The sequence below is a fragment of the Massilia sp. LjRoot122 genome (genome assembly GCF_964252725.1).
Taxonomy (GTDB): domain Bacteria; phylum Pseudomonadota; class Gammaproteobacteria; order Burkholderiales; family Burkholderiaceae_D; genus Telluria.
In genome coordinates this window covers 1,190,556-1,248,226 of sequence record NZ_CAXUPB020000001.1, presented here as the reverse complement: position 1 = coordinate 1,248,226, position 57,671 = coordinate 1,190,556, and the positions used below count along the sequence as shown (strand labels likewise).

46 protein-coding genes and 1 pseudogene (2 of these 47 cut by a window edge) are annotated in these 57,671 nt (G+C 59.7%); 16 read left to right on the top strand and 31 right to left on the bottom strand.

The features are described 5' to 3' along the window. The 4 genes from rfbA to ACSQ25_RS05385 form a co-directional block, all read right to left on the bottom strand. Positions 1 to 340, bottom strand: partial view of a glucose-1-phosphate thymidylyltransferase RfbA gene (gene rfbA, locus ACSQ25_RS05400; protein ID WP_436104681.1) — the start only. 539 nt of this gene lie to the left of the window's left edge; the window shows 340 of its 879 coding nt (coding positions 1-340); its start codon is at positions 338 to 340; its stop codon lies beyond the left edge, outside the window. A 4-nt stretch (positions 341 to 344) separates the two neighbouring features. Beyond that, positions 345 to 1,232, bottom strand: a complete 888-nt coding sequence (rfbD, locus tag ACSQ25_RS05395; protein ID WP_436104680.1) for a dTDP-4-dehydrorhamnose reductase — start codon at positions 1,230 to 1,232, stop codon at positions 345 to 347. A gap of 1 nt (position 1,233) precedes the next feature. Then, positions 1,234 to 2,292, bottom strand: coding sequence for a dTDP-glucose 4,6-dehydratase (gene rfbB, locus ACSQ25_RS05390; RefSeq protein ID WP_436104679.1), 1,059 nt, complete (start codon positions 2,290 to 2,292; stop codon positions 1,234 to 1,236). A gap of 627 nt (positions 2,293 to 2,919) precedes the next feature. After that, complete coding sequence (locus ACSQ25_RS05385) at positions 2,920 to 3,975, bottom strand: acyltransferase family protein (RefSeq protein WP_436104678.1); 1,056 nt, start codon at positions 3,973 to 3,975, stop codon at positions 2,920 to 2,922. A gap of 549 nt (positions 3,976 to 4,524) precedes the next feature. Here ACSQ25_RS05385 and wbaP point away from each other — a divergent pair. Next, positions 4,525 to 6,009 (top strand): undecaprenyl-phosphate galactose phosphotransferase WbaP, encoded by a 1,485-nt coding sequence (gene wbaP, locus ACSQ25_RS05380; RefSeq protein WP_436104677.1) that lies wholly within the window; start codon positions 4,525 to 4,527, stop codon positions 6,007 to 6,009. Positions 6,010 to 6,101: 92 nt separating this feature from the next. Continuing rightward, a pseudogene (locus tag ACSQ25_RS05375) lies at positions 6,102 to 7,286 on the top strand (IS3 family transposase). A gap of 9 nt (positions 7,287 to 7,295) precedes the next feature. Here the strand turns inward: ACSQ25_RS05375 and ACSQ25_RS05370 are convergent. The 15 genes from ACSQ25_RS05370 to ACSQ25_RS05300 all read right to left on the bottom strand — a co-directional run bounded on the left by ACSQ25_RS05370 (position 7,296) and on the right by ACSQ25_RS05300 (position 24,911). Next, entirely contained in the window at positions 7,296 to 8,267 is a 972-nt protein-coding gene (locus ACSQ25_RS05370; protein ID WP_436104676.1) for a glycosyltransferase, read from the bottom strand. An 8-nt stretch (positions 8,268 to 8,275) separates the two neighbouring features. After that, positions 8,276 to 9,274, bottom strand: a complete 999-nt coding sequence (locus tag ACSQ25_RS05365; protein ID WP_436104675.1) for a glycosyltransferase family 4 protein — start codon at positions 9,272 to 9,274, stop codon at positions 8,276 to 8,278. A gap of 7 nt (positions 9,275 to 9,281) precedes the next feature. Continuing rightward, positions 9,282 to 10,499 (bottom strand): glycosyltransferase, encoded by a 1,218-nt coding sequence (locus tag ACSQ25_RS05360; RefSeq protein ID WP_436104674.1) that lies wholly within the window; start codon positions 10,497 to 10,499, stop codon positions 9,282 to 9,284. Next, positions 10,462 to 11,739, bottom strand: a complete 1,278-nt coding sequence (locus ACSQ25_RS05355) for a hypothetical protein (protein ID WP_436104673.1) — start codon at positions 11,737 to 11,739, stop codon at positions 10,462 to 10,464. Before ACSQ25_RS05355 ends, ACSQ25_RS05360 begins: the two co-directional genes overlap by 38 nt. Before the next feature lie 101 nt (positions 11,740 to 11,840). Continuing rightward, positions 11,841 to 12,992: a hypothetical protein gene (locus ACSQ25_RS05350; protein WP_436104672.1), complete on the bottom strand. Its 1,152-nt coding sequence runs from the start codon at positions 12,990 to 12,992 to the stop codon at positions 11,841 to 11,843. A gap of 249 nt (positions 12,993 to 13,241) precedes the next feature. Next, entirely contained in the window at positions 13,242 to 14,372 is a 1,131-nt protein-coding gene (gene rffA, locus ACSQ25_RS05345) for a dTDP-4-amino-4,6-dideoxygalactose transaminase (protein WP_436104671.1), read from the bottom strand. A gap of 91 nt (positions 14,373 to 14,463) precedes the next feature. After that, positions 14,464 to 15,669, bottom strand: coding sequence for a GumC family protein (locus ACSQ25_RS05340; RefSeq protein WP_436104670.1), 1,206 nt, complete (start codon positions 15,667 to 15,669; stop codon positions 14,464 to 14,466). 18 nt (positions 15,670 to 15,687) lie between these two features. Continuing rightward, positions 15,688 to 16,227: a GNAT family N-acetyltransferase gene (locus tag ACSQ25_RS05335; protein WP_436104669.1), complete on the bottom strand. Its 540-nt coding sequence runs from the start codon at positions 16,225 to 16,227 to the stop codon at positions 15,688 to 15,690. Further along, positions 16,227 to 17,405: an acyl-CoA reductase gene (locus tag ACSQ25_RS05330; RefSeq protein ID WP_436104668.1), complete on the bottom strand. Its 1,179-nt coding sequence runs from the start codon at positions 17,403 to 17,405 to the stop codon at positions 16,227 to 16,229. The genes ACSQ25_RS05335 and ACSQ25_RS05330 overlap by 1 nt, the downstream gene beginning before the upstream one ends. Next, the gene (locus tag ACSQ25_RS05325) at positions 17,398 to 18,441 is read right to left on the bottom strand and encodes a hypothetical protein (RefSeq protein WP_436104667.1); all 1,044 of its coding nucleotides are present in this window, start codon (positions 18,439 to 18,441) and stop codon (positions 17,398 to 17,400) included. Before ACSQ25_RS05325 ends, ACSQ25_RS05330 begins: the two co-directional genes overlap by 8 nt. Continuing rightward, a complete protein-coding gene (locus ACSQ25_RS05320; RefSeq protein WP_436104666.1) occupies positions 18,438 to 19,163 on the bottom strand; it encodes a hypothetical protein in 726 nt (241 codons plus the stop codon). The genes ACSQ25_RS05325 and ACSQ25_RS05320 overlap by 4 nt, the downstream gene beginning before the upstream one ends. A gap of 175 nt (positions 19,164 to 19,338) precedes the next feature. Next, the gene (locus ACSQ25_RS05315) at positions 19,339 to 19,584 is read right to left on the bottom strand and encodes a hypothetical protein (protein ID WP_436104665.1); all 246 of its coding nucleotides are present in this window, start codon (positions 19,582 to 19,584) and stop codon (positions 19,339 to 19,341) included. A gap of 5 nt (positions 19,585 to 19,589) precedes the next feature. Then, positions 19,590 to 20,774, bottom strand: coding sequence for an AMP-binding protein (locus ACSQ25_RS05310; protein ID WP_436104664.1), 1,185 nt, complete (start codon positions 20,772 to 20,774; stop codon positions 19,590 to 19,592). A 276-nt stretch (positions 20,775 to 21,050) separates the two neighbouring features. Further along, a complete protein-coding gene (locus tag ACSQ25_RS05305; protein ID WP_436104663.1) occupies positions 21,051 to 23,405 on the bottom strand; it encodes an SLBB domain-containing protein in 2,355 nt (784 codons plus the stop codon). 354 nt (positions 23,406 to 23,759) lie between these two features. Next, positions 23,760 to 24,911 (bottom strand): MraY family glycosyltransferase, encoded by a 1,152-nt coding sequence (locus ACSQ25_RS05300; protein WP_436104662.1) that lies wholly within the window; start codon positions 24,909 to 24,911, stop codon positions 23,760 to 23,762. Between the two features lie 247 nt (positions 24,912 to 25,158). Here ACSQ25_RS05300 and ACSQ25_RS05295 point away from each other — a divergent pair, with 247 nt between their 5' ends. After that, positions 25,159 to 26,337, top strand: coding sequence for a hypothetical protein (locus tag ACSQ25_RS05295; RefSeq protein WP_436104661.1), 1,179 nt, complete (start codon positions 25,159 to 25,161; stop codon positions 26,335 to 26,337). A 9-nt stretch (positions 26,338 to 26,346) separates the two neighbouring features. Here the strand turns inward: ACSQ25_RS05295 and ACSQ25_RS05290 are convergent, their stop codons facing one another. From ACSQ25_RS05290 to ACSQ25_RS05280, 3 genes are all read right to left on the bottom strand, one after another. Next, a complete protein-coding gene (locus tag ACSQ25_RS05290) occupies positions 26,347 to 27,333 on the bottom strand; it encodes a fumarylacetoacetate hydrolase family protein (protein ID WP_436104660.1) in 987 nt (328 codons plus the stop codon). A gap of 52 nt (positions 27,334 to 27,385) precedes the next feature. After that, positions 27,386 to 28,474: a phospholipase A gene (locus tag ACSQ25_RS05285; protein ID WP_436104659.1), complete on the bottom strand. Its 1,089-nt coding sequence runs from the start codon at positions 28,472 to 28,474 to the stop codon at positions 27,386 to 27,388. A gap of 106 nt (positions 28,475 to 28,580) precedes the next feature. Beyond that, positions 28,581 to 29,294, bottom strand: coding sequence for a pseudouridine synthase (locus ACSQ25_RS05280; RefSeq protein WP_436104658.1), 714 nt, complete (start codon positions 29,292 to 29,294; stop codon positions 28,581 to 28,583). 178 nt (positions 29,295 to 29,472) lie between these two features. Here ACSQ25_RS05280 and ACSQ25_RS05275 point away from each other — a divergent pair, with 178 nt between their 5' ends. Continuing rightward, the gene (locus ACSQ25_RS05275) at positions 29,473 to 29,796 is read left to right on the top strand and encodes a hypothetical protein (protein ID WP_436104657.1); all 324 of its coding nucleotides are present in this window, start codon (positions 29,473 to 29,475) and stop codon (positions 29,794 to 29,796) included. Between the two features lie 253 nt (positions 29,797 to 30,049). Here ACSQ25_RS05275 and galU read toward each other — a convergent pair whose 3' ends face one another. Genes galU through ACSQ25_RS05250 form a run of 5 tightly spaced genes read right to left on the bottom strand, consistent with a single transcriptional unit; the run spans position 30,050 to position 34,077 of the window. Beyond that, the gene (gene galU, locus ACSQ25_RS05270; RefSeq protein WP_436104656.1) at positions 30,050 to 30,937 is read right to left on the bottom strand and encodes a UTP--glucose-1-phosphate uridylyltransferase GalU; all 888 of its coding nucleotides are present in this window, start codon (positions 30,935 to 30,937) and stop codon (positions 30,050 to 30,052) included. 51 nt (positions 30,938 to 30,988) lie between these two features. After that, positions 30,989 to 32,008, bottom strand: coding sequence for a S49 family peptidase (locus ACSQ25_RS05265; RefSeq protein WP_436104655.1), 1,020 nt, complete (start codon positions 32,006 to 32,008; stop codon positions 30,989 to 30,991). 29 nt (positions 32,009 to 32,037) lie between these two features. Further along, positions 32,038 to 32,412 (bottom strand): Rieske (2Fe-2S) protein, encoded by a 375-nt coding sequence (locus ACSQ25_RS05260; RefSeq protein WP_436104654.1) that lies wholly within the window; start codon positions 32,410 to 32,412, stop codon positions 32,038 to 32,040. A 2-nt stretch (positions 32,413 to 32,414) separates the two neighbouring features. Next, positions 32,415 to 33,074, bottom strand: a complete 660-nt coding sequence (locus tag ACSQ25_RS05255; protein ID WP_436104653.1) for an HAD-IIIA family hydrolase — start codon at positions 33,072 to 33,074, stop codon at positions 32,415 to 32,417. Positions 33,075 to 33,087: 13 nt separating this feature from the next. Beyond that, a complete protein-coding gene (locus tag ACSQ25_RS05250; protein ID WP_436104652.1) occupies positions 33,088 to 34,077 on the bottom strand; it encodes an RluA family pseudouridine synthase in 990 nt (329 codons plus the stop codon). A gap of 669 nt (positions 34,078 to 34,746) precedes the next feature. Here ACSQ25_RS05250 and ACSQ25_RS05245 point away from each other — a divergent pair. From ACSQ25_RS05245 to moeA, 4 genes are all read left to right on the top strand, one after another. Further along, positions 34,747 to 37,746: an Rne/Rng family ribonuclease gene (locus ACSQ25_RS05245; protein WP_436104651.1), complete on the top strand. Its 3,000-nt coding sequence runs from the start codon at positions 34,747 to 34,749 to the stop codon at positions 37,744 to 37,746. Between the two features lie 237 nt (positions 37,747 to 37,983). After that, on the top strand, positions 37,984 to 39,297 hold the full coding sequence (chrA, locus tag ACSQ25_RS05240) for a chromate efflux transporter (RefSeq protein ID WP_436104650.1): 1,314 nt from the start codon (positions 37,984 to 37,986) through the stop codon (positions 39,295 to 39,297). Then, positions 39,290 to 40,396, top strand: coding sequence for a GTP 3',8-cyclase MoaA (gene moaA, locus ACSQ25_RS05235; protein ID WP_436104649.1), 1,107 nt, complete (start codon positions 39,290 to 39,292; stop codon positions 40,394 to 40,396). The genes chrA and moaA overlap by 8 nt, the downstream gene beginning before the upstream one ends. 7 nt (positions 40,397 to 40,403) lie before the next feature. After that, positions 40,404 to 42,275: a molybdopterin molybdotransferase MoeA gene (gene moeA / locus ACSQ25_RS05230; protein WP_436104648.1), complete on the top strand. Its 1,872-nt coding sequence runs from the start codon at positions 40,404 to 40,406 to the stop codon at positions 42,273 to 42,275. A gap of 100 nt (positions 42,276 to 42,375) precedes the next feature. Here moeA and rmuC read toward each other — a convergent pair whose 3' ends face one another. The 4 genes from rmuC to ACSQ25_RS05210 form a co-directional block, all read right to left on the bottom strand. After that, positions 42,376 to 43,695: a DNA recombination protein RmuC gene (gene rmuC / locus ACSQ25_RS05225; RefSeq protein WP_436104647.1), complete on the bottom strand. Its 1,320-nt coding sequence runs from the start codon at positions 43,693 to 43,695 to the stop codon at positions 42,376 to 42,378. 5 nt (positions 43,696 to 43,700) lie between these two features. After that, positions 43,701 to 44,105 carry a group II truncated hemoglobin gene (locus tag ACSQ25_RS05220; protein WP_436104646.1) on the bottom strand — a complete coding sequence of 135 codons (405 nt, stop codon included), beginning with the start codon at positions 44,103 to 44,105 and terminating at the stop codon, positions 43,701 to 43,703. A 63-nt stretch (positions 44,106 to 44,168) separates the two neighbouring features. Continuing rightward, positions 44,169 to 46,700, bottom strand: coding sequence for an ABC transporter permease (locus ACSQ25_RS05215; RefSeq protein ID WP_436104645.1), 2,532 nt, complete (start codon positions 46,698 to 46,700; stop codon positions 44,169 to 44,171). A 9-nt stretch (positions 46,701 to 46,709) separates the two neighbouring features. Continuing rightward, entirely contained in the window at positions 46,710 to 47,735 is a 1,026-nt protein-coding gene (locus ACSQ25_RS05210) for an adenosine deaminase (protein ID WP_436104644.1), read from the bottom strand. Between the two features lie 595 nt (positions 47,736 to 48,330). Between ACSQ25_RS05210 and ACSQ25_RS05205 the strand changes: the two genes are divergently transcribed. From ACSQ25_RS05205 to ACSQ25_RS05170, 8 genes are all read left to right on the top strand, one after another. Continuing rightward, positions 48,331 to 50,253: a PrkA family serine protein kinase gene (locus tag ACSQ25_RS05205; RefSeq protein WP_436104643.1), complete on the top strand. Its 1,923-nt coding sequence runs from the start codon at positions 48,331 to 48,333 to the stop codon at positions 50,251 to 50,253. A gap of 275 nt (positions 50,254 to 50,528) precedes the next feature. Continuing rightward, the gene (locus ACSQ25_RS05200; protein WP_436104642.1) at positions 50,529 to 51,800 is read left to right on the top strand and encodes a YeaH/YhbH family protein; all 1,272 of its coding nucleotides are present in this window, start codon (positions 50,529 to 50,531) and stop codon (positions 51,798 to 51,800) included. 27 nt (positions 51,801 to 51,827) lie between these two features. Further along, a complete protein-coding gene (locus tag ACSQ25_RS05195; protein WP_436104641.1) occupies positions 51,828 to 53,351 on the top strand; it encodes a SpoVR family protein in 1,524 nt (507 codons plus the stop codon). Between the two features lie 842 nt (positions 53,352 to 54,193). Then, positions 54,194 to 54,856 (top strand): energy transducer TonB, encoded by a 663-nt coding sequence (locus tag ACSQ25_RS05190; RefSeq protein ID WP_436104640.1) that lies wholly within the window; start codon positions 54,194 to 54,196, stop codon positions 54,854 to 54,856. An 85-nt stretch (positions 54,857 to 54,941) separates the two neighbouring features. Continuing rightward, positions 54,942 to 55,886: a MotA/TolQ/ExbB proton channel family protein gene (locus ACSQ25_RS05185; protein WP_436104639.1), complete on the top strand. Its 945-nt coding sequence runs from the start codon at positions 54,942 to 54,944 to the stop codon at positions 55,884 to 55,886. Between the two features lie 2 nt (positions 55,887 to 55,888). Further along, complete coding sequence (locus tag ACSQ25_RS05180; protein ID WP_436104638.1) at positions 55,889 to 56,317, top strand: ExbD/TolR family protein; 429 nt, start codon at positions 55,889 to 55,891, stop codon at positions 56,315 to 56,317. An 81-nt stretch (positions 56,318 to 56,398) separates the two neighbouring features. Then, positions 56,399 to 56,830 carry an ExbD/TolR family protein gene (locus ACSQ25_RS05175; protein WP_436104637.1) on the top strand — a complete coding sequence of 144 codons (432 nt, stop codon included), beginning with the start codon at positions 56,399 to 56,401 and terminating at the stop codon, positions 56,828 to 56,830. 68 nt (positions 56,831 to 56,898) lie between these two features. Continuing rightward, positions 56,899 to 57,671 carry the 5' portion of a tetratricopeptide repeat protein gene (locus ACSQ25_RS05170; protein WP_436104636.1) on the top strand. The gene runs 454 nt beyond the window's last position, so 773 of the gene's 1,227 nt are visible here — the first part of the coding sequence; the start codon lies at positions 56,899 to 56,901; its stop codon lies beyond the right edge, outside the window.

The following is a 57,671-nucleotide window of genomic DNA, read 5'->3' as shown; positions in this document are numbered from 1 at the left end:
TGTCGCCAAGTACAAGGGCACTCGGGTTATTACCAACGAAGTCTTTACCAATCACGAAAGCTTGTGCTAGTCCGTCCGGACTCGGCTGCACTGCGTACTCGATATTCATACCCCACTGACTACCATCGCCCAATAGTTCTGCGAAGCGCGGCGTGTCATGTGGTGTGCTGATAACGAGCACGTCGCGCATTCCGCTGAGCATCAGCGTGCTCAGTGGATAATAAATCATTGGCTTGTCGTACACTGGCATAAGCTGCTTGCTGACAGCTTGTGTGACCGGGTATAAGCGGGTACCCGAGCCACCGGCGAGAATGATTCCCTTGCGTTGTTTGATGGGCATATGACTATAGGATTTGTTGTAAAACGTGGCGGACCCCTTCTTTCCAGTCGGGCAGGTGCAGTCCGAATGTGTCGCGGAAGCGCGATGTATCAAGCTTGGAATTGGCGGGACGCTTGGCCGGGGTCGGGTAGGCAGCCGTGCTCAGTGGGTGCACTGCTTCCGGCGTCACCTGGAGCGGCTTTCCAGCCGCGCGCGCTTGAGCGATGACGAAGCGGGCATAGTCGCACCAGTTGGTTTCGCCACCTGCAACAACGTGATAGGTGCCATAGGGGAACAGCTCAGGCCCCTGCGCCGCATGTTGCCGCACCAAATGCGCAGTGAGGTCTGCCAACAGTGCCGCTGACGTTGGCGCGCCGAACTGGTCAGCAACGACGTCAAGGCGGTCACGCTCTGCTGCAAGGCGCAGCATGGTCTTTGCAAAATTACCCCCATGCGCACCCACTACCCAACTCGTGCGAAGGATCATGTGGCGTGGATTCGCCGCGACAATCGCATGTTCGCCCTCGAGCTTGGTGCGGCCGTACACGCTTTGCGGGTCCGGCACATCGCTTTCCAGATAGGCGCCGTCCTTGGCGCCATCGAACACGTAATCGGTCGAGTAGTGGACCAGGAACGCGCCGAGGCGCGCCGCTTCCTCGCCCAGCACACGCGCTGCGTCGGCATTGACGGCATACGCCATTTCTGCATCCGACTCGGCCTTGTCTACCGCGGTGTAGGCAGCGGGATTGACAATGACATCCGGCTCAACGCTGCGCACCAGCGCCCTAATTGCTTCGGCGTCGGCCAAGTCGCACTCGGCCTGATCGACACCGATGATGACGCCTAGTGGAGCGAGCGAACGCAGCAGTTCAAACCCGACCTGGCCGTTTTTGCCAGTAACGAGAATCTTCAAGTCAGCCTCCGTACTGAACGCCAAGCCATTCACGGTAAGCGCCACTGGTCACGTTCCCGACCCAGTCCTGGTGATCGAGATACCACTGAACAGTCTTCCGGATACCGGTTTCGAAGGTCTCGGCCGGCTTCCAGCCCAGCTCGCGTTCCAGCTTGCTTGCATCGATAGCATAACGGCGATCGTGGCCTAGACGATCAGTCACGAACGTAATCTGCGTCTTGTACGACTGGCCGTCGGCCCGGGGACTGAGTTCGTCAAGAATTTCGCATAAAGTATTGACGACGTCCAGGTTCGCCTTTTCGTTCCAGCCGCCGACGTTGTAGACCTCGCCCAACTGACCGGCCTCTAGCACCCGACGGATGGCCGAGCAATGGTCTTTCACATATAGCCAGTCACGGATCTGCTGGCCGTCACCGTAAATCGGGAGAGGCTTCCCGGTCAGCGCATTATGGATGCATAGGGGGATCAGCTTCTCGGGAAAGTGATAAGGCCCGTAATTGTTCGAGCAGTTGGTGGTTAGGACCGGCAAGCCATACGTATGGTGGTAGGCGCGGACCAGGTGATCGCTTGCCGCCTTGCTGGCCGAATACGGGCTATTCGGCTCGTAGCGGTTTGTTTCGCGGAACGCGGGATCCTCCTTGCCGAGTGAACCGTAGACTTCATCGGTCGACACGTGCAGGAAACGGAAAACCGCCTGCTCCTCAGGTGGCAAACGTCCCCAGTATGCACGCACCGCTTCGAGCAAGTGGAAAGTGCCAACAATGTTGGTTTGGATGAAGTCTTCCGGGCCGTGGATGCTGCGGTCGACATGGCTTTCCGCAGCAAAGTTCACGACAGCGCGCGGCTTGTATTCGTCGAGGAGCTTGCTGACCAGCTCGAAGTCGCCGATGTCACCTTTGACGAAGACATGTTTCGAGTTGCCCTTCAGGCTGGCAAGATTGTTGAGGTTACCGGCATAGGTCAACTTGTCAAGATTGACAATGGGCTCGTCTGACACCTCGAACCAATCGAGGACAAAATTACTACCGATAAAGCCGGCGCTGCCGGTGGTCAAAATCATACTAACTCCAATCTCGATGCGAGCAAATGAGTCCTTGAATTCCACAAAAAAACGAAACCAGGATTCTCATCCGTTAAACGAATAATTTTAATCCAAACGCATGCCGGAATTAAAAAAGGTTGCAAAATTACATTAAATCTGACGTCCAGAGACCTCAATCAGCTGGCAAATGGGATCAGCTCATGAATTATAAGTGCTTGCTCGGTAACTGATCTGCCCCATGTCCGTCGAAACACCCTACCCCTGACACATACGGCTGCCGCGTTGGCACAACTAGATGCCATAAAAATATGAAAGCAGGCGCAATCCATGGTTTCACAGTCAACTCGCTCTTCTTTTCGACAACCGCCCCAGCAAACTGTAGGGCGTCTACAGCGCTAAGAATCGACTCTCGCGCAGGCCGCCAGGTGCTTCCATACGAAACGCCGGGGTTTTCAGTGCGTCTAGCACTCAAGGAGCAAAAGACACGATTGCCGGGGGGCCTAAGCCCGCCCGTTTCGTAGAGCATGACTGCGCCCGCCTCGCCAACTGCTGCTCCGACCGCTCAGTCCCCCGTGCTCCGCGACGTCCGCCAAGCCTGTCGGCAGCGGAGCAGGCCAGTTACGCAATGACATAAGCTAAGCGCCACTATGCAACCGGAACAGTACTGGGCGCCCGGCGCTTTTGCTTGAACCGCTCAAGCAGCGGCTTCTCGACAAAGCGATAGAAAACAAATGCTAGCAGCACGGCGACGACGGTACCGCCTAGAACGGCGATGTTCTGCTTCGTCGTCGAGGCAAACCATCCACGCTTGAGCAGACCACCATAAATGTAGGTCAACACCCCATGTGTGAGATACAGCGAATAAGAGGCGTCACCCATGGCCTTCAGCAGCCGGGGTGCGCGTAGTACGCCCTCCAGCGCGACAAAGCCATACAGGATGAGCGCCGAAGGTATGCCCCACAACAGAACTCGATTTTCCACCTTGAACAGTGCCGTGGCCGCCAGCAGTACAAAGCCCAGCAGGATAGCTTGCACTCCCAACACTCTGGTCTTGCGCGCGAGGATAAATACCCCCATGCCCAACACGAATTCCAGAACAATGGAGTTTCCGAAAAAGGTCCCGATGGCGCCTTCAGCCCGCCAGAAGACGAGAAGTCCCGCAAGCAGATAAAAACCACCTAAAACGGCGGTTCGTACCGGGTTCGCTTTTGCAAGCACTGCGGCACACATGAGCAATACATAGAAATACAGCTCATAGCTCAGCGTCCAGCCTTGAGCCAGGAATGGCTGCAGGTAGCCGGATTCTGGATTGATGACCGGGATAAGAAGATAGCTTGACAGGATGAAATCGGGCGAAAACAACGACTTCGCCAAGGTTGGACCAAAGCCACTCTTGCTGATATGGTTGAGCCCAACCAGGGCGATGAATAGCGTTGAAACGATCCAATATGCGGGGATAATCCGGATCACCCGGCCAGTCGCGAACTCAGCGGGCGAGAAGTCGCCCTTTTTCGCAATCGACCCGAGCATGACAAAGCCACTGATGCAGAAGAACAGGTCGACGCCACAGGCGCCTACCTCGGAAAGATAAAAGAAGTTGGCGATTCCGCCTTGTCCGGAGTCGCGGTTAGCAAGCAGGAAATGATGGACAACAACCAAGAGAGCTGCCAATGCCCTCAAGACCTGTAAATTCTGCAACACGAGTTTGGCTCCGCCGGTGAGATGAGAAGGTAGCGGCAGAGCGCCCTACCCTTGAGGGAGCTTAGAAAATCCCCGAAGGAAGGCGAGTTTACCATTTGCAACAACTGAAGTTCAAGTGTTTAGTAGTACTAGTGTTGCTGAAAGGACCCAAAACAAGCACCCCTTTCAGTTGCCACGCCGGTGAAATATACAAACAGCATCGATAAATGAATTCTCACCAATTATCAACATTAACTTAATTGTTTTGCGAGCAAACCAGCGGCGGAGTTACCGAATTTGCCATTCCTAAGCAGAGCTACGTAGTTTGATGTGGTATTTTCCTCAGAGATACCGAAAGCAATTGCAGAAGTTGCCCCATGTTCATACAATAGCGGATCGCACACTCCTCGCGTCAGCTTTTCCCCTAGATCAGCCGGGAAACGGCCTGCGCCGCCAAAAAACCGGGGTCGGAGCTCGTTGACTCCCTACTGCCCAACGCTGACGTAAGTCCTCTACTGAACAGTGCCGGAACCGGGGATCGTGTCCCACACTTATCGCAATTCAGCTCAGATGAAACCTATCGAATCAATATTCCTGCCGCAAACCAAATGGTATTGCAGTCCTCGTTTCGAAAAGCCTTTATTGATAATTTCCGATATCTTTTCAATTACGCTAGCGCTCATCTTTGCCGTAGCGGTCTCGGCGTATTTTCGTGGAAACGCGATATTCTCTACCGAAGCCTGGGATGCTACCCTCAATGGTGGCAGGCTGCAGACCTATGTTTTATTGATCCTTTTATCAGTGGGTGTTTTCTGGGGAAAGGGACATTATTCAAAGCGCAAGCCGTTTGCGAATGAGGTGAAGGATATTATCAAGGTGACCTTGGCAGTGGCCGCTCTGGATATAGTCCTGCTGTTCCTTGCGAAATCGCAATTTTCGCGCGCTACTGTCCTGATCAACTGGGCAAGCGTCCCGGTCGCGCTGGCTGTGATTCGCTGGGTCACCAAACGCGCTTTGGTTCTCGCTGGTGGCTGGACCCGCCCGATGGTGATCATCGGTTGGGGAGAAAACGCTGTCGAAACGGCGCTTGCCTTTAAAGACGAGCCGCTGATGGGACTGCAACTGATGGCATTTCTGGTGCCGGTCGATAAAGAGAAACCGGTGCATGACATCAGGGACAAAAACGGGAATTTGATCCCTTCGATTTCGCTCGGCATGGATCCCGTCCAAACTATCAAACGTCTTGACAGCCCACATGTCGTATTGGCCCTCGAGCAGGGTGGCGTTGACGTCTACCAGGACATGATCCAACAACTCAGCCGGCACAACAACGACGTGCAGCTCGTACCTGCGCTACGCGGCCTGCCTTTGTACGGCATGGAAGCGAACCACTTTTTCGCGCATGAGGTGCTAATCCTTACGATGCGCAACAATCTGGCCCGTCGTCTTCCTCAGCTCATCAAGCGCTGCTTTGACCTTCTCGTATCATTGACGGTGTTGTTGCTCGGATCTCCGGTTTTCCTATTCATCGCATTTAAGGTCAGCCAGTCGGGCCGCCCGATCTTCTTTGGTCATACCCGGGTTGGACAACATAATCATCCATTCAAGTGTTACAAATTCCGCACAATGGCTCCGAACGCCGATAAACTATTGGCTGATCTGCTGGCCACCAACGCAGAAGCACGCGCGGAATGGGAGCGAGATTTCAAACTCAAGAATGACCCGCGCATCACATCAATCGGTCATTTTTTGCGAAGGACAAGCCTCGACGAAATTCCACAACTGTGGAATGTCATCAAAGGCGATATGAGTCTGGTCGGACCGCGACCGGTAGTTACTGCCGAACTTGAGCGTTATGGCAACCAAGTCGACTACTACTTAGAGGCAAAACCTGGCGTAACCGGGCTGTGGCAGATCAGCGGCCGCAACGACGTCAGCTATGAAACAAGGGTTTATCTTGATGCTTGGTACGTGAAGAACTGGTCGTTATTCAATGACATCGTGATCCTCCTTCGCACTGTGAAAGTTATCTTCCGCAAAGATGGCGCATATTAAAAACAAAGGCTCAACAATGTTGAGCCTTTTTTTTCAGCTGTGTCCCGTCCTGAAATTGGTTGTCATACATTGCCTTATCTAAGGAGAGCATGATGGCGATTGAAGGAAAGCGCACCCAGTGCGACTACAGCCTGGCTTTTAAGCAGGGTGGTTGCCTCGGTTGAAAAAGGCGAGATGACCTACAAGCAGGCGCAGAAGAAGTTCGGCATCCAGGGTCGAGGTACGGTGCTAGTATGGTTAAGACGCTACGGGCAGCAGAACTGGAGCCCGTTGGCTTTGCAACTTGTACGAGCCCAGCCCGACATGACGCAGCCTCTCACCCTGAGCAACGAATCAAGCAACTGGAAGCCGAGCTGGAAACATCCCGGCAGCAGTCGCTCGTCTACAAGACCATGCTCGACGTGCTGTCCAGAGAGCACGGAGTGGCGGTCGTAAAAAAGCCTTCGCCCGAACAACGCAAATCCTTGCAAAAGAGGAAGGCCTGAGCATCAAGCAGGTCTGCCAGTTGTTCGGGATCAGCCATCAGGCGCACTACAAGCAGTTGCACGCAGAAATTGGACGGGCGGCACGTAACCGTGTGGCCGAGACGTTGGTGCAGCAGGTACGACTACGGCAACCCAAAGCCGGTACCCGCAAGCTCTACTTTTTGCTCAAGCCAAAGTTCGTGCAGGCAGGTTGAAGCTGGGACGGGGTGGATTGTTCGATGCGCTGCGGCGCGCCAGGATGCTCGTGCAGCCAAAACGCTGCTACCGTAAGACGACCAACTCCAGGCACTGGATGCACAAGCATCCAAATCTGGTGAAGACACAGCCCAAACCAGCGATGGCCGAACAGCTGTGGGTAGCCGACATCACTTACATCGAAACGCGGGAAACGACCGGCCACCTTAGCTTGGTTACCGATGCCTACTCGCGCAGAATTATGGGCTACCACTTGCATCATGACTTGCACACCGACGGGGTGCTGAAGGCACGGAATATGGCGCAGCGCTGCCGAAGCACCGTGCGCCGGCTAATTCATCACTCCGACCGTGGTCTGCAGTACTGTGCAGAAGCCTACCAGCAGGCCCACCGCCGACATGGCGTCTTGTGCTCCATGACGACGGATACGATTGCTATCAGAACGCCTTGGCAGAACGAATCAACGGTATCTTGAAGACCGAGCTCCTGACTGCAATGCCTCAGAATCTGGAGCAGGCCGCCACCATGGTGCAGCAGGCTATCCACATCTATAAACAGGCCGTAACCCTGTCAACCTATCTTAGGACGAGACACTGACGGATTACCCTACAACCATCCCAATAAAGCTGTCGCGGCCAGCACAGCCCTGTCGATAAGCCTTCTTCGGCCATTGATGAGCATGAAGCCGGCCAAGTAGATTCTACGCTTTGCATTCGATCGGGACCGGAAAACACGATCGAAAGACGTCAGTGAACCGGACTGGTAATTCAAGCACGCGACGATATCCAAGGCAGCGCCGACCTGTCTGCTGAACCAGCCGTTCTTGATCAGCTCCAAGCGTTTGCTGATCGCAGCGCTGCTTCCGCGCGACCCGATTTCGTTGCCACCGTGTTGACGGTAACGCATGTAAGGAGTCTCGTCGAAGTACCATTTCTTGCCGGACACTCGTGCGAGCAAGTAGACGAGCCAATCGTGATAATGCATCGCGTCTGCGAGCGCAACATGTCGGACGCAGAAACTCTGCAATTCAAGGAACAGCGCTTTGGTGAACACGAAGGTACAGCCTTGGCCTCCCCCTTCGAACAAAAAATCGGCGTCGCGTGTTTTACTCGATTGCTTGACAAGCTTTTTCTTGCCATCAGGCCAGAACGACTCGACCGAACTGGAGTAACCGGCGGCGCCGTGCGCCTTCAGCGCATGGACCGCCGTGGTAATCTTATTCGGCAACCAGATGTCGTCCTGATCCGCAAGTGACACGAAATCGTAAGCGCTTGCGTCTGCATGGCGATATAAGCGCCGGAAGTTGGCGCCCGCCGAGCCGCTCCCCGTTTCCCAAGCAAGCAGCTCGACTCGCGTGTCATTTTTCCACTCAGACCGAATCAAATCGCACGTACCATCTTTCGACCGGTCATCTCCAATAAGCACATGCACATCAACATTCTCTTGAGCGAGGATGGAGTTCAGTTGTTCAGTCAGCCATGGGCTCGCGTTATACGTGGCAAGAAGCACGAGTACGCGCGGTTTCTTTGCTGATACCGAAATCGGTTCCCTACTTTGTTTCATTAATCGCTGCTGCATTCTAATATTCAATCGGCAATGCCAGAGAAGAGTGTCCAATAATCTCTGGCCGTATTATCCCAAGAGTATTGAGCCGCTCGGCTCAAGCCATTGGTAATCAATCTTTCGCGTTCAGTGTCATTTTCCGCCACGGTAATCAACCCTGCGGCAATTGACTCAATGCTATGCGGGTCGACAAGCCAGCCCGCTTCGCCTGCCACCTCCGGCATGGAAGAAATATTCGACGTCAGTACAGGTATGCCCGATGCCATCGCTTCCAGAATGGGCAGCCCAAAACCCTCATAAAGAGATACAAACCCCAATGCACGCGCACTCCGGTAAAGTGCTGGAAGGTCCTCGTCCGGCACAAACCCAAAATAGTGGACATCGTTTTGCACGCCGAACTCCCGCGCGAGCTGATCAAGATCGGGCGCGCGCGTTCCGGTAAGACCAAGCATGTAACCTTGTTTCGCCAGTTTACTCGCAGCAAAAGCCTTGACTAAGCGCTCGACGTTCTTGTATGGGCGTCGATTTCCTGCGTAGAGAATATATGGCCGATCAAGGGTGATAACCCGGCCATCCCGACTGAAGACTGGACTTACCGCATTCGTGATGGTGGTAACCTTGCTCTCCTCCAAGCCGCCCCATTCCAATAACTCCCGTTTAGTGAAATCCGACACCGTAACAATATGGGAGGCACGCTTCAGAAGTGGCCTGATCAATGCGTTGTAATAAGCCCTTTTAGCGCTACCATAATAATGAAGATGCGTCAAATCATGTACCGTCAAGACACAAGGTATTCCCGCACTTGCAACAGGCGGCATGAATCCAGGCGACCAAAACAGGCGAGCATCGGTTTTGCGCAAGGTAAGCCAAAGGTCTAGCGGCGTAAGTGGAGCGGCATTTGGCCGGCCTTCCCTAACGCCGCGGATGCTCCAGTTTCCGGGTGCTCGATCGATGACTTCGCTCGCGACACGGCCGATTCCTGTCGGCCCCAGCCAACTGTAGTCGATTGCAATTTCGTTCATACATTCCTTAATGGTGCAGCCCCAGCTTTTTCATGGCATAGCCAAGTGCGGCGCTTGCACAATAAAGCATCATCTGGAAAGAATTCAGCCTTACTGCGGTGCCGGTTTTTCTCGCCGCATGAAACACATTAATATATTCGTCGACAACGGAATCGCCAGAATATGAGTTCGCTTTCCGATAGCATTCGTGCTGCAGTTGTGTGTAAGACTCCGTGTCGAGAGCAAGCGTCTCCAGGATCTTTTCCTCGATTGCGAATACTTTCTTATCGAGTCCCGGCTCAATCAAGTTAAAGCCTTGAATTTCAGATATGAAGCCGTAGCTGATCGCGTCCTCTGCATATTCAATGGTCGTGAGCGCGGGAACGCCGCACGCTGCCGCTTCGATGAGACTGGTACCCGATCCAACAAACAGGAACGCATTATCAAGCACCTGCTGGAACCTTGAATAGCTCATCGCCCCGTGTAGATGAACGTGATCACTTAGTCCCATCGCATCGACCGTGTTGCGAAGCTTGTCGTAGTCTTCACCATCGCCATAAATATGCCATTTAAGCGAGTGGCCACTTGCAACGAACCTGCTTACAATGGGCAAAATAGTAAAGTTGTAAGTCTTATACGGGGAAATTCTACCAATCGATACGATTTCGATGCGGGGCAATTGACTACGGTCAATGAACTTGTATTTTTCTATATCAACGAAGAGACGGACAATCGGAGAAGCGTTGAAACTGACTTTCAGCTTGTCTGCGTGGAAATCCCGTCCAGCCGTGTTGCCGAATATCATAGAGGATGCCGGGATCCTGTTTCGGATGGCATTCTGCACAAGACGGCGATGATATTGCCACGGCTTGGCCTCTGCACAGAAAATTTCTGTTTGATAAGCGCCCAACACCGTTTTGGTGGAATATCCAGCGCGCGTTAACAACCACGTCCCGAGAACAAAGGCCTGGTTGATTGTGAAGTAAGCGACATCAGGCTGTCCACCAAAAAACGCCTGCAGATGTTTTTTTGTGAACGGGAAAGCATCGGCGGCGAATTTGACGTCGCAATGAGTGATCAGACTGTCGTAAAACTCTTTGTTTACTTTTTTCTGAAGCAACAGTAAGGTCACCGATACGCCACGCCGTGCCAGTTGTGGAATAAGCCGAACGAGAAGGGTCTCTACCCCGCCGATATCCAGATGCAGATTAACAATTAATAGTCGCATGATTTTTTGATCTGGCATGCAAATAAAGCAATGCCATTATAGTAAATAGCAGATAGCTGCCGTATGTCACAATGTAGGCGACGAAGGGACCGAGCTGGCCAAATTTCGGTATTAATACGCCACTGACGAGAATAAAAAGCCCGCCCTGTAGAAATTCTGCCGATATTCCGGTTTTAAGGAACCCGCGCGCGGCCAGAATCGTGGTTCCAACGTACGACATCATGCGAAGAAGATCACCGGTCAGCTGCCAGACGAGCAGCTCGGCAACCTGCGAAAATTCAGCGGTGAACAGGATCTCCACCAGATAATTACGCAGCGCATACACCGACAGACCAATTACAATCATCAGCGCGGTGATGAACAGGTATGTCTTCCGGACTTCAAGCCAGTCGATTTTGTGCCCGGACTTCGACGCGAACTTCGCAAAGAAGATCACCGATAGCATCAACATAGGTAGCTGCGTATACGCTTCGGACAGCCTGACTGTGGCCTGCCATAAACTCAGCCCTTCCGTTCCAACATTTGCCTGGACAATCAAACGGACGTATATATATGCTAGGGGCATTGTCGAGCCTGCAGCAATCGACAGCAAACCGAATTTCCCGAGAAATCGGGCTCGATCAATGTTGACGGGAGAAATCGAAGGTATTCCGCTAATCGGCTGCAAGCGCTGTGCCAGGAACAAAAAAGAAAGCGACTGCGCTACCGGCATCCATATGATGCCAATCATGGCGCCGCTTGCGCCGAACAAGTGACTGACCAGCAGAAAACCCGCTATTCCAACGACGCTGCCTATCACTAGCGCTGTTGAATACACGCCGCTTCTCTGATTTCCATTCAGGATTCCCTGCGATATGCCAGAAATTCCGATTGGAACGATGGCAGCTACGACTGCAACAAATATAGCCGTGGAATAAGATGAGTTCCCAAGGACGACGTCCTCGATATACGATCGAGCCCCGAGAAAGACCAAAACAAGCCCCCCCCCAGCGGCCACACAAAGTAACTTCGCTGCATCAATCCACTGGTCGACTTCTTTCCTGTCCCCTGCCTGTTCCGAGTACACCTTTGCCAGCCCAACCGCTACGCCACCGCTCGAGAGCAAAGTCACGATGGCGAGCATGCTGCTGATCTGGCCGGTCAAGCCAAAGTTTTCGATACCGACGTACTCGGCGCAAAGCTTTACCGCGATGAGGCCGGCTACCATCTTGCAGAGTAGTGCACCGCCCATCACCATGACGGTTTTGACTGTTTTCATAAACTCTTTGTTTGATAAATCCCTGTCGCATACCAAGCCTGGTCCAGCGAAGGGAGAGTGCGTGTTTCGAGCGCGATCACTGAGCGCTGGTCAGTGATTACCTAGCCATATTCGGCTTGTGTTTTCAGAGGCTTAGCTTGTCTGGTGAAGTTGAGTGACAGCACCTTGAAACACAGCAGCAGGCCTAGACTGATGGTGAAATGTTCGGGAAGCAGATAGCCAGAGCCAATAGGCAGCAGAGTAATGCCGGACATGAAAAGAACGACCAAAAAATCGACAGGGCTACGGTAAATCTTGAGGCGCGTCACAAAACCTCGCGTTATAACGCCCCCGACAAAATTACAGAATGCGAGGAACGGGATGCAGAATACCGAAAAATCCGCGTAGTAAATTCCTATACCGAAGGAAGGAACACCCTCATCCAATAAAAATGCTTGTGGAAAGTACTTCATGGAAAGAAGAAACGCTCCGAAATCTTTCGGCTTATCAGGAAAGATTGCTCGAGGAACTCGTGAGTAAATATTATCTTCAAGGGTCAGCCTGCCAAAATATGTGACCGTCTCGTTATCTACCAGCATTACGGCATTGCGCGAATAGTCGGCGTAGCCCGCAATGATACCGAAAAGTTCGGTTAACTCGACCGAATCGAGCATGAAATAGAACAGCGAACCACCAAGTAAAAAACTTATGAGCGCGAAAATCAGGAAACCCCGAAACTTGACCTGGCGCTGGCGCGCTACAAAATAGTAGTACACCCATATAAAAACCGCGGCGATAACCTGTCCTTTACTGCCGTGCAAGTACGCGAAGACTACAGTAATGACAAGAGCACCTAGTTTCGATATGCTGGACAGCTTTTCGTGAAACAAAGCAAGGACAAGAAATATGTAGCAAAGAAGCATCGATCCAAAATAACTGAGACCGTAACCGCTTCGGGTTGCGACATAGATGCGTCGTGGATTGAACAAATCATCGGCAAACTCCTTCATGATTGGCCAATACAATGCCACGCCACCGAGAAGAAACAGAAGCATGAGGACATAGCTGCTCCTGACACTCGTGTCAATGCTTAGCATGGCACGGGGCGTGCGAATGTACAGATAGCCAGCAGCAAAAGCCAGCGCCGATGATAAATAGGTGAAATATATAATAAAGTATCCCAAATCCGAACCAGTTGCCTGGAAGAATGAAAGATACCCTATCTCGGCAAGATACAAGGTCGGCACCGAAAGTACCAACTGCAACGTCAACACGTTGATCCACGATCTCACGTTATATGAGAACCAGGCGTATATGCAGAGAAATCCCAAGAGGGCGAAGAGGACGAAATATATACTCATGGGATCGGGCGGTGCAGAGAAATGCCTATCGGTTGCCCGAGGGCGACGATGGTTATCACGACAGGATTGGGACCAAAATAATGTTCTCTGCATCCGTCTGCTTGCGGCTTCCCCGATCGACATTGGAAGAAAGCAGCTAGGTATGCTGGTTTAAAAGAAGCGCTACTGAGCGGCCAGATTTTCGAGGATCGCATCGCAGACTTGATCGCACTGATCATCCGTCAGCTCGTAATACAAGGGCAGGCGTAACAGGCAATCGGTAAACCGATCACTGTTCGGAAGCGAGCGACCGTCATGTCTACCAATGAAATATGGGCTATGGTGCAGCGAAAGATAATGGAAGACCGCATGAATCTTTTCAGCCTTCAAGCCGTCAATCAATTTTGTCCGCTGGTCCAGATTGCGGCAAACAATATAAAACATGTGCGCGTTGTTGGTCGCAAAATCAGGTATCACGGGCAGGCCGATTCCGTATTTCGCAAGTTCGCTCGAAAGCCGCGTATTATAGCGCTGCCATATCGCCTTGCGACGCGCTTGAATGGTATCGATGTTTTCGAGCTGTGCGAACAAATAGGCGGACACGATATCCGATGGTAGGAACGAAGAACCCACGTCGACCCACCCATACTTATCGACTTCACCACGGAAAAACGAACTGCGATTCGTGCCTTTCTCGCGGATGATCTCGGCGCGGGCGATGTACTGCGGATCGTTGATTGTCAACAATCCACCCTCGCCAGCAATGACGTTTTTAGTTTCATGAAAGGAAAACGCTCCCATTTCCCCTAGGCTACCTAGCGGCTTGCCTTTGTAGAACGAGTCGATGCCTTGCGCCGCATCCTCAATTACTGCGATCCCGTGCTGGCGTGCCAACTGGAGAATCGGATCCATATCGCAGGCAACGCCTGCATAGTGCACCACGACGATCGCGCGTGTGCGGGGAGTGATCAAGTCGGCAAGTTTGCAGGCGTCGATATTCGGATTGGACTCTTCGCTATCGGCAAAGACAAGCTTTGCGCCACGAAGGACAAACGCGTTCGCACTCGACACGAACGTGAATGCTGGGACAATTACTTCATCTCCTTCGGCGATATTCAACAATAACGCCGACATCTCCAGTGCGTCCGTGCAGGACGTCGTCATCAGCGCCTTGGCAAAGCCGTAGCGCTTTTCGAAAAAGTCATGGCATTTCCTGGTGAAAGAACCGTCGCCGGAAATCTTTCCGGAAGCCACAGCTTGGGCAATGTAGACGAGCTCGCGTCCATGCAGATAAGGCTTGTTAAATGGAATCATTTTTTATTTAAATAATCTTGCGGAAGTTTCGACATCTCTTCGGAGATTGTCATGCGGGCGATATGGTTTCCAAGACTTCATCAAGAGGCCTTCAAATTCCGGCTTCTTTCGAATCCCATAAATATTTTTTCAGCTCGGCAAATTGTGCAGCACCTTGGGGGGACTGGACAGCGCGTCGTTTGAGTTCACAGGCAATAATCCATGCAAACGCAAGGACAAGTGCCGCGACGAACGAAAGCGCGACAATGATCGTCCGCTTCGGCTTGAATTTCTTTTCGGGTTCTACAGCCTTATCCAGGACCTGAATGATGGACGGGTCCTTCGCTTCGTCGAGACGCGCCACCTCATATTGTTTTGCCAGCAATTCGTAAAGCATCTGGTAATACTTTACATCACGTAGCAGCTTGATGTTCTGCAAACCGACCTGGGGCGTTGGCTCCGCGGTTTTACCGTTATTCGCGGATCGGCCGTTCTGAAGGCGGGCCAGTTCCTCGCGCAGGCTGTTCAGCTCTTCCTGGACTTGTCGGTACTCGGGGTGCGAGGTGGTCATGAAAGCCTGCATCGCCCCCAATTGAATTTCTTTAGCGGAGACCTGTGCGCGCAAACGCCCCACTGTCTCGACGATAGCGCGACTCTCCGCATCAACGCTCACGACTCCGCGTGTATCCAGTGTCCCTTTCAATCGGGACTCGACGTCGGCTAGATTGTTTTTAGCCTGCTCAAGCTGTTGTTCATAAAATACCCGGCGCTGGGAAGCCTCGGTGACTGCCAATACACGTGTCAGTTTCATCAGTTGCTCGACGTAGGCGTTCGCTAACGGTGCAACCAGTTTTTGATTCTCATCAGCGACTTCGATTGTGATGAGGCCGTCCTTCCCCGCGCTAACGACGGTATTTTCCTCGAGTATTCTGCGCGCCTTTTCGGTTGATTCGATGCCATAAGCCTTCTTGAGGTCGAAACGGGCAATCAACTCATCGGCAATAGTCCTGCTTTTAAGGATCCCGACATACAGATCGCTGGGGCTCTTCAGCCCTGCGACACCTGCCGCCATGCCTGCGACACCGCCTAGCTGTGCGAGGAGTGCACTTGCCCCTGATTGGGACTGTTGAGGAGGCAATAGCCTGGTATTTGCCCTGTATTCGTTAGGGAGTGCAAACGTTATCGCCGCCACCACGGACGCGAGTATCAGTGGAAAAAATAGCAGGAACTTCTTTCGGCGTGCCAAGGCAATCACGAAATCCATGAGGGAGATTTCGTTACACGCGTCTTGTTTCGTCATTTCTGGTGTTTCAGTCATATTGGTCCATATTGCGAGCTACTTGCCCAGGTATGCACGCATCGCCCGCGTTTTATCAAAGTAATCGTCGCGTGAAGCCGTCCAGGCCTGGTTAGAGACTTCTTCCTGCCCGGCTAGCTTTTTGAATCCCAACGACTGGTTGAAGCGAATCGCTCGAGTATTGCTTGATAGAATGTGCGCCTTTATCGTATGCAAGCCCAACACGTCGAAACCAAAATCGTACATCGCAATTATGACCTGCAATGGAAGAACGCCATTCTGCACGGACTCGTCTGCTATGAATATTCCGCCCTCGCCTTCGCCGTCGCACACATCTTTTATGTTGATCAAGCCGACCGGCTTATCGCGGGTTTCGATGATGTAGTAGTACTGCGTCGCAGGATCAAGTTTGGCAAACCAGGCTTCCTGCATTTCCGGAGTGATCTCATCCCGGAATGCCATGTATTTCCTTACGCTTTCGCTATTGCGCCACTGGCGAACCTGTTCGATCTGGGCTTTTTGCAGGCGTACCAGGCGAAAGCCGGTTCCGTCGATCACGTGAGTCTCAGGAATATTCATCAGTTGGCCTCTATCGTATGTTCGCGGAACAACCTGCCCCACCATGCCTGGCCATCCCAGACTGGCCCAAAATGGTGCATTCGCTGCAAGGGGACAAACCGGAGCGCAGGGCTGTCGGCTACTGCCGCAAGCCACGGTAGCGCGGACGGTGCAGCAAGGGCGTGGCCGATCGTTTGCAGGTTGTCGCGCTGGGTCGCAAGAGTCTGTTCGAGCGTGCCCCACTGCACAGCAAGTGCCATGTGCGCGGTAACGGCTACTGGCTCGACCGGCCCGACGATAGCAACGGCCTGGCCTTTATCCAGCGAGATCGCTTCGCGGCCCAGTGCCCTGGCCCATTGAACGGCAAGTGCGGTTTCACTTGCGACATGCCGGGGCTGTTGTTCGGGATTTGCCTTAAGCCACGCTTTATCGAGTTTCCCTGCAAATGCGATCGCGTCATCCCGGGTGCCGTTCAGCAAGACCACGCGTTTCGGACTGGTACAACCGGCTTGCCCGTAAATCCCAAAAACCCTTGCCAGATCCTGTGCCAATTCATCGTTTGCAAAGGCCGGATCGATCCACGCCTCGGAGACCTTGTTCGAGAAGTAGAAGCCTTGTGATTCGTAAGGATGGGGAAGCCGGTCGATGGCCTCGGCCGCTTCGTTCCCGCCGAACAGAATACGCACGTCCGCCCACGCGGCCATTTCCGCATTGCGCTGGTCTGTACGATCGAAGCTCCTTACCTCGACGGATTCTTGGAGCCACGTCTTCAGAGGCCCGCTAGCCACGTGGTCGCGAAGCCAGGCGACCAGCGATGTGCACAGATCACGGCTGCGCGAGCCGGCTTTCACGCGGAGTTTGCATCCGGTGAGCGATAACAGAATCACGGTGAGCGGACCGAGAAGGCTCACATTGTTGGGCAACCAAAGCGCAACTTTCTCGTTGGGTGTCAGCAATGCCTCCACGTCGATCGGGCCGGGCACGGCCTCGCCAAAACTGTCGGCAAACACCCGCGCCAATGCGTGTGGATCGATAAAACTGATCAGATACGCCCATTCGGAACGGCTGAAATCCGGATGGATGAAACGCACCATGCGCGAGCGAACACCGCTCCAGCTCGCGAGCATCTCGGCATGATCATGGGGCAGCGCGATCGCTGCCGATTTGCCGCTCCGTTTTAACCATATGAACTTAGACATTTGCGCACCCCCTGACTTCTGCCTTGGGAACCCGTCCGATTAGTTCGAAACGGCGCCCTTTGCGCCCGCAAGCGCAATCGCCGGGTAGCAAACGCCCCATATCCTCCGTGAGTACACTGTGACATGGGCTACCAAAGGTAATGCTATTGATGAGCTGAATCTGCCCCTCCCCTTCCGGTAACACGTCGAGCGTCCACGAGTCCCGTACCAACACATCGGCCCACCGGGGCACGTGGCGCGACCCATGGATGCACATCGGGAAGACAATGCCCATTTGCTCGACCAGGCCGTAGTAGTCGACGACTACCGAGCCGGCAGCCGCGCCTTGCAACAAGGTGGAATCGAAAGTTTCATGGCTGACCTTTTGGTCCTCCAGCTTTTTCCAGCCGCCGCTGTGTACGAATGCAATCTTTCGGCGACCCAGCTCCTGCCTCAAATCTGCCGGTATTGCATCCCCGGCCCAGGCAAGCCACAAGATCCAGCTGAAACCGTAGACGAGCAAGTCTCCGCCCTGCTTGAGTGCGCACTCGAGTTGGGAAATGGACAAGCTCATTGGGTCACCGGCATCCTTGAGCAGGAAGAACACTTCGGTCGCGAAGGGCTTGAGGCTCATCGCTGCCATGATCCGTGCGCTGAAATCGTCCCTTCGGCGCAGGGAATTGACCGAATCAAGCACGAGCAGAGGGCGCTTTTCGCTGCCGACGAAGTCCGCCAGGATTGCCTGGGAACTCTTCGCTTGAAGCTGCGAGGACTGTTCGTCCAGGCTCACGCGGCTTGCGACGCCGCTCGTGGAAGAACTCAGCACCGTGCGCAGGATCTTTGCGTCGGGATTATGGCTTACCAGCGGAATTCGCTTGAACAAGCCGACGTGCAGGAATGGGACGTCTTCGACTCTTTCGGCATGATGCGCTTGCCCCACGATATTACGGAAGGGCTCGCACCATTGCGAATGGTAGGAAGTCAGCGCATTCATCTCGTCAAGGAACATCCGATCCTCGCGCTCAGCATACGGAGGCAAATTCAACAGCTGGCTCATCGAACGACCTCGTTAAACCAAGTGATCGCATCGGACCGTACCAGAGTGCAATTAATACGGCTCAGTGGATGGCGAATGATTTCTGACCAGTGCGTATTCAGGGCAGGTAACAGCACGCGGTACTCCTCGGCATCGAATAACTGCTCGAGCGTGGCGCCAATCGTGGTGGAATCGAGGCCATATTCCTCAAAAAGTTGACCGACCTTGGGGCCACGTTCGCTGTTAAAAATGAATACGGGCCAAAGATACAGGCTGCAAAGCCGCGCATGTCCGAAATTTTGAAGCTTCGGCTCCAAGACGTGAGCAATTGCATGGATCAGGCCGACACCGGAATTTGCCTGTATCGCACATGCTTTGGCCGACAACTCGAACCAGGCCGAACCCGGCTGCAGATCAGCCGGAAGCAGTTCGTTATTGATGAGTTGTGCGCCGTCGGCACGCACCTGGTGTGAGGCAAGTGGTGACAAAAAACCTTCAAGTGCATGTGACCAGGTATCCCCCATCCCCCAGCGCGCGATATCGGCGGGAATGGTCGACGTCAGGGTCGGCAGCACTGCGCGGGCGTCGGGTAACAGGGATGCGTCGAGCTGAGCGTCCTTTTTATCGCCGACGGTGCGAACAGCCACCGGCGAAGCCTCCGCTCCGCTCCCCCACAGACTTGGAACAGCGCACAGCCAAGTAGCGGGGCTGCAATCGCGACGCCAGAATTTTGCCTTGTCCATGAGCTGTCCACCGCCGACTGATACCAGGCGCTGTACGCCGATCGGCGGCTCATCACAGCCTACGTTCAGCCGTGGCAGTGCCGCTGAGACGGCCGCCTGCAAGCTGGCGCTGGTCCATACGTAGGTCCCCTGACAATCGAGGCCCTGTATGGACTCCCAACTGAGGATCGACTGCTTACTCATCGAACTCGATTCCGCTTTCGGAGAGGATGCGGATGATGTCCGCCACCGACGCAATCGCGGTTGCTTGCTCGGGCGTGAAGTGGTAGCCGAAGGTTTCTTGGACGCCAACTGCCATGGAGACAACTCCGAGAGAGTCCCAGGTCGAAATGTCTTCGCGCGTCAGTTCAAACGAAAACTCCTCTTCCGACAGAAGGAATACGTCAAGCAGGAGTTGTTTCAGTTTTTCGCGATTAGTCATGATTGTCACAGTATTTGTTTCCAAAGGAGGGTACGCGGCTGCTGTTTCAAGGCCGCCAGATCAGGTTTTCCATTCCCGGACAAGGGAATAGTTTCAGCATTTTCTATACGGATCGGCCAGAATGGCCGCCGATATTTTTGACGCAGGTGCAGAAGTATCGTCCGCGCCGACGCCTGGTCGGCATCGGGCGCCAGTACTAGGACGTGACCAGTTTCCCCATCGGCCGCGGTCTCAGTGTAAAAAGCCAGTCCTTTGTTCCAGATGCTCTGGATCGTTTCTCCCAGAGACGACAAGCTGATCTTTTCACCGTGGCGTTTGAACACTTCGGATTTCCGCCCCAGCAAGCGGACTCGACCATTTGGCAAGAACTCGGCCCGATCACCGGTGGGCACCCAGTCCGACAGGGCGATTCGCGTCGCTTTTTCCACATCGAGGACGAGTGACGCCGCGTACGGCGAACGGAACAGCAACATGCCCTCCTCGTCCACATCGAATTCTGCTCCTTCGACGGGCGCACCGAGCACCATGGCATCGGGAGACTCATCGGCACGACGTATCGTCAGTCGCGGCAAGGCTTCCGTGCATCCGTAGTTGTGATAGACCCGGGCGTTTGGAAAGACCTGGTGCAACCATTCCATTTCAGCTTGCGGGAACGGGCCACCAGCAAAGTTCAGTCGGATCACCTCAGGGAAGGTTCGGCCTGCGGCAACGTAACGACGTAGCACAGGCAGCATAGACCCTACCATGCAAAGCATTGATGACTTCGCTTCTTCGAACGTAGTCAGCAGTGTCGCTGGATCGGCGAGTCCGCGCGTCTGGACAATCCGGCGATCATGGAGGTGAGCCCAAACCCATTGATTCACCAGAGAGTAGCTGTATGACAGTGGTAGGGTAACAATTGCCGTTTCGACAGACTCGAGTTCTTGGCGTGCATGAATTTGACGGGCTAGAAGTGTCGTCCGGCTTTTACTTCCGATGACCAGCTTGGGTGTACCGGTGCTGCCCGACGTGAGTATGCCGAAGTGCCCTTGTGCGAATTCGGCAGGAATCAGAGCGAGTGCCTTGCTCAGCCACTCTTCAGTGACAGGAGAGGGCGTCGGGAGCAGAATGAAGGACGAGCCAGAATTCCATGCAGCGCTCAACAACGCCGGATTTTCTTGAACTTCCGCTTCGTTTAAAACCTGGAACATAACCGGATAAAGGTAAAACCGCTGGGATGGGCAGCAGTGAATTGATCTTAATATGTAGGCACTTAAACGACGTTGGATCCGGACATTTCATATTACAGGCTTGTCGATCCGGATCAACCAGTCATACGTTATTCATTGGAAATTCACACGCTTACTTCACGCATTTCCAATTTTCCGGTGTTCGCAAGCGGTTCATGAACTCAATCCATTTCGCCCAAACGATTCAAGCGTCTACCACTCATACTTTTTATGCCAGTGCCTCAACGTCAATAGCGATCAATCACGCAGTGTCTTGACTGCCGCGGCGCCCAAGCCAAAATTAGCCAGAATCTGCGTCCACTCACGCGCGCCCTGCGTGAACTTGGTCCAGGCAGTCTGCTTATCCAGCTTCTCCGGCACGACGATTGTATCGCCCGGCATGATCTCAAAGCCGCCGATCTTGCCGAAGAACCATCCTTGTGATTCCGACGAAACGACTGTGCCATCGACGCGCAGCACGAAAACGTTATCGACATCCGCCTCGGTAGTCGCACCAGCCAGCTTAAGGTAATCCTTGACGCGGGTATTCGGTTTCCAAAGCGGCGAGGCTTCGACGTTGACGGCGCCGAATATATGAACGAAAGCCGGCTTCGAAGGCACCACCAAGCGGTCACCGTTATGCAGAGTTACCTGTGGCAGCCGAGCGAAGGAGCGTTCATTCGGATCCAGGCCAAAGGCGATGCGGCCGCTCGATTGCAGCTTGCGCAAGCGAGCAATGCGTGCTTCTGCGGTACGGCGCTCGATCTCGAACTGGGCGGTCATCGCCGCGGCTTCGGCAGATGACATGCCGCGCAGGTTTGCCAGCTGGCGCGCCTGCTCACCGCGCAGCTGGGTTTCCAGACGGTCGGCAGCGCGCTGCAGGTTTTCCGCCTGCGTTTTGCGTACTTCTTCACGGAAGAAGCCGGTACCGAACAGATACGCATTACCGGTCGGACCACCGGCTTTGGCAATCAGGCTCTGCAAGGTATCGCCAGCCGTCATCTGGTACACACCCGGCACCTTCACCTCGCCTTCGACACGGACAAACACTTGGCGCTTGTCCATGGGCACCGCTACGTCATCCTGCGAAAAGATGGTCACGGTATCACCCGGCTGGAGCTGGATATTGTCCGCGCCGCCCGGCTTATTGAACACCTCGCCCAAGTTGAACGGAATCAGCTGGACGGTCAGGTCGCTGCGATTTACACGCTCGACGACGGCGTATTCCCAGTTGATCGGCGCAATCAGGTTACCGATGCGGGACGCGATTTTACCCGTGGCTTCGGGAGTATTTTCTTCAGACTCGCCTGCCAAAACGTTGTTCTGGCGCTTGGTCGATTCGCGGGTAATAAGGTATTCGCGACTCGGGATCAGGTCGCTGACACGCATGCCTGGCTTGAAAGGCACCCTTATGGCTTGGTCGACATTTCCTCGCAATACGACAGCATTCGAAAAGTCCGGGGTAATTGAAGTAATGTTGAGGACGTCGCCGTTCTTCAGACTGCGCTTCAAACCTTCACTGTTCAAAGCGAACTGCTCGACACTTCGCGGCTGATTACGACTTTGGTCGATCCGCTCAAGGAAAGCACGACGAGGATCGGCCACAACCGGCAAGCCGCCGGCAAGGTCCAGCAGCGATTCGATCGTGTCACCAGTCGTCTTGATCTCGTAGATCGCCGGCGCATCTACTTTGCCCACCAGTGCCACGAAGCCGCCTGCCGATGGAATCACGATAGTATCGCCATCCAGCAATTTAATATCGCTTGACTTATCACCTTTTGCAATGAATGCATACAGGTCCAGCTCAGCCGCCACGCGACCGGCGCGCTTTACCTGCACGCGTCGCATGCTGCCATTGGCGTTCGGTCCACCGCTTGATAACAGGGCAGTCACCAGCGTCGACAAGCTCGATACGGTGTAGGTACCTGGCCGCTTGGCTTGTCCCACGACGTACACAGTAATAGCGCGTAGCTGACCGAAATTCACACTAACGGTAACGCCCTTGTAGAGCTTGGCAACGGCGCTGCGGATGATCTTGTCCGCATCGCCCGCTTTTTCCCCAGCCAGAACCACCGAGCCAATCGTCGGGATTGAAATCGTACCGTTGCGATCGATGGTAGCGCGAAAATCGATATCGATCGTACCCCAGCCACGTATCAGCAGTTCATCGCCCGGTCCAAGCACATATTCGGACGGAACCGGCGCGTTGGCGATCGGCGAGAAAGTGGACGGTGCGTTGGCGAAGAAATTGGCGCCAAAAATCGGCAGGTCTTGTCCGACGCTGTCGAGGATGAATTTCTGGAATTCTGTCCTGGTCTTGTCCTTGCCGTCCTGCCCGCTTTCTGCCGAAAGCGCGGTTGCGGGAAGCGTAGCCATTCCCCTATTCGACGTTGGAGAAGGGACTTGGCGTGCTGCACCGTTGGCAACACCAGAGCTGCCATTGATGATGGAAATACGGCGAGGTTCAGTCGACGCGGCGGCGTTGACCGCTGTGTTAGGAATCTCTTGACCGAACATCTCATCTGCGCGAGGAGGCGTTTCTTGCGCAGAAGCAATTGCAGCAATAGCGCTGATGGCGAAGGCCAATGCGGCGCGGAGCGAAAACTTAGACATATGGTAGTCGGGATGGGAAGCGGGACGGTCGAATAACCTAGAATTATATTCGTTCCCAGCAGTACAGTGAACCCCGAGCAACTGCAGTTGATCGTGAAAATCGCTTAGACACAACAAAACGGGCTTTATTTAACAAATTCTCCTGCTAAAACCTGTGCATTTTGCAATTTCAAATTGCACAAACAGCAAGTGAGTTGTTGACGACCCCGTTACATTTGGTGAATTTGTCCCACAGCCAGAGCATCCTATAACACACAGTTATGGGACCTACACGAAATGCAGTCTCAATTTCCTATACGAGCGGCAGGAACCCGTCAAGCGGTCCGCAGCACTGTCCGGTCCGTCACGGGGGGCTCAAAGCCCACGCTGTACAAGGGACGAACTCGGCTGCTCGAGCATGACTTCGGATAGGACTTTCGCTCTGTTGGCGCGGCGCCGGCGTGCATACCATGCAGACACGACGAAAGCATAGACGGACAGGTACAACAGGAAGCTGGCCAGCACGCCCTGCAGCAGGGCTTCCGGCACGGCGGCAAAACGCACCGCCATCATGGCCGGCACCAGCGCCACCAGCCAGGAAACCGGCGACACGCAGGCATTGCGCAGGGGCGCCGGCAGCGCACGCAGGTAGCGCGCCACGACCGCGGTCTTGACCAGGCTATGCAGGTGCCAGCTATCCGGATGGCCCGGATGGCGGCGACACCACAGGCGGCGCACGATTGTGAACACGGTCTCAAAGACAGGATAGCCGCAAGCCAGCAGTGGCGCCCATGGCGACACTAGCGGGTTGCGATAGACCAGCATCACCGCCATCCAGGCCAGCAGGAAGCCGAGCAGGTAGGCGCCGCCGTCGCCGAGAAACAGTTTGCCAAACGGGAAATTGACCACAAAGAAGCCAGCCGTCACGGCGCAGACCACGAAGCACAGCTGGGCAAGGGTGGCGTCGCCAGCATCCTGAGCGATGACGCCGAGCGCGGCCATGCCGATCAGCACGGTGCCGCTGGCCAGGCCGTTGAAACCGTCGATGATGTTGACCGCATTGGCCACGCCGCCCACTGCGAAGGCGGTGAACAGTACCGAGGCCGGCAGCCAGGTCAGCATCATGTCGATGGGTGCGATGCCGACGTGCAGCAGGGTGACGCCGGTCAGGCCCCAGCAAACGCCGCCGCTGGCCGTGGTAGCGAGCAGGCGCGCGCGCACCGAGACCTTGCGGGTCAGGTCTTCGGCCAAGCCGAACACGAAAGCCGGCATGGCGGACACGAGCACCGGCAGCAGCAATTCCTGCTGATCCTCCGGCAGCACGCCGAGCGACAGCCACAGGCCGAGCATGATGGCGGCGCCGCCGATGCGCGGCGTAGGGGTGATATGGAATTTCTGCACGCCGTGGGTCACGTCCAGCGAGTAGCGGCCGTGCCAGCGCGTCGTCAGGACGAGCAGCAGGGAACACGCAAGCGACACGGCAAAGCCAAGCTCGAGGCCGGCAAAGGGCAAATTAATAATACTCATAGAACCAGTTTGTTAACTCGTCAATTCTATCGCATTTCTATTTAGCCAAGGCCCAAACGTGTTACAGACTGTTTCCTTGCCGGCTAGCGCAAGTCCCTGATCTTCCAAGAACAATTTGTCGATTCTAGGGAATTTGATATCTCGCAATCAATCGCTCTGAAACTTCTCCTACCATTTCTCGACAATTCATTACAGTTTATTCAAAGAAATTATTCCTAGTGAATAGCTTGGGCTGACGGGAGCCAATATGGTGTCGCTTCATCGCGCAGCACTCTCTTTGCCGCGTTTCCTCGCGCTCCTTTTCTCGCTCGCCATGCTCCATGCACCGGCCCATGGCCAGTCAGCAGGCGACCTGGCCGAACTGCGCGCCCGCCAGCTCGAGGCCGAGGCGCGCCAGGCCCTGGCCGAAGCCGAGCGTGCCGAACTGCTGGCGCGCCTGCCGCCGACCCAGTCGAAGCCGCTGACCGGCGCCATCGATACCCGCCAGTTCGGCGCAGCCGGCCTGGTGCGCGCCTTCGACCTGGCGCGCGAACTCGCGGCCGGGCTGTGCACCCGTCTGCCGCCCGGACGTTCCGCCGCCCTCTACGATCCGGCCACCGCCCAAGGCATGGTCGCGGCGCGCACCGTGGACAGCGCCCTCGCCCGCCTGTCCAGCGACATGGCTGACCGGAACAAGGCCTTGCAGCGCTACCTCGACGCCCACCGCCCGCCCGGCTCCGGCGCGGCCGCGCTGCCGCTGGCCATATTGACGGTGGTGCCGGCCACCGTGCGCGCCGGTGCGGACCTCGCGGCCCTGCTGCGCAGCGACGTGACGGTCACCGGGATCGGCTATGGCGAAGGCGCGCGCAGCCTGTTCGCCAGCGCCTTGGCCCAGGCCTGCCCGGAGCGCATCAGCGGGCTCGGGTCCGGCTACCTTGGCGAACTCGACTGGGCGCGCTACGACAGGTTGCTGGGACGTCTCCAGGCTCTCGCCGGGCATCGGGCCGGCTACGCCCAGCGCATCGCCGAGCTGCAGGCCCTCATCGACGAGGCCAAGGGCGAACAAAAGAAGGAATTCGTCGCGGTCGCGGCGGCGGCGCTGGCGCAGCTGAAGCTGGTGGATGCCTTCGTGGAGTCGCTCAAGGCCGGCGAAGCCAGCGACAAGAGCCCGCTGTTCAATGCCGCACGCTACCTGGGCTACAGCGAACGCACCGCGGGCAGCCTCGTGCTCGACGTCGACCTGCGGCTGGAAGGCATGAGCATCGTGAAGGAAAACCTGTTCACCGGACAGCATTTGCGCCTGTCGGGCGTGGCCTTCCTGTGGTACCGGCTGCACGAAGCGGACGGGCGCCTGCTGGCCACCGAGGTGCTGCGGCGGATCAGCCGGCCGGTCGAGGTCGACCTGCGCGGCAGCACCGCCTCCGCTACCTTCTGGTCGGGGCAATAACGGCGGCGTTCAGCGCTCCAGCCGCTTGACCGCCTGGTCGATCGCGCCAAAGATCGACTTACCTTTTTCGTCCAGCATCTCGATGCGGATGGTGTCGCCGAAACGCATGAAGGGCGTACTGGCGGCGCCGTCGGCGATCATCTCCAGGCAGCGCTGCTCGGCGATGCACGAGTAGCCCTTGCTGCTGTCCTTGTTCGAGACCGTGCCCGAGCCGACGATGCTGCCGGCGCGCACGTTGCGGCTCTTGGCCAGGTGCGCGACCAGCTGCGGGAAGTTGAACACCATGTCGGTCCCGGCGTCCGGTTGCCCGACCAGGTGGCCATTCCAGCTCGATCGCAGCGGCAGGTGCAGCTTGCCGCCGCGCCAGGCTTCGCCCAGCTCATCTGGCGTCACCGCCACCGGCGCGAAGCTGGTCGCCGGCTTCGATTGCAGGAAGCCGAAGCCCTTGGCCAGTTCGTCCGGGATCAGGTTGCGCAGCGAGACGTCGTTGGCCAGCATCAGCAGGCGGATCTGGGCATGCGCCTCGTCGGGCGTGGCGCCCATCGGCACGTCGCCGGTGACCACCGCCACCTCGGCCTCGAAATCGATGCCCCATTCTTTATGTGCCAGCACGATGTCGTCCATCGGGCCGAGGAAATCGTCGCTGCCGCCCTGGTACATCAGCGGGTCTTCCCAGAACGAGGCCGGCATCTCGGCGCCGCGCGCCTTGCGCACCAGCTCCACGTGGTTGACGTAGGCCGAGCCGTCGGCCCACTGGTAAGCGCGCGGCAGCGGCGCCATGCACCGGGACGGGTCGAAGTCGAAGGGACGGCGCGCCCTGCCCTCGTTCAGCAGCAGCGACAGCTCGGCCAACTGGGGCGCGATGAAGGCCCAGTCGTCGAGCGCGGCCTGCAGGGTGGGCGCGATACCGTCGGCGACGTGGGCGGTCTTCAGGTCACGCGCGACGACCAGCAGCTGGCCGTCGCGGGTGCCGTCCTTGAGGGTGGCAAGTTTCATGGGATAGCGGACTCTGTTGGCAGGCCGCTATTCTAAATGAGCCGGCTGCCGCTCAGTAACGGACGACCACGCCGGCGCCTATGCTGCGCTGGAAGTAGTTATAGTCGATCAGGCTCTGGCCATAGCCCGAGAACCACTGCACGTAGCCCTTGAGCGGCCCCGCGAACGGGAAGGCCCAGGCGAGCTGGGTCGCACCCTTGTTGGTCGAAAAATTATGGCGCAGCGTGGCCGAGAACTCGTGCCCGTCCATCCGGTAGTTACCGGTCAATTCGGCGCGGCCCAGGTAATCGACGATGTCCGGATTATTGTCGTCCTCGAGCGATTCGTTGATGCGCTTCCAGACCCGCGCCGTCATCGACAGGCGGCCGCGCTCCAGGCCGACCTGGGCATAGATCCGGTTCCAGCTGCGCGACAGGGTCGAGGACTGGCCGTTCGACTGGTGGTTGAAGCCCAGGTTGAGGAATTTCAGGTTGGCGCCGAGCACGCTGAAGTTCAGCGGCGTCACCAGCATCACCTCGGGCTGGTAATTGGTTTCGCGGAAGGGGCTCGAGGCTTCGCGGTTGCCTGCCTGCCAGAAACTGTTCTGGGTATAGCCGAACCAGACGTCGACCGGCAGCTCGAAGGCCGTCTCGACCGCCTTCATCTTGAAGCCGAGCTGATATTGCAATTCGGCATGCGACAGCTTGCCGGTGAAATCCGTCGCGCGGAAGGGTTCGTAGGGCGCCTCGTTGGGGCGGTAGCTGCGGGCCGCGATCAGGTAGTTCGCACGGTGCGGGCGGAACACGAAGGTACCGCGGCGGTGCTTCTCGTTGAGCTCCCAGTGCCCGTCCATGGTGTATTCGGCGGCGGCTTCGACGGCCGGATCGATCGAGGCGGCTGGATCGGGCTGGACCTTGGCCGGGAAGGCGGACGGCTGCACGGCCGGCATGGCGGCCGCCACATCGTTCGTGGCCGCAGGCGGCATGGCCGGCGCGGCGGACGTGGCGCCGTGGGCGGCGGCCAGGCGGTCGAAACAGATCAGGCGCTGGTTGGTGTCGGCGACTTTGGCGCAATCGGCCAATTGCTGCGGGAGTTGCTGGGCGACGGCTGGATAGGCGAACAGGAGGGGCAGCAGTGCTGCAGGAATCTTCTTGAAATGCATGGGCTTTCTTTGGAAACGGCTGTGAGGCCGCCAGGTTCATGGATCGTCCATGACATGGCGGATTGTCGACGGCAGTGTCGCGGAAAAGCCGGTTTAATGTCGCACTTTAGGGAACCAGCAGGGCCAGCTGTTCCTGCTCGAGGAAGCACCACTCCCCTTCTTTCAGCCCGAGAGCCTCCAGGCTGAGCCCACCGATCTGCGAGCGGTGCAGCGCACTGCAATGGTTGCCGGCGGCGGCCAGCATGCGCTTGACCTGGTGGTATTTGCCCTGCTCCAGCACGATCTCGAGCTGGTGCTCGCCGCGCTGCACGCAGGACACCGCCTTCAAGGGGGCCGGCTCATCGTGCAGCTGTACACCGGTCAGCATCTGGTCCACCAGTGCCTGCGTCACCGGCTCGGCCGTGGTGGCCTGGTAGACCTTGGGCACATGGCGCTTGGGCGAAGACTGGGCGTGGATGAAAGGTCCGTCGTCCGACATCAGGAGCAGCCCGGTGGTGTCGTGGTCGAGGCGGCCGACCGGCTGCACCTCGCGCCAGCCGAACTGCTCGGGCAGCAGGGTCAGCACGCCGGGGTGGTGGCTCGGCTTGCGCGAGCATTCGTAGTCGGCCGGCTTGTACAGCGCAAGATAGACGCGCTCGCGGTAGCGCCACTCCTCGTCGAACACCGTCAGCACGAGATTATCGGTATCGAAAGTGGCCTTGTAGTTGTCTTCGACCGCGCCGTTGACCAGCACGTCGCCGTCCTCGATCAGGGCGCGGCAGTATTTGCGAGTGCCGAATCCCTGCGATTGCAGGATGCGGTCCAGGGAAAGTTTGCTCATGGGGCGCCACTTTAACAGAAGGGGCAGCACCGACAAAGCGGCCTGGATGCATCTGTTCATTTGACGAGCGTCAAGCCTAGGAACTTTCCTATTGATAGACTTCAACGCGTTAGGAATCCGCCTAACGACGTGAGGACATCTTTACAGTCATAGCCTCGCACAGACCAAGGACAAGACCGTGCACACCGACGCGCAACCGACCGATGGACCGCTCCCGCTCGCAGTTGATCCTGCCGAGCGGCGCCAGATTGCCCGACTTCATGCTGCCCTGTTTCCCGCCCGGCTCGCCCTGGCGCGCTGGCAGCATGGCGGACATATTCCCCACCTGCATCATGGCGCTCCGGCCCTGCGCGCTGCCTGGTATGCGAATGCCCGGCGCGATTTCCAGGCCTGGCTCGACCGCGGCGGTTTCGGCCAGTATGAGGAAACAACCCCAGCACAGACCACCAACTGCCAACCGGTACCCGACGGCGATGCCCAGCAGATCGGTACCTGTACCTAATCCCCTCTGAAAATGAAAACGACGGCCGAAGCCGTCGTTTTCATTTCCTAAGAAGGAACACAACCATGAGGAATGGAATTCTCTCGATGCTGCACGAAATGTGCAGTTGGTAGCAGACTTTCAGTAAGGTTAGCAACTTGCTTAATTTTCAAGTCATGGAAAGCGCTACACATTGACTATAGAGCACTGAGCGAAATTTTCAAGCACATCTTTTATTTCGTGCGCTGACCTCGCAAATCACAACACCAGAATATTACTTCTGCAAAGCAAGCTCTTCTAAGAAATTTCTATAGGCAATTGATGTCTCAGCATGTTTAAGTCCCATAGCGGTCATTGCTTTAAGGTAACCGAGTTTTGATCCACAGTCGTATCGCTGACCTGAATAACTGTAGGCGAGGACCCGCTCAGCCCTCAACAGGGCTGCGATCCCATCTGTCAGCTGAATTTCTCCTCCTGCCCCTTTGTCGAGCCTCTCAAGGAAGTCGAATATTTTTGCAGAGAGGACATAGCGCCCCGCCACAGCCAAGGTCGACGGGGCCTTTTCCGGATCCGGCTTCTCTACGATATCTGTGATCAGCTCTGCATTTTCTCGATAAGGCACTGCACTCACAATGCCGTATTGTCGCGTATGCTCACGAGGAACCTGCTGCACTCCAAGCACACTACACCGCTCGTAAACAAACAAGTCTGTCATCTGAGCAATGACCGGCCTCTGACCCTCTGGGACGTCCATGAAATCATCGGCAAGCAAAACCGCAAAGGGCTCATCGCCAACAACCGGGCGCGCGCAAAGTACGGCGTGCCCCAACCCCAGGGGTGCAGACTGCCGGATATAAATACAATTAATGTTCTTGGGAATAACCTGACGCACGAGCTCTAAGAGCTCGTGTTTATCTGCAGCTTCAAGTTCCGACTCAAGTTCGTATGCTTTATCAAAATGGTCTTCGATCGCGCGCTTGTTACGACCAGTGATAAAAATCATTTCCGTGATGCCGGCTGCGACCGCTTCTTCGACCGCATACTGAATTAGCGGCTTATCAACCACAGGCATCATCTCTTTGGGCTGCGCCTTTGTAGCTGGAAGAAAACGGCTTCCGAGACCGGCTACAGGAAAAACGGCTTTTCTGATTCTTTGCGTCACAGGTTGCTCTTAAATAAATTCGTGCTAATTATTATAGCAAAATAGCAACCGCTAGTGTAACTTGGGAAGCGCTCCCTTATGAGCGGCAGCCACGGCTCCATCCCCGACCGCCGCACCGAATTTCTTCAGCACCCGCTCCGGCAAGCCTTCGTGGGCGGTGTAGTCGACGATGTCCTCGGCCTTGACGATGTCGCGCGCCACGCTGTCGACCGTGCCGAAGCCGTCGGCCAGGCCCATCTCCACCGCCTTCGCTCCGGTCCAGTACAGGCCGGAGAAGGTTTCGGGCGTTTCCTTCAAGCGCTTGCCACGCCCGGCGCGTACCACCGAGATGAACTGCTGGTGGATTTCATTGAGCATCGCCTGGGCGTGCGCCTTGTGCTTGTCCGACTGCGGGCTGAACGGATCGAGGAAACCCTTGTTCTCGCCGGCCGTGAGCAGGCGCCGCTCGACGCCGAGCTTTTCCATGGTGCCGGTGAAACCGAAGCTGTCCATCAGCACGCCGACCGAACCGACGATCGAGGCCTTGTTGACATAGATGCGGTCGGCTGCCGAAGCGATGTAATAGCCGCCCGAGGCGCACATCTCGTCGACCACGACGTACAGGGGCTTGTCCGGGTAGCCGCGCTTGAGGCGCTGGATCTCGTCGACGATGATGCCTGCCTGCACCGGACTACCGCCGGGGCTGTCGATGCGCAGCACCACCGCGGCCGAGCCGGCATCGGAGAAGGCCTTGTTCAGCGAGGGAATCACGGTGTCGGCCGCGCCGCTGCCTTCGGCCTCGATCTCGCCATTGATTTCGATGAGGGCGGTGTGGCGGCCCAGGCTTTCGTCGCCGCCGAGGCCGACGGTGGAATCGACATAGGTCAGCAGGGCCAGGATGGCGACCAGCAGGAAGCTCAGCTTGAAGAAGATGCCCCAGCGGCGCGCGGCGCGGCGCTCTTGCACAGTGGCAAACACCAGCTTCTCCAGGGTGGCGCGCTCCCAGTTGCCAAGGGTGGGCTCGGCGGCAAGCCGTTTGTCGGCCGGATGTTCGCCTGCAGGATCGTGGTCGTGACTCGTTTGGTCGCTCATATTTTCCGCTTGTTGTTCCGGACGGATTGCTAGGGTGCCGGCGCCCGCACCATCTCGTCGGGCTGCCACCAGATGCCACCGTCGCGTTCGCTGATTGCGATCGGCCTCAGCTTGCCGCCGCGGCACGGCCCGCCGGCGCACCTGCCGGTGTCCGGCTCGTATACGGCGCCATGGGTCGCACACATCAGGTACAAGCCGCTCGACTCGAAAAAGTCGCCCTGCGACCAGTCGAGTTCGATCGGCACGTGGGCACAACGGTTCAGGTAAGCAAATGGTTTACCGCCATACCGTACCACAAAGCCGGTAGTTGGGTGCCCAAAAGCAATTACCGGAAAACGCACGCCTTTTCCGCCGTCGAGCAAGGCTGCGGCTTCGCACACGAACAGGCCGCGATCTTCAGTCATTCTTACGCGTTCTCCAGCAACCAGGCGTGCAACTCGGGGATCGTGCGGGCCGAGAAGATCGGCTTGCAAGCCTGCAGCTGGTGCACCGGATGGGCGCCGAACTCGACCGCGATACCGGCCGCGCCCGCGTTGTTCGCCATCATGAGGTCGTGGGTCGTATCGCCGATCATGACGGTGCGGCGCAGGTCCTGACCCAGCTCGCGCGTCAGTTCCTGCAGCATGGCCGGGTGCGGCTTGGAGAAGGTTTCGTCGGCGCAGCGGGTGGCGTCGAACATGGCCAGCAGCCCGGCCGCGTTCATGGCCCGGTTCAAGCCCACGCGGCTCTTGCCCGTGGCCACTGCCAGGAAATAGCCCTGCTGCGAAAGATCGTTCAACATCTCGCGTACTCCCTTGAACAGCACCAGTTCGTGGTCTTTCGTCAGGAAGTGATAGCGGTAGCGCTCGACCATGCGCGGGTAGAGCACCGGGTCGATGTCCGGCAGCACGGCCTGCATCGCCTCGGACAGGCCGAGGCCGATCACATGCGAGGCCGAGGCGTCGCTCGGCACCGGCAAGCCCAGGTCGCGCGCCGCCGACTGGATGCAGCGGACGATCGCCGCCGTGCTGTCCATCAGCGTCCCGTCCCAGTCGAAGACGATCAGGTCAAATTGCTTTCTTGTCATTTTTGTCAGCTTGCTATGTGATTGCCTGGCCCAAGCTTACCAAGAATCGATCGCACTCGGCCGGCAGCGGCGCGCGCAAGGTCATCGGCTGGCCGGTGTCGGGGTGCGTGAAGGTGATCTGGTAGGCATGCAGGAACATGCGCTTGAGCGCCCCGCGCTCGTTGGTTGCCTTCTGAAGCTGCTTGTTCAAGGCAAAATCGCCGTATTTCTCGTCACCGAGGATGGGGAAACCGCTCGATGCCAGGTGCACGCGGATCTGGTGGGTGCGGCCGGTCTTCAGCTCGGCCTCGAGCAGGGCGAAGTCCTTCCATTTGCGCTTCAGGTTGAACACCGTGTGCGCTTCCTGGCCGCCGGCCTGCACCACCACGCGGCGCTCACCGTCCGGGGTCGTGAATTTATGTAAAGGGAGCTTTACATGCTGGCGCTTGTTGGTCCAGTCGCCATAAACAGCGGTGAGGTAGCGCTTGTCGGTCGTGCCGTCGCGCATCTGGTCGTGCAGGTTGGTCAGCGCCGAGCGTTTCTTGGCGATGAGCAGCAAGCCCGAGGTCTCGCGGTCGAGCCGGTGCACCAGCTCCAGGAACTTGGCTTGCGGCCGTGCCGCGCGCAACTGCTCGATGACGCCATACGAGACGCCCGAGCCGCCGTGCACGGCCACGCCGGCCGGCTTGTCGATGACGAGCAGGTGCGTGTCTTCGAACACGATGGCGAATTCGGCGCCGGGGGCCACCTGCGAGCTGGCCTTCTCGGCGATACGGATCGGCGGGATGCGCACCAGGTCGCCCTCGACCAGGCGGTAGAGCTGGTCGATGCGGCCCTTGTTGACCCGCACTTCCCCCGAACGGAGGATGCGGTAGATGTGGCTCTTGGGGACGCCTTTGCACACACGCAACAGATAGTTATCGATGCGCTGGCCGGCTTCTTCCTCGGTGATTGTCACAAACTGCGCCTGGATCGTTGGCTGTGATGAAGGGGGAACAACATCGTTCTGTACCACTGTTCGCATTGTCTTCCCAGAAATTCTCTCTAAGTCCTTCATTTTGAATATATAATCGACAGGCGGCGGTCAAACCTCTGCTGGTGTAAGAATTAAAACGATATTTTACACAGGGGCGCGCTCCACCGGCCCTGCCATGAGCAAATTCGGTGGAAAAAAACGTGTACGCACATTCAGGCGCCGATCAGGGTTGCACCTGCAGTTGCAATCGGGTTGCGTGGCTGAGTGCCGGATTGGATTGTTTGGATTTGTATGGATAAGTACCGGAAAGCCGCTGATTGGCGGCTCGCCGGTTGATGGTGTCGATAACGCTTGTCGTTTTCGCCCGACCCGATGTAAGCCTCACCTGAAGGCTCGAAAGTAGTAAAGGCTGTTTGTTCGCCTCGACGTCTTGGTTGTATGCTGGCTACGGTTTGGCTCGTTGTTGCACACCGCCCCGCTGTCCCCGCCGTGCCCACCCCAACGTGGTGGCAGGCGGACCAGTTGCTTGGTTGCGGCGTGCGTTAGACAATGACGTTCGACACCACTGCGCCCCGTGCGGCAGCGATGCCTTGCATCGCCCTGCCCCGTCCCGGGTATTCCCCCCTCCAACATCCCCTCTCCGCGTACATCCCATGTACTTCGCCGCGTCTTACAAACGCGGCATGACACGGCCTTCGGGCCGCGGAGTTAATAAAAATGAAACGTATGTTGTTTAACGCTACGCAGCAAGAGGAGCTGCGCGTAGCGATTGTCGACGGCCAGAAGCTGATCGACATCGATATCGAGACCGCCGGTCGCGAGCAACGCAAGTCGAATATCTACAAGGGTGTCATCACCCGCATCGAACCCTCCCTCGAAGCCTGCTTCGTCAGCTACGGCGAAGACCGCCACGGTTTCCTCCCCTTCAAAGAAGTTGCCCGTACCTATTTCCGCGATGGCGTCGATGTGCGTAACTGCACCATCAAGGAAGCCCTGCGCGAAGGCCAGGAAATCATGGTCCAGGTCGAGAAGGAAGAGCGCGGCAACAAGGGCGCGGCCCTGACCTCGTTCATCTCGCTGGCCGGCCGCTACCTGGTCCTGATGCCGAACAACCCGCGTGGCGGCGGCGTGTCGCGCCGTGTCGAAGGCGAAGAGCGCCAGGAACTGCGCGAGACCATGGACAAGCTCGACCTGCCGCAGGGCATGTCGGTCATCGCCCGCACCGCCGGCATTGGCCGCAACGTCGAAGAACTGCAGTGGGACCTGAACTACCTGATGCAGCTGTGGCGCGCGATCGAAGGCGCCGGCAAGTCGGCATCGGGCCCCTTCCTGATCTACCAGGAAAGCTCGCTGGTGATCCGCGCAATCCGCGACTACTTCCAGCCGGATATCGGCGAAGTCCTGATCGACACCGACGAGATCTTCGACCAGGCCCAGCAGTTCATGTCGCACGTGATGCCCGACATGGCGCACCGCGTGAAGCGCTACAGCGACGACGTGCCGCTGTTCTCGCGTTTCCAGATCGAACACCAGATCGAAACCGCCTACGCGCGCACCGTGCCGCTGCCGTCGGGCGGCGCGATCGTCATCGACCACACCGAAGCCCTGGTCTCCATCGACGTCAACTCGGCACGCGCCACGCGCGGCTCGGACATCGAGACCACCGCCTTCAATACCAACTGTGAAGCGGCCGACGAAGTGGCCCGCCAGCTGCGCCTGCGCGACCTGGGCGGCCTGATCGTGATCGACTTCATCGACATGGAAGTGGCCAAGAACCAGCGCGAGGTGGAAACCCGCCTGAAGGAAGCCCTGCACCATGACCGTGCACGCGTCCAGATGGGCAAGATCTCGCGCTTCGGCCTGATGGAACTGTCGCGCCAGCGCCTGCGTCCATCGCTGTCGGAAGGTTCCCACGTGACCTGCCCGCGCTGCTCGGGCACCGGCCACATCCGCGATACCGAATCCTCGGCCCTGCAAGTCCTGCGCATCATCCAGGAAGAGGCCATGAAGGAGAACTCGGCCGCGATCCACGTGCAGGTCCCGGTCGACGTCGCCGCTTTCCTGCTGAACGAGAAGCGCGGCGAAGTGCTCAAGATCGAGAACCGCCACCGCATCACCGTGATCCTGATCCCGAACAAGCATCTGGACACTCCTCACTACAAGCTCGAGCGCATCAAGCACGACGACCCGCGCCTGGAAGACGCCGCCGCCAGCTACACCATGGCGGAATCGGCCGAGACCGACATGGGCTTCGCCAAGCGCCAGAAAGAAGAAGCCAAGCCGCGCCAGGAAGCCGTGGTCAAGACCATCACCCCGGCCCAGCCGGCCCCGATGGTGGACCGCAGCGAAGCCGCCAAGCCGGCCAAGACCGCTCCGATCGCCGCACCGGCACCGAGCGCGCCGGCCGCGCCGGCCCCGGCCGAACTGGGCTTCTTTGCCCGCATCAAGAACTTCTTCATGGGCGCACCGGTTGCACCGGCTCCCGCACCGGCGCCGGTCCTTGCTGAAAAGCCGGCCGCACCGGCAGCCGGCGAGCGTGGCGAACGCGGTGGCCGCGGTACGCAGCAGCGCACCCGCAATGGCCGCGGCGCCAAGGGCGGCCGCGACCGCGACGAGCGCGACCTGACCGCCAAGGCCGAGGACAGCGTCAAGCCGCTGGAAGCAGAAGGCAAGCCGGCCCGTCCGCCGCGCGAAAAACGCGAACCGCGCGCACCGCGCGAGCCGCGTGAGCAACTCGATGCCGCGACCGGCGCACCAGCCGCACCGCGTGCGGAACGTGGCGAGCGCGCCGAGCGTGAGCCGGGCGAACGCAAGGAACGCGCACCGCGCCAGCCGCGCGAGCGTGGCGAGCGCAGCACCCAGCAGCCGGTCGAGGCCAAGGCGGAAGAGCTGAAGCTCCAGGCCGTCCCGGCCCCGAGCGAGGAAAGCGAACTGTCGACCACCACCCCACACGGCGACGTGCTGGATCATGCGGTGAAGGTCGCTTCGACCGGCCCAGCCGGCGAGGAACTGGACGGCGAAGGCGACGAGCCGCGCCGCCGCCGCCGCCGTGGTGGCCGCAACCGCAACCGCCGCGACCGTGAGGCCGAAGGCATCGAGTCGGCGGATGGCGTCGAAGGCGCACCGGCCTTCACTCCGGTGGCCGACGAGGAAGCCGCGAAGGTCGCGGCCGAAGCCAAGGCCGCACCGAAGAAGACTGCGCCGGTCGAGCCGGGTCCGTGGCCCTTCCCGACCGCTGCGTCGGTGGCTGCCAAGGCCCAGGCCGACGCTGCTGCCGCTGCACCGGCACCGGTTGCTGCTCCGGCTGCTCCTGTTGCTGCCCCAGTGGCTGCAGCGCCGGCCGTGACCGCAGAGCCGGGTCCGTGGCTGTTCCCGACCGCGGCATCGGTGGCTGCGGCCAAGGCACCGGCTGCTCCGGTTGCTCCAGTTGCCGAAACGGCACCGGCTCCGGCTCCTGTCGCTGAAGTTCCGGTTGCTCCGGTTGCTCCAGCACCTGTGCAGGCAGCACCGGCTCCGGCAGCTGTCCAGGCTCCGGTCGACATGAACGAAGTCCTGTCCCAGGCCGGCCTGCAACTCGCGTCGACCGATCCGGAAAAGCTGCGCGCCGCCCAGGAAGCCGCCGCCCAGGCCAACACCGCACCGCGCATGGGCCGTGCCCGCAAGCCGGTGCAGGCGCCGGTCGAGGAGCCGCTGGTTCAGGTGGATACGCGTCAGTAATCTGCTGACTGTAGGGTGAAAAGGGAAGCCTCATGAGGCTTCCCTTTTTTGTTTGTGCGAGTGGCGTGCCTGCAAAATTGGGTTCCGGCCTTCGCCGGAACGACGGTTTTTCAGCTAACGCAGAGATCAGCGCTAATAGCTTGGGCACGTCGTCCCGGCGCAGGCCGGGACCCAAGTTCCCCACCGAAGTCCGCACCTGCAAACACCCCGTCATACTGCCGGGTTACGATAACGAGCATGCCACCCTCCATTCCCCTCCGCGACGCCCTGCTCTACTGGTTCAAGCTCGGCTTCATCAGCTTCGGCGGCCCCGCCGGCCAGATTGCCCTGATGCACAGCGAGCTGGTCGAGCGCCGCCGCTGGATCTCCGAGCAGCGCTTCCTGCACGCCCTGAACTACTGCATGCTGCTGCCCGGCCCAGAAGCGACCCAGCTGGCCGTCTACATCGGCTGGCTCCTGCACCGCAGCGTCGGCGGCATCATGGCCGGGCTGCTGTTCATCCTGCCTTCGCTGGCGCTGCTGATCGGCCTGTCCTGGATCTACCTGGCCTGGGGCCACCTGCCCGTCATCGCCGGCATCATGGCCGGCATCAAGCCGGCCGTGGTGGCGATCGTCATCGCAGCCGCCTGGCGCATCGGCACGCGCACGCTGCGCAACGGCGCCCTCGCCACGATCGCCGCGCTGGCCTTCATCGCCATCGCAGTGCTCGACGTCCCCTTTCCCCTGATCGTGCTGGCCGCCGCGCTGGCCGGTTTCATCGGCGGACGCCTGTGGCCGCAGCGCTTCCAGCCCGGCGGCGGCCACCCGGCCGACCGCAAACACTACGGGCCGGCCCTGATCGACGACGACACGCCCACCCCGGCGCATGCCCGGTTTTCGCTGCGCGGCCTGCTGAAGGCCTCCCTCATCGGCATCGGACTCGCGCTGGGCGCCTGGCTGGCGCTGGCGGCCGTCCATGGCGTCGGCGGTACGCTGGCCCTGATGGGCTGGTTCTTCACCAAGGCCGCCCTGATGACCTTCGGCGGCGCCTATGCCGTGCTGCCCTACGTGGTGCAGGGCGCGGTCGAGAAGTACGGCTGGCTCAGCGCCACCCAGATGATCGACGGGCTCGCACTGGGCGAGACCACGCCCGGTCCGCTGATCATGATTGTCGCCTTCGTCGGCTTCGTGGGCGGCTGGACCCAGGCGCTGTTCGGCCCGGCAGCGCTGCCGCTGGCCGGCATCGCGGGCGCCCTGGTCGCCGCCCTGTTCACCTTCCTGCCCTCCTTCGTGTTCATCCTGGCGGGCGGGCCGCTGGTCGAGTCCGGGCGCGGCAACGTGCGGCTCACCGCGCCGCTGACCGCGATCTCGGCCGCGGTGGTCGGCGTGGTCGCCAGCCTGGCCGTGTTCTTCGGCCAGCACGTGTTTTTCGCCGGCGGCCAGGTCCAGCCTGCGGCGATCGCCATCGGCCTTGTCGCCGGCGTCGCTTTGCTGAGGTATAAGGTCGGGCCGATCAAGCTGATCGCCGCCTGTGCACTGGCGGGCATCGTGCTATCGTATTGGCATGCCTGAAAAAATCATCCTGCTGAACGACCTGCGCTCGCCCGCAATGGCGGTGCCGGCGGCGCCGGAGGCGCCCACCGGCCTGCTCCAAGATGCCCTGGGCAGGCCCCTGCACGACCTGCGCATTTCGGTCACCGACCGCTGCAACTTCCGCTGCGTCTACTGCATGCCGAAGGAAGTCTTCGACAAGGACTATGCCTACCTGCCGCACGGCGACCTGCTGTCCTTTGAAGAGATCACGCGCGTGGCGCGCATCGCCATCGCCCACGGCGTCGAGAAGATCCGCCTGACCGGCGGCGAGCCCTTGCTGCGCAAGCACCTCGAGCGCCTGGTCGGCATGCTGCGCGCCCTGCCGACGCCGGGCGGCCGTCCGCTCGACCTCACGCTCACCACCAACGGCTCGCTGCTGGCGCGCAAGGCGCAGGCCCTGAAGGATGCGGGCCTCGACCGCGTCACCGTCTCGCTCGACGCGCTCGACGACACGGTGTTCCGCCGCATGAACGACGTCGATTTCGCAGTCAGCGACGTGCTGCACGGCCTGGACGCCGCCCATGCGGCCGGGCTGGGGCCGATCAAGGTCAACATGGTGGTCAAGCGCGGCACCAACGAGGACCAGATCCTGCCGATGGCGCGCCACTTCAAGGGTTCGCCGTACATCCTGCGCTTCATCGAGTACATGGACGTGGGCGCCTCGAACGGCTGGAACATGGAAGAAGTGATTCCCTCGGCCGAGGTGATCCGCCGCATCGGGGCCGAGCTGCCGCTGGCGCCCGCCGCGGCCAACTACACGGGCGAGACCGCCGCGCGCTGGCGTTACCTCGACGGCAGCGGCGAAGTCGGCGTCATCTCCAGCGTCACCCAGGCCTTCTGCCACGACTGCAGCCGCCTGCGCCTGTCCACCGAGGGCAAGCTCTACACCTGCCTGTTCGCCACCCGCGGCCACGACCTGCGCGCCCTGCTGCGCAGCGGCCGCACGGATGCCGAGATCTCGGGCGCGTTGGCCCAGCTGTGGCGCGGTCGCGCCGACCGCTATTCGGAAACACGCACGGTCGACACTTCCGGGCTCGCGCGCGGCAAGAAGGTCGAAATGTCTTATATCGGCGGTTGACACACTCATGGACAAGAAACTCATTACAGGATTGATCCTGGCGGGCGGGCGCGGCTCGCGCATGGGCAACGTCGACAAGGGCCTGCAGCCCTTCCGCGGCAAGCCGATGGCGCAGCATGCGATCGAGCGCCTGATACCGCAAGTCGGCTCGGTCATGGTCAACGCCAACCGCAACCTCGAGGCCTGGCTGGAACTCGCCGCGCCCGTGTGGCAGGACGAAACGCCCGGCTTCGCCGGCCCGCTGGCCGGCCTGGAAGCGGGCCTGCGCCACTGCGTCACGCCCTGGCTGCTGGCGGTGCCCTGCGACTCGCCCTTCCTGCCGCTCGACCTGGCCGCGCGCCTGGCCGCGGCCGCCGAAGAGGCCGACGCCGACCTCGCCTTCGCCGTCACCCAGGAGCCGGGCATGCGTCCGCAGCCTCACCCGGTGTTCTGCCTGGTGAAGGCGAGCCGGCTGCCGGTGCTGTCCCGTTACCTGGCCGAGGGCGAGCGCCGCATGGACGGCTGGTACAAGGACCTGAAGGCGGTCGAGGTGCCGTTCGAGGATGCCGATGCCTTCCGCAACATCAATACGCTGGACGAGCTGCAGGGGCTGGACAATACGCTGCCCCCGAGCTTGGCGCAGGTGGTCAGCTGCCTGTCGGGCTATGACCCGGATGCGCTGCCCGTGCGCGACGCCCAGCGCATCATCCGCGAGTTCGTGCAGCCTGTCCGCGCCATCGAGAAAGTGGCGCTGCGTTCCGCGCTCGGCCGCGTGCTGGCCGCGGACGTGATCTCGCCGATCAACGTACCGGCCCACGACAATTCGGCGATGGACGGCTTTGCCCTGCGCGGCGCAGACCTGCGCAGCGATGGGCCGCTGTCCCTCCGCGTGATCGGCACGGCCTTCGCCGGCAATCCCTCCGGGCTGGTTCCGGCCGCCGGCGAGTGCGTGCGCATCATGACGGGTGGCGTCATGCCGGAGGGCTGCGACAGCGTGGTGCCGCAGGAATTCGTCACGCAGGAAGGCGACAGCATCCTGCTTCCCGCCGGCGTGATCCGTGCCGGTGACAACCGCCGCTTCGCCGGCGAGGACCTGAAGGCCGGCAGCGCGGCCTTGGCGGCCGGCCGCGTCGTGCGGCCACCCGACCTCGGCATGCTGGCTTCGCTCGGCATTCCCGAAGTCGCGGTGCAGCGCCGCTTGCGGGTCGCCTTCTTCTCGACCGGCGACGAACTGCGCTCCGTCGGCGAGCCCTTGGGTGAAGGCTGCGTCTACGACAGCAACCGCTACACCATCTACGGCATGCTGCAGCGCCTGGGCTGCGACATCATCGACATGGGCGTCGTGCGCGACGATCCGCAAGCGCTGGAAGACGCCCTGCGCAGCGCCTGCGAGAACGCGGACGCCATCATCACCTCGGGCGGCGTGTCGGTCGGCGCGGCCGACTACACCAAGCAGATCATGGCGAAGCTGGGCGACGTCACCTTCTGGAAGATCGGCATGCGCCCCGGGCGGCCGCTGGCCTTCGGGCGCGTGAATTCGAACGGCCGCAGCGCCTTCCTGTTCGGGCTGCCGGGCAATCCGGTGGCGGTGATGGTGTCCTTCTACTTCTTCGCACGCGAGGCGCTGCTGCGCATGATGGGCGCCGAGGCCCCGCTGCCGCTGCTGCGCGCAAGGTCCAGCGGCGCGATCCGCAAGAAACCCGGCCGCACCGAATACCAGCGCGGCATCCTGGCGCGTGGCGAAGACGGGCAGCCGGAAGTGCGGATCACCGGTTCGCAAGGCTCGGGCATCCTGCGCTCGATGTCGGAGGCGAACTGCATGGTGGTGCTGCACGACGAACAGGGCAATGTCGCCGCCGGCGACATGGTGGATGTGCTCGTGTTTGAGGGTTTAATGTAGGGTGGACGGCTATGCCGTCCGCGCGTTCAACGGACGTGATCAAACCACGCAGCGTGTTCATTGACGTGATTTGAACGCGCGGACGGCGAAGCCGTCCACCCTACGATTCGGTATCCAGTCCGTCTGCACCCAGCATCAGCTGGGCGGCCTCGCTCGGCAGCGCTTCCACTGACTTCAGCTTGCGCGCCATCTGGCGGCTGCGCACTTCCGCGGTTTCGATGTTCTTGGCGGCCTTCTCCAGCGTCGCCTTGGTGGTGGCCAGCACGTCGCCGAACTTGGTGAACTCGGTCTTCACCGCGCCCAGCACCTGCCACACTTCGGACGAGCGCTTTTCCAGCGCCAGCGTGCGGAAGCCCATCTGCAGGCTGTTGAGCAGCGCGCTCAGGGTCGAGGGGCCGGCGATCGTCACGCGCAGCGCACGCTGCAGGTCATCGGCCAGGCCGGGGCGGCGCATCACTTCCGCGTACAGGCCTTCGGTCGGCAGGAACAGGATCGCGAAGTCGGTGGTCTGCGGTGGCGACACGTATTTTTCGCAGATGGTCTTCGCTTCCACGCGCACCGCGCGTTCCAGCTCGGCGCCGGAGCGCGCCACGCCCTCGGCGTCGGCCAGTTCCGCCGCTTCCAGCAGGCGCTCGTACTGCTCCTTCGGGAACTTGGCATCGATCGGCAGCCACAAGGGCGGACCGCCGTCGACTACGCCCGGCAGCTTGATCGCGAACTCGACGCGGGCGCCGCTACCGGCGATGGTCTCGACGTTCTTGGCGTACTGGTCTACCGTCAGCACCTGCTCCAGCAGCATCTCGAGCTGCACTTCGCCCCAGGTGCCGCGGGTCTTGACGTTGGTGAGCACCCGCTTGAGGTCGCCCACGCCGATGGCCAGCTGCTGCATTTCGCCCAGGCCCTGGTGCACCTTTTCCAGGCGCTCGCTGACCTGCTTGAACGACTCGGTGAGACGCGTTTCCAGCGTCGCGTGCAGCTTCTCGTCGACGGTCTGACGCATCTCTTCGAGGCGCTTGGCGTTATCGTTCTGCAGGTCGCGAATCTTGGTTTCCAGCGTGCCGCGCACTTCCAGCATGCGCTGGGCGTTCGACTCCGTCAGGTTCGACAGGGTCAGCTGCAGGGTGTCGGCGAAGCGCTTGAGGGCGCGCGCCTGCTCCTCGCGGCCGCTGCTCGAATGCAGCTGCATCTGCTGGCGCATGCTGTCGAGCTGCTGCACGGTGGCCCCATGGTATTGGCCCATGTGCCCAGCCACTTCCTGGCGCGTGGCCTGGGCGGTGGATTGCAGCTCGCCGCGCAGCTCGCGTTCCAGGCGTTCGATGTGGCGGCCGTCGCCGTTGGATCGGGCACGCGCCAGCAGGAGCAGCTGCAGGCCGATGACGACCACGACAGCCAGCAGGATCAGGATTTCCAGGATGTTCATGCAGGTCAGTCGGCCTTGTTCCGCATCCAGTCCGCAGTCTGGTAGAAGGACTGCATCAGGCGCATGCGCAGCGCCTCGTCGTAGCCCAGGTCTTCCATCGCCCAGGCCATCGCGCGCAGCCACTGGTCGCGCTCCTTGGTGCCGATGGCGAACGGCAGGTGGCGCGCGCGCAGGCGCGGGTGGCCGTAGCGCTCGACGAAGAGATCGGGACCGCCGGTCCAGCCGGACAGGAACATGAACAGCTTCTCGCGCGAGCTGTCGTTGGGTTGCGGGTGCATGGCGTGGATGCCGGCGAATTCGGGCTCCAGCTGCATCAGGTCGTAGAAGCGGTCGACCAGTTCGCGCAGGCGCTCGGCGCCGCCCATCACTTCGTAGAGCGTTTGTGCTTCCGGGGTGTTCGATTCAGACATGCCAGCATGATAGCGCAGCCGGAGCGGCCCGTGGCCTTCCGACTGCGCCCTGTTGCAAACTGCTCAGGCTTCGCGCAAGGTCTGCAGCGGCGGTTGGCGCAGCACGCTGCGCAGGCCGAGCCAGCCACCGATCAGCGCGCAGACCGCGCCGACCACGACGCCTGCCAGCCACACCTGCGGCTCGAACTTCCACGGGAACTTGAAGACGTATTCGGCCAGCACCCAACCCATGGCCGCCGCGCCGGTTGCCGCCAGCACGCCGGACAGGCCACCCACCAGCACGAACTCGATCCGCTGCGCCGTCGCCAGCTGGCCTTTGGTGGCGCCGAGCGCGCGCAGCAGGCCGGCTTCGCGGGTGCGTTCCGACTGCGATCCCATCAGGGCCGCATACAGCACCAGCACGCCGGAAGCGAGCGTGAACATGAACAGGAACTCGACCGCCACCACCACCTGGTCGAGCACTTCCTGCAGCTGGCGGATGATGCCGGAAACGTCGATTACCGTCAGGTTCGGATATTCCCGCGTCAGGGCGTTGGTCAGCTTGCCTGCGCTGCCCGGCAAATGGAAGGCCGTCATGTAGCTCTTCGGCGCATTCGCCATCGCCGCCGGATTGATGATGACGAAGAAGTTGGCGCGCATCGAGCCCCATTCGAGTTTGCGCAGGCTGCTCACCCTGGCCTCCACCGGCAGGCCGGCCATGTCGAAGCGCATCACGTCGCCCAGCTTCAGGCCCAGGGTCGCGGCGAGCTTCTGCTCTACGGAAGCCTCGGCCACGCCCGGCGCATCCTTGTACCACTTGCCGGCGACGACCTCGTTGGTCTCCGGCAGGTCGGGCACCGTGGACAGGTTGAACTCGCGCTCGGCCAGCCGGCGCGCATCGCCGTTCTGGTAGGTGTTGCGGGTCAGCTGCTTGCCGTTGATGTGGGTCAGGCGGCCGCGGATCATCGGGTACAGGAACACGTTCTGCACCCCGGCGCCGCGCAGCTGCTGCTCGACGCCCGGCGCCTGCTCCGGCTGGATGTTGATGATGAAGCGGTTCGGCGCGTCCGGCGGCGTGGCCGTGCGCCAGGCCGCCATCAGGTCGCCGCGCACGACGGTGAGCAGCAGCAGCGCCATCAGGCCCAGCGACAGCGACACCACCTGCACCACGGTGGCGCCGGGACGGCGCTGCAGCGAGGTGATGGCGAAGCGCCAGCTCTGGTTCTTCGAGGCGCCGCGCAACTGGCGCAGCAGGCGCAGGCCGAGCCAGGCCACCAGCGCGAACAGGGCCAGGCCGCCGAGGAAGCCGCCGGCCGTCATCAGGGCCAGTCTGGTATCGCCGGCCTGCCACAGCAGCAGCGCCAGGAATACGCCGATGCCCAGGCCATAGGTGGCCAGCGCCAGCGGTTGCGGAGCCGCGGCTTCGCGCCGGATGACGCGGTTGTGCGGCACGTTGCGCAGCTGGAGCACCGGCGGCAGCGCGAAGCCGACCAGCAGCAGCATGCCGGTGGCGATTCCCTGCAGCGCCGGCAGCGGGGACACCGGCGGCAGGTCGGGCGGCAGCAGGTTGCCGATCATCTGGACCAGGATGAAATGGGCGCCGAAGCCGACCGCCACGCCCAGCAGGCTGCCCGCCAGGCCGACGATGGCGAATTCGATCAGGTACATGGCGCCGACCTGGTTCTGGGTCATGCCGAGGCAGCGCAGCATGGCGCAGGCGTCCAGGTGGCGCTGCATGAAGCGGCGCGCCGCCATTGCGACCGCCACCGCGGCCAGCATTGCCGACAGCAGGCCGACCAGCGACAGGAAGCTGTCGGCGCGGTCGAGCGTGGCGCGCATCTCGGGACGGCCGTTTTCCAGTGTCTCGATACGCACGCCGCGCACGTTGCGCGCCGTGATGTCGGCGCGCAGCCATTTTTCATAGGCCGCCACGGCCGACATGTCGTTGCGCGAGGGCGAAGCCACCTGCAGCCGGTAGCTCACCCGCGAGAACGCATCCACCAGTCCCGTGGCCGCCAGGTCGCCCATCGACAGCATCACGCGCGGCGCGAAGTTGGCGAAGGAGGCGCCCTTGTCCGGTTCGGTGGCGATCAGCTGCGCGATGCGGAACTGCTTGTCGCCGAGCTGGATGCTGCCGCCCACGCCGACGCGCAGCGCGGTCAAGAGGTTGGCATCCACCCATACGGTGCCGGGTTCGGGAATGCCCCGGGTCTTCTGGCCGATGGCGCGGCCGGCGTCTTCCGGATTGGTCGTGATGCTGAGCTGGCCGCGCAGCGGATAGCCGTTGGAGACGGCCTTGACGGCCGACAGCTGGGCACTCGAGGCCTCGCCCTCGCCCGCCTGCGCCATGCTCTGGAAGCTGGCGGTTTCCGCCACCAGCAGGCCGCGGCGGCGCGCCTCGTCACGCCAGCGCGGCTGGATCGCATCGTCGGCATTCACCAGCAGGTCGGCGCCCAGCAGCTGGTGGGCGTCGCGGTTCAGGCCCGCGCGCATGCGGTCGATGAAGAAGCCGACCGAGGACAGCGCGGATACGGCCACGATCAGGGCCACCAGCAGGAAACGCAGCTCGCCCGCGCGCCAGTCGCGCGCGGTCATGCGGAGGGACTGGAGGAACATCGGCTTCCTTTATTCGGTAACTGCGGCGGTGGCGGTGGCGAAGAACGCGTCGACCTCGGCCAGGAAAGCGCGCTTGCGTTCCGGGTCGAGGAAGGAGGCGGCGAAGCTGTTGCGCGCGAGCTGGCGCGCATGGCCGGCGTCGAGCGGCAGCGCCTCGAAGGCGGCGATGAAATTATCGTTCATGTAGCCGCCGAAATAGGCCGGGTCGTCCGAGTTGACGGTGGCCGCCAGGCCCTTGTCGAGCAACGCGCGCAGGTTGTGGCTGCCCATCACGTCGAACACGCGCAGCTTGATGTTCGACAGCGGGCAGACGGTCAGCGCCATGCCTTCGCGCGCCAGGCGCGCGGTCAGTTCCGGGCTCTCGAGGGTGCGCACGCCGTGGTCGATGCGCTCGACCTTGAGCACGTCGAGCGCGCTTTCGATGTAGGCCGGCGGCCCCTCCTCGCCCGCGTGCGCCACCAGGCGCAGGCCGAGCTGGCGTGCGCGCTCGAACACGCGCGCGAATTTCTCGGGCGGGTGGCCGACTTCGGATGAATCCAGGCCGACGCCGATGAACTTGTCGCGGTAAGGCAGCGATTCGTCCAGCGTGGCGAGCGCCTCTTCCTCGGACAGGTGGCGCAGGAAGCACATGATCAGGCTCGCGCTGATCGGGCCTTCCTGGCAGGCGCGCCAGATCCCGTTGATGACGGTCTCGAAAGGCACGCCGCGCGCGGTATGGGTCTGGGGGTCGAAGAAGATCTCGGCATGGCGCACATTGTCGGCATGGGCGCGCGCCAGGTAGGCCGCCGTCATGTCGTAGAAATCCTGCTCGGTCAGGAGCACGCTCGCGCCCGCGTAATAGATGTCGAGGAAGGATTGCAGGTCGGTGAAAGCGTAGGCCTCGCGCAACGCCTCGACCGAGGCATAGGGCAGCGATACGCCATTTCTTTGCGCCAACGCAAAAATCAGCTCGGGTTCCAGCGAACCTTCGATATGGATGTGCAATTCTGCCTTGGGCATATGTTGCAGGATGTGGCGCAGCTGGTCATGCAGCATGATGTTCTCCGGCGCTAGGCTGTTCGGTGGGACGTTGCCGACAAGTGTAACGCATGCCTGCCGCCCTCCTCCTCCATAGGTGGAAACGGCGGTTTCTGCGCACTCCGTATTGACCGTATGCGTGCGCCACAGCTTGAACATATCGTGCAATATCGTTTCACAACTGTTGATATTTAAGCAGCCTGGACAGGTTTGAATCGACCGTTCCAGACCCGTATCGAAGGCATGGCGGAAGCCCGTTTCCGGACGCTTCCCGGATGCCTGAAAAGTCGGTTTTTCTTATTCGATTCAAGCACTTGCATATGCATTATCCGCGCACGCGACACTGCTTTGACTTCGGGAACTAATAGGCACATAATAAATTTCACAAACGCAAAAAAGACGCTCTCCAAGCAACGGGAGACCGGAGCGGACCGCACAGATCCAGTCCGGGACGACAACAAGAAAATCGCAGCATCCGCGGCACCGGCGATCCTGGTGCCAGATGCGCGCGACCCACAAGGAGTACGCCAATAAAGTCCGGGGCCTGAGGCAGCCCTTTGCACAGTCGGCTGCCATGACGTGATCGTTGTTCGTACATTAAAGGACATTCGAAATGAGCATCTTTGACAACTACACCGCCCGCTACGAGCGTACCAAGGAAGAGGAATTCTCCATGGCGGAGTACCTCCAACTGTGCAAGAAAGACCCCCTGACCTATGCCAGCGCACCGGAACGCATGCTCGCGGCCATCGGCGACCCGACCCTGATCGACACCCGCCTCGACCCGCGCCTGTCCCGCATCTTCGCCAACAAGGTGATCAAGGTCTATCCGGCCTTCCGCGAGTTCTACGGCATGGAAGAAGTGATCGAACAGGTCGTCTCCTACTTCCGCCACGCGGCCCAGGGCCTGGAAGAACGCAAGCAGATCCTCTACCTGCTGGGCCCGGTCGGCGGCGGCAAGTCCTCGATCGCCGAAAAACTCAAGAGCCTGATGGAGCATGTGCCCTTCTACGCGATCAAGGGTTCGCCCGTGAACGAATCGCCGCTGGGCCTGTTCAACGAAGAAGAAGACGGCACCATCCTCGAAGAGGACTACGGCATCCCGCGCCGCTACCTGCGCGCCATCCCGAGTCCCTGGGCCGTCAAGCGCCTGCACGAGTTCGGCGGCGACATCAACAAGTTCCGCGTGGTCAAGCGCTACCCTTCGATCCTCAAGCAGATCGCGGTCTCCAAGACCGAGCCAGGCGACGAGAACAACCAGGACATTTCCTCGCTGGTCGGCAAGGTCGACATCCGCAAGCTCGAGGACTACGCCCAGGACGATCCGGACGCCTACAGCTATTCGGGCGGCCTGTGCCTGGCCAACCAGGGCCTGATGGAATTCGTCGAGATGTTCAAGGCGCCGATCAAGGTGCTGCACCCGCTGCTGACGGCCACGCAGGAAGGCAACTACAAGGGCACCGAAGGCTTCGGCGCGATTCCCTTCGAGGGCATCGTGCTGGCGCACTCCAACGAGTCCGAATGGAAGACCTTCCGCAACAACCGCAACAACGAGGCTTTCCTCGACCGTATCTACATCGTGAAGGTGCCTTACTGCCTGCGCGTGTCCGACGAGATCAAGATCTACGACAAGCTGCTGTACAACTCCTCGCTCGACAAGGCGCCTTGCGCGCCGGGCACACTGCGCATGATGGCGCAGTTCGCGATCCTGTCGCGCCTGAAGGACCCGGAGAACTCGAGCATCTATTCCAAGATGCTGGTGTATGACGGCGAAAACCTGAAGGACACCGATCCCAAGGCCAAGTCGCTGCACGAGTACGTCGACTATGCCGGCGTGGACGAAGGCATGAACGGCCTGTCGACCCGCTTCGCCTTCAAGATCCTGTCCAAGGTCTTCAACTTCGACAACACCGAAGTGGCGGCCAACCCGGTGCACCTGCTCTACGTGCTTGAGCAGCAGATCGAACGCGAGCAGTTCCCGCCGGAGACCGAGCAGCGCTACCTCTCCTACATCAAGGAGCACCTGGCGCAGCGCTACGTCGATTTCATCGGCAAGGAAATCCAGACCGCCTACCTGGAGAGCTATTCGGAATACGGCCAGAACATCTTCGATCGCTACGTCACCTTCGCCGACTTCTGGATCCAGGACCAGGAATTCCGCGACCCGGACACCGGCGAAAGCTTCGACCGCGAATCGCTCAATGCCGAGCTGGAAAAGATCGAGAAGCCGGCCGGCATCTCGAATCCCAAGGACTTCCGCAACGAGATCGTCAACTTCAGCCTGCGTGCGCGGGCCACCAATGCCGGCAAGAATCCGGCCTGGACCAGCTACGAGAAATTCCGTAGCGTGATCGAGAAGAAGATGTTCTCGAACACCGAGGAACTCCTGCCTGTGATTTCCTTCAATGCGAAAGCGAGCGCCGAGGATGCCAACAAGCATGCCGACTTCGTGGCCCGCATGGTCGAGAAGGGCTATACGCCGAAGCAGGTCCGCCTGCTGTGCGAATGGTACCTGCGCGTAAGGAAATCCTCCTGACAAGGGCGCAGCGCACGCCGCAAAAATGGCGTGCGCCGCACACGCGATCGCGCTGCGTATTAAGATAGACGCATCGAGATCTCGCCAGTCCGTCCGCAAAGCAACGCGCAGCAGGTTCTTCGAGCCGCCCGCAACGTATCGGCGGCTCGAAGAACCGTCGCGAGCGGCAGCAGATGTGGCCGAGAAGCGCAACCGTACAAACGTACGGTGAGCATCGCAGGCCGCAGCTGCAACGCGCAGCAGGTTCTTCGAGCCGCCACCACAGGAGGTTAGTTTTGACTTATCTCATCGACCGACGCTTGCAGGGCAAGAACAAGTCCGCGGTGAACCGCGAACGCTTCCTGCGCCGCTACAAGGCGCAGATCAAGGATGCGGTCGGGCGCGCGATCAAGGGCCGTTCGATCACCGATATCGAGAACGGCGAAAAAGTCACGATCCCCGTCAAGGACGTGAACGAACCCCATTTCGGCCATGCCCACGGGGGCGTCTGGGAAACCGTCAACCCGGGCAATACCGAATACCAGAAGGGCGACCAGTTCAACCGTCCGCGCAGCGGCGGCGGCGGCTCGGGGCGCGGACGCGCCGGCAACAGCGACCAGACCACCGAAGACGACTTCATCTTCGAACTGTCGCGCGAAGAATTCATGAATTATTTCTTCGAGGATCTCGAGCTGCCGAACATGATCAAGACGCAGCTGAGCCAGACCATCGAATTCAAGAACCAGCGCGCCGGCTACAACGTGTCCGGCACGCCCTCCAATATCCACGTGCTGCGCTCGCTGCGCGGCGCACTGGGGCGCCGCATCGCCGTCGGCGGTCCCGCCAAGCGCCAGCTCAAGGAAGCCGAAGAAGCGCTGCAGGCCCTGCTCGACCGGGGCGCGCCTTCCGACGACGAGGAAGTGGTGGCGCTGAAGGAGCAGATCCACCACCTGCACATCCGCCTCAACGCGATTCCCTTCATCGATCCCTTCGACCTACGCTATTCGAACCGGATCAAGGTGCCCAAGCCGAGCACCTCGGCCGTGATGTTCTGCATCATGGACGTGTCCGGCTCGATGGACGAGACGCGCAAGGACACCGCCAAGCGCTTCTTCATCCTGCTCTACCTCTTCCTCAAGCGCGTGTACGAAAAGATCGACGTCGTCTTCATCCGCCACCACACGGCCGCGGCCGAAGTGGACGAGAACGAATTCTTCCACTCGCGCGAGTCGGGCGGCACGGTGGTGTCCTCGGCCCTGCACCTGCTGCAGAAGGTGCTCGCCGAACGCTACGGCAGCGCCGACTGGAACGCCTACGTGGCCCAGGCCTCGGACGGCGACAACTGGGACAACGACTCGGTGCTGTGCAAGCAGATCCTGAGCAATGCGATCATGCCGCGGGTCCAGTACTACACCTATGTCGAGATCACCGACGGCCCGCCGCAAAACCTGTGGGAACAGTATTGCGAGGTGGCCGACCACCACAAGAATTTCGCGATGCAGAAGATCGTCACCCCGGCCGATATCTACCCGGTCTTCCGCGAGCTGTTCAAGAAACAGCCGAAGTAAAAGGCTCAGTCAACGATGAACGCCGCCATGCCAAGAGACCCCAACAATCCGCGCGCCCTGCCGGACCAGTCCGAATGGACCTTCGACCTGATCGAACAGGCGCACGATGAAATCAAGCGGGTGGCCAAGCGCTACGGCCTGGACACCTATCCGAACCAGCTCGAGATCATCACCGCCGAGCAGATGATGGATGCCTATACGTCGGTCGGCATGCCGGTGTCGTACAACCACTGGTCGTTCGGCAAGCACTTCCTGACGACGGAGAAGAGCTACAAGCGCGGCCAGATGGGCCTGGCCTACGAGATCGTCATCAACTCGAATCCCTGCATCGCCTACCTGATGGAAGAGAACAGCCTGACGATGCAGGCCCTGGTGATCGCGCATGCTGCCTACGGGCACAACTCCTTCTTCAAGGGCAACTACCTGTTCCGTACCTGGACCGATGCCGACGCCATCGTCGACTACATGGTCTTCGCGAAGAACTATATCGCCGAGTGCGAACAGCGTTACGGCATCGATGCGGTCGAGGAATTGCTGGACTCCTGCCATGCGCTGCAGAATTATGGCGTCGATCGCTACAAGCGGCCGGCCAAGCTGTCGGTCGCCCAGGAGACCGCGCGCCAGAAAGAGCGCGAGGAATACGCCCAGTCGCAGATCAACGAGATCTGGCGCACTCTGCCGCTGCGCGAAGAGCATGTCGCCAGCGCGGCGCCGACCCGCTTCCCGCCCGAGCCCGAAGAAAACCTGCTCTACTTCATCGAGAAATACGCGCCGCTGCTGGAACCCTGGCAGCGCGAGCTAGTACGCATCACGCGCAAGATCTCGCAGTACTTCTACCCGCAGCGCCAGACCCAGGTGATGAACGAAGGCTGGGCCACCTTCTGGCACTACACCATCCTGCAAGACCTGTACAAGGAAGGGATCGTCGGCGACGGCTTCATGCTCGAATTCCTGCAAAGCCATACGAACGTCGTCTACCAGCCGCCGGCGACCAGCCCCTACTACAGCGGGATTAACCCGTATGCGCTCGGTTTTGCGATGATGAGCGACATTCGCCGTATTTGCGAAGATCCCACCGAGGAAGACCGCACCTGGTTCCCGGATATCGCGGGCAGCGACTGGATCAAGACCCTGGACTTTGCGATGCGCAACTTCAAGGACGAGAGCTTCATTGCCCAGTACCTCTCGCCCAAGCTGATCCGGGAGTTCCACTTCTTCGCCGTGCTCGACGACGACCGCAGCGACAAGCTGACGATCTCGGCAATCCACGACGAACAGGGCTACCGCTACGTCCGCCACAAGCTGGCCGATCAGTACAACATCGGCAGCCGCGAGCCGAACATCCAGGTCTGGCAGGTCAATACCCGCGACGACCGGGCCCTGACCCTGCGCCACACCCAGTTCAACCGCCGCCCGCTGAACCAGCAGGCGCAGGAGGTGCTCAAGCACGTCGCACGCCTGTGGGGCTTCGACGTCCGGCTCGAAACGGTCGACCCGAGCGGCCACGTGGTCAGCTTCCTCGAGTGCCGCCGCGAGAAGCGCGGCCGCTGACGGCGCTCGCCGGCCGCGACTTTTCGCGGCCTTTCCTGCATAATGCCTCCGCCCGGCACGGCGTTTTCCGCGCCGGCCAGGCTGGAACGCGGCAATCCGGCTCCAGAATCCCGCTCTCAGGACCATTTCTCCGCGTCCGCCCGCTGAAATCGGGTCTCAGGCACGGAGCCTGGACCTACCCGCCCAGCCCACCCCCGCCTTCCATGCCTCACCGCATGTTTTTGCGACCCCTTCCCCACCCAAATGACCACCGCAAGGTAGTTTTTTTGCGCTTCGGTGCGCTAACACACTGTTCAAAACCGCGATTTCCATGTAGTTTTGCTATGCATGAGGAGCAGATATCCGTAAACGGGTTATCAAACGCATAACTTATGCATGCCAAGACGAGACTTTCCCATGAGTTTAGGCTATGCCTTGGCGTCGGAAATCGGGCTTTTCCCGGCTGCTCAACAGTACGCGCAGCTTCTGCAAAACTGGCTATAGTTTGTGTAAACACCAAGGTGGTGTCATACGAAATTTGCTATGAAGCCGCTTGGGCGTGAAAAATTTGGCAAAACCACTATACGTGCCTCATGATCCACACATGGAGGAGAACCGCTACAAAAAATTACAAATCACCCCTGCTTTCTGGACCACGCACGCCCCCGCCCAGGACTTGTATAGATGAGCTTCTTTGCCTGTTTTTACAGGCAGTTAGCACTCCTTTCGGGGGTGTAAAAATGTATGCTCAAAAAAGAATTCGTAGGTATAATTCTTTGATGTCCCGGATGCGGCCCTAGATTTTTGTCGTGTTTAGTGGGTTTAGTGGCAACAAAAAAGAGTTGGTATTGGAGAAAGATGGCATGAATTTTACGCATGACAAGAACCCGGGTAAGAATTACACCGGTCTCGCCATTGTTATCCTGTTGCACGTGGTGGTAGCTTGGGCATTTATCAATGGCCTGGGCACCCGAATCGTCACCAAGGTAACCGAGGCTGTGGAAACGAAACTGATTGAAGAGGTGAAGCCGCCGCCACCGCCGGAAACGCCGCCGCCGCCGCCACCGCCGGAAATGAAGGCTCCGCCACCGCCGTTCATCCCGCCGGTCGAAGTCCAGGTGCAGCAGCCGCCGCCGCCAGCGAACGCGATCACGACGGCCACCAACACCCCGCCGCCGACGACGAACCTGGCACCTCCGGCCCCGCCGGCACCGCCAGCCCCTCCGGCACGCGGACCTGCTGGCCCGAGCCGTACCGAAGCGGTTGCAGACTTTAACACTTGCGCACGTCCGGAATACCCGCGTTCGTCGCAGCGTAACGAAGAAACCGGTACCACGACCCTGCAGTTCCTGATCGGTGTCGATGGTCGAGTAATGGAATCCAAACTGCAGAAGTCGTCTGGCTTCCGCGATCTGGATCGGGCCGCACAATCGGCCCTGAGCAAATGCCGATTCAAGCCGGCCACTGTTGATGGTCAGCCGCAACAGGCGTGGACAGCGGTGCAGTACGTCTGGACGCTGGAATAAAACCGAGACAGAACATCGTCTCAATCTATGATTTTCGTTGTCACTAGTTCAGCGAACTGTCTATTTTTATATTTTTGGAGGAAGCATGTTTAAGAATACCCGTTTGTCCGCTATGCTGGCGGCTGTCCTGTTCTCGGTAACGGCGGCATCGGCCCTGGTCTCCGCACCGGCCTTCGCTGACGCTCCTGCCGCAGGCGCTGCTGCTCCGGCGGCTGACGCGGCTGCAGCACCGGCTGCCGACGCAGCTGCTGCACCGGCTGCCGACGCAGCCGCCGCTCCGGCTGGCGACGCTGCCGCTCCGGCCGCTGCTGCCGGCGCTGAAGCCACCGAAGAAGTCGAAAATCCATACGGCATCGAAGCCATGTGGGCAGAAGGCGACTTCGTCAACAAGGGCACCATCATCATCCTGGCACTGATGTCGATCGGTTCGTGGTACATCATCGTCACCAAGCTGATCGACCAGCAGAAGATCATGCGCCAGTCGAAGGAAGCTTCGGCCAAGTTCTGGAAAGCTCCGTCGATCGCCGCTGGCTCGGCTCAGCTGAAAGAAGGCTCGCCGTTCCGCTTCATCGCTGAAACCGGCACCAAGGCAACCCAGCACCACGACGGCGCCCTGCTCGAGCAGATCGACCTGTCGACCTGGGTGACCATGCAGATCCAGCGCGCCGTGGACCGCGTCCAGTCGCGTCTGCAAGATGGCCTGTCGTTCCTGGCAACCGTCGGTTCGACCTCGCCGTTCATCGGTCTGTTCGGTACCGTCTGGGGCATCTACAACGCGCTGACCGCCATCGGTATGTCGGGTAACGCGTCGATCGACAAAGTGGCAGGCCCGGTGGGTGAAGCACTGATCATGACCGCATTCGGTCTGTTCGTCGCAGTCCCGGCGGTTCTGGGTTACAACTGGCTGGTTCGTCGTAACAAGTCGGTCATGGAAGACGTCCGTTCGTTCTCGGCTGACGTTCACTCGGTCCTGATCTCGGGCGCCATGTCGACCTCGAACGCAGCCGCTGGCGCCAAGAAGGCTGGTTAATCATGTCGATGAGTGTCGGCTCCGATTCCGGAGATGATGATGCCGTGATGTCAGAGATCAACACGACGCCGCTAGTCGACATCATGTTGGTTCTTCTGATCATCTTCCTGATCACCAGCCCGGTGGTTCTGAATCTGCAGAAAGTGAACCTGCCTGCAGAAACGAACGAGGTCACCAAGACCAAGCCGGAAGACGTCAACATCACCATCAACAAAGATGGCGAGATGTACTACAACCAGACGCGCATCGCGAACACGGACGAGCTGTTCAAGTTCCTCGCGGAGCAGTCGGTGAAGCAGCCGCAACCTGCCGTCAAAGTTCGTGGCGACCAAGAATCACGCTACGAATCGGTCGGCCGGGTCATCTATACGGCTCAGCGTGCTGGGATTCAGAAGGTCGGTTTCGTTATCGAACCGCCTGACAAGGGCTAACGTCCTGTCCGCGATATCGGGGTCTTCTACGGAAGACCTTGATATCGCGTCCGTGACCCCAACATTTGAAAAGGAAACACCATGGGCATGAACGTAGGTTCGGGCTCCGCTAAAGGAGCTGATCCGGAACCGATGATGGAAATGAACATGACGCCGCTGATCGACGTCCTGCTCGTTCTCATCATTATGATGATTATCACGATTCCGAAGCAAAACCACTCGGTCAATCTGAACATGCCGGTCGGCACCCCGCCACCGCAAACCACCCAGCCGGTGGTCGTGACGATTGACGTGGACTTCGACGGCACCATCCTTTGGGATGGCCAGGTCGTTGCGAATCGTGCGGAACTGGAATCCAAGATGAACGGCGTCGCTGCGATGCCGGACCAGCCGGAAGTGCACCTGCGTCCGAACAAGCTGGTCGAGTACAAGGTGGTTGCAGGCGTCATGGCAACCGCACAGCGTCTCGGCGTCACCAAGATCGGCATGGTCGGTAACGAGCAGTTCCAGTAATCGATCCATGTATGACCAACACGGCAGGGTTTCCCTGCCGTGTCCATTTTGAAGAAGGATGTTTTCAGATGATTAAATTCCGTCTCGCACACCTTGGCCTCGCACTGGCCGCTCTCGGTTTCACTGCCGCCGTGCCGGTCGTCGGCCTGGCCCCCGTGCACGCCGCGGTCACGCTGCGTCCGGAAGTCGGCAAGCCGCTGCAACAAGCGCAGACGCTGCTGAAACAGGGCAATGCCAAGGGCGCACTGGCTGCCCTGCGCGACGCGGACAAGGCAGCCAAGGACGACAACGAACGCTTCCTGATCGAGCGCGTGCGCGCCTCGGCGGCCTCGTCGGCCGGCGACTGGGGCACCGCTGCCAATTCGTTCGAAAAGCTGCTCGACTCGGGCAAGCTGAGCGCCGGTGAGCGCTCGCAGTTCTCGGAAGGCCTGGTCGGCATCTACATGCGCGCCGGCGACCTGAACAAGGCGAACGCCACCATCCAGAAGCTGCTGAAGAACGGCAACGATCCGAAGCTGCGCGCCTACCTGATGCAGAACTACTACAAGCAAGGCAACGTTGCCGCGCTGGAGCAGGAACTGCGCAATGCTGAAAAGAGCGGCCGCCTGAGCGAAGACGAACTCGGCATGCTGGCGAACATCCAGCTGAAGAAGAACGACAAGCTCGGCTACGTGAACACCATCGAGAAGCTGGCCTCCAGCTATCCGAAGGCCCAATACTGGAACGACCTGCTGAACCGCGTGCAGGGCAAGCCGGGCTTCTCGGGCCGCCTGATGGTGGACGTGTACCGCCTCAAGCTGGCCAACAACCTGATGAAGAAGCCGAGCGAGTTCATGGAAAT

What these genes read in the sequence shown, in the direction of transcription:
- rfbB (WP_436104679.1), bottom strand. Translation starts at nt 2,292, where the DNA reads ATGATTTTGACCACCGGCAGCGCCGGCTTTATCGGTAGTAATTTTGTC.
- wbaP (WP_436104677.1), top strand. Translation starts at nt 4,525, where the DNA reads ATGAAACCTATCGAATCAATATTCCTGCCGCAAACCAAATGGTATTGC.
- ACSQ25_RS05370 (WP_436104676.1), bottom strand. Translation starts at nt 8,267, where the DNA reads ATGCAGCAGCGATTAATGAAACAAAGTAGGGAACCGATTTCGGTATCA.
- ACSQ25_RS05365 (WP_436104675.1), bottom strand. Translation starts at nt 9,274, where the DNA reads ATGAACGAAATTGCAATCGACTACAGTTGGCTGGGGCCGACAGGAATC.
- ACSQ25_RS05360 (WP_436104674.1), bottom strand. Translation starts at nt 10,499, where the DNA reads ATGCCAGATCAAAAAATCATGCGACTATTAATTGTTAATCTGCATCTG.
- ACSQ25_RS05355 (WP_436104673.1), bottom strand. Translation starts at nt 11,739, where the DNA reads ATGAAAACAGTCAAAACCGTCATGGTGATGGGCGGTGCACTACTCTGC.
- rffA (WP_436104671.1), bottom strand. Translation starts at nt 14,372, where the DNA reads ATGATTCCATTTAACAAGCCTTATCTGCATGGACGCGAGCTCGTCTAC.
- ACSQ25_RS05340 (WP_436104670.1), bottom strand. Translation starts at nt 15,669, where the DNA reads ATGACTGAAACACCAGAAATGACGAAACAAGACGCGTGTAACGAAATC.
- ACSQ25_RS05335 (WP_436104669.1), bottom strand. Translation starts at nt 16,227, where the DNA reads ATGAATATTCCTGAGACTCACGTGATCGACGGAACCGGCTTTCGCCTG.
- ACSQ25_RS05330 (WP_436104668.1), bottom strand. Translation starts at nt 17,405, where the DNA reads ATGTCTAAGTTCATATGGTTAAAACGGAGCGGCAAATCGGCAGCGATC.
- ACSQ25_RS05325 (WP_436104667.1), bottom strand. Translation starts at nt 18,441, where the DNA reads ATGAGCCAGCTGTTGAATTTGCCTCCGTATGCTGAGCGCGAGGATCGG.
- ACSQ25_RS05320 (WP_436104666.1), bottom strand. Translation starts at nt 19,163, where the DNA reads ATGGACAAGGCAAAATTCTGGCGTCGCGATTGCAGCCCCGCTACTTGG.
- ACSQ25_RS05315 (WP_436104665.1), bottom strand. Translation starts at nt 19,584, where the DNA reads ATGACTAATCGCGAAAAACTGAAACAACTCCTGCTTGACGTATTCCTT.
- ACSQ25_RS05310 (WP_436104664.1), bottom strand. Translation starts at nt 20,774, where the DNA reads ATGTTCCAGGTTTTAAACGAAGCGGAAGTTCAAGAAAATCCGGCGTTG.
- ACSQ25_RS05305 (WP_436104663.1), bottom strand. Translation starts at nt 23,405, where the DNA reads ATGTCTAAGTTTTCGCTCCGCGCCGCATTGGCCTTCGCCATCAGCGCT.
- ACSQ25_RS05300 (WP_436104662.1), bottom strand. Translation starts at nt 24,911, where the DNA reads ATGAGTATTATTAATTTGCCCTTTGCCGGCCTCGAGCTTGGCTTTGCC.
- ACSQ25_RS05295 (WP_436104661.1), top strand. Translation starts at nt 25,159, where the DNA reads ATGGTGTCGCTTCATCGCGCAGCACTCTCTTTGCCGCGTTTCCTCGCG.
- ACSQ25_RS05290 (WP_436104660.1), bottom strand. Translation starts at nt 27,333, where the DNA reads ATGAAACTTGCCACCCTCAAGGACGGCACCCGCGACGGCCAGCTGCTG.
- ACSQ25_RS05285 (WP_436104659.1), bottom strand. Translation starts at nt 28,474, where the DNA reads ATGCATTTCAAGAAGATTCCTGCAGCACTGCTGCCCCTCCTGTTCGCC.
- ACSQ25_RS05280 (WP_436104658.1), bottom strand. Translation starts at nt 29,294, where the DNA reads ATGAGCAAACTTTCCCTGGACCGCATCCTGCAATCGCAGGGATTCGGC.
- ACSQ25_RS05265 (WP_436104655.1), bottom strand. Translation starts at nt 32,008, where the DNA reads ATGAGCGACCAAACGAGTCACGACCACGATCCTGCAGGCGAACATCCG.
- ACSQ25_RS05260 (WP_436104654.1), bottom strand. Translation starts at nt 32,412, where the DNA reads ATGACTGAAGATCGCGGCCTGTTCGTGTGCGAAGCCGCAGCCTTGCTC.
- ACSQ25_RS05255 (WP_436104653.1), bottom strand. Translation starts at nt 33,074, where the DNA reads ATGACAAGAAAGCAATTTGACCTGATCGTCTTCGACTGGGACGGGACG.
- ACSQ25_RS05250 (WP_436104652.1), bottom strand. Translation starts at nt 34,077, where the DNA reads ATGCGAACAGTGGTACAGAACGATGTTGTTCCCCCTTCATCACAGCCA.
- ACSQ25_RS05245 (WP_436104651.1), top strand. Translation starts at nt 34,747, where the DNA reads ATGAAACGTATGTTGTTTAACGCTACGCAGCAAGAGGAGCTGCGCGTA.
- chrA (WP_436104650.1), top strand. Translation starts at nt 37,984, where the DNA reads ATGCCACCCTCCATTCCCCTCCGCGACGCCCTGCTCTACTGGTTCAAG.
- moaA (WP_436104649.1), top strand. Translation starts at nt 39,290, where the DNA reads ATGCCTGAAAAAATCATCCTGCTGAACGACCTGCGCTCGCCCGCAATG.
- moeA (WP_436104648.1), top strand. Translation starts at nt 40,404, where the DNA reads ATGGACAAGAAACTCATTACAGGATTGATCCTGGCGGGCGGGCGCGGC.
- rmuC (WP_436104647.1), bottom strand. Translation starts at nt 43,695, where the DNA reads ATGAACATCCTGGAAATCCTGATCCTGCTGGCTGTCGTGGTCGTCATC.
- ACSQ25_RS05220 (WP_436104646.1), bottom strand. Translation starts at nt 44,105, where the DNA reads ATGTCTGAATCGAACACCCCGGAAGCACAAACGCTCTACGAAGTGATG.
- ACSQ25_RS05215 (WP_436104645.1), bottom strand. Translation starts at nt 46,700, where the DNA reads ATGTTCCTCCAGTCCCTCCGCATGACCGCGCGCGACTGGCGCGCGGGC.
- ACSQ25_RS05210 (WP_436104644.1), bottom strand. Translation starts at nt 47,735, where the DNA reads ATGCTGCATGACCAGCTGCGCCACATCCTGCAACATATGCCCAAGGCA.
- ACSQ25_RS05205 (WP_436104643.1), top strand. Translation starts at nt 48,331, where the DNA reads ATGAGCATCTTTGACAACTACACCGCCCGCTACGAGCGTACCAAGGAA.
- ACSQ25_RS05195 (WP_436104641.1), top strand. Translation starts at nt 51,828, where the DNA reads ATGCCAAGAGACCCCAACAATCCGCGCGCCCTGCCGGACCAGTCCGAA.
- ACSQ25_RS05190 (WP_436104640.1), top strand. Translation starts at nt 54,194, where the DNA reads ATGAATTTTACGCATGACAAGAACCCGGGTAAGAATTACACCGGTCTC.
- ACSQ25_RS05185 (WP_436104639.1), top strand. Translation starts at nt 54,942, where the DNA reads ATGTTTAAGAATACCCGTTTGTCCGCTATGCTGGCGGCTGTCCTGTTC.
- ACSQ25_RS05180 (WP_436104638.1), top strand. Translation starts at nt 55,889, where the DNA reads ATGTCGATGAGTGTCGGCTCCGATTCCGGAGATGATGATGCCGTGATG.
- ACSQ25_RS05175 (WP_436104637.1), top strand. Translation starts at nt 56,399, where the DNA reads ATGGGCATGAACGTAGGTTCGGGCTCCGCTAAAGGAGCTGATCCGGAA.